Genomic DNA, 56,657 nt, shown 5'->3' with positions numbered 1-56,657 from the left:
GATCGTGCCGTCCTTGAGGGGGACGTTGAGGTCGCAGCGCACGATGACGCGCTTGCCGGCGACCGAACCGAGGGAATCGAGAGTTCGCAGAGACATCGATCCGACTCTACCGCGCGGCATCCGCTCTCACAGGACGCACGACGAAGGCCCGCCGGCAACCGGGGATCCGGTGCCGACGGGCCTCAGGTGACGTCAGATCAGAGCTGCGCGCCCACGTACTCGGCGAGGTCGACGAGACGGTTCGAGTAGCCCCACTCGTTGTCGTACCAGGCCGACACCTTCGCCAGGTTGCCGGCGACGCTCGTCAGGCCCGAGTCGAAGATCGACGAGTGCTGGTTGAGCTGGATGTCGCTCGAGACCAGCGGGTCGGTCGAGAACTGCAGGATGCCGTTGAGGCGGCCCTCCGAGGCGGCCGCCTGGTACGCGGCGTTGATCTCGTCGACGGTGAGACCGTCCTTCGTGACCAGCGTCAGGTCGACGATCGAGCCGGTGGGCACCGGCACGCGGTAGCTGGTGCCGTCGAGCTTGCCGTTCAGCTCGGGCAGCACGAGGCCGATCGCCTTGGCGGCACCGGTCGAGGTCGGCACGATGTTGATCGCCGCGGCGCGCGCACGACGCAGGTCGCTGTGCGGGCCGTCCTGCAGGTTCTGGTCGGCCGTGTAGGCGTGAGCGGTCATCATGAAGCCGCGCTCGATGCCGAAGGCGTCGTTGAACACCTTCGCCAGCGGGGCGAGCGCGTTCGTGGTGCACGAGGCGTTCGAGATGACGTGGTCGTTCGCCGCGTCGTACTTGTCCTCGTTGACGCCCATCACGAAAGTCGGGGCCGGGCCGGAGGCCGGGGCCGAGATGAGGACCTTCTTGGCGCCGCCGGCGAGGTGCTTCGCTGCCTCGTCGGGCTTGGTGAAGCGACCGGTCGACTCGATGACGATGTCGGCGCCGATCTCGCCCCACGGGAGGGCGGAGGGGTCGCGCTCGGCGAACGCCTTGATGACGTGGCCGTCAACCGTGATCGACTGCTCGTCGAAGGTCACGTCCTTGCCCAGCGGGCCACCCACCGAGTCGAACTTCAGCAGCTGCGCGAGCGCCTTGTTGTCGGTGAGGTCGTTGACACCGACGATCTCGATGTCGGCGCCCTGCGCGAGAGCTGCGCGGACGAAGTTGCGGCCGATGCGGCCGAAGCCGTTGATTCCGATCCTGACGGACACTGAGGTCTCCTGTAGGTCATGCGCGCTGCGCGCGCGGTTTGGTGGTGACGGGGCGTCCCGGCGGGCAGGCACCCCGACGGGACCTCCGTCGGTCAGCCGGCGACGAGCAGTCCGGCGGTCTTCTCACGGGCGGCGGTGAAGCGAGCGGAGACATCCTGCCAGTTGGCGATGTTCCAGAACGCCTTGACGTACTCCGCCTTCACGTTGAGGTAGTCGAGGTAGAACGCGTGCTCCCACATGTCGAGCATGAGGAGGGGCGTCACGCCCAGCGGCACGTTCGCCTGCTGGTCGAACAGCTGGAAGATCGAGAGGCGCTGGCCGATGGCGTCCCACGCGAGGACAGACCAGCCGGAGCCCTGGATGCCGTTGGCGACGGCGGCGAAGTGCGCCTGGAACGCGGCGAACGAACCGAACTGGTCGGCGATGGCCGCGGCGAGCTCGCCCTCGGGCTCTCCCCCACCGTTCGGCGAGAGGTTGTTCCAGAAGATCGTGTGGTTGGTGTGTCCGCCGAGGTGGAACGCGAGGTCCTTCTCGAGCTTGTTCACGTTGGCGAAGTCACCGCTCTCGCGGGCGGCGGCGAGCTGCTCGAGCGCCGTGTTCGCACCGGCGACATACACGGCGTGGTGCTTGTCGTGGTGCAGCTCCATGATCTTGCCGCTGATGTGCGGCTCGAGTGCTGCGTAGTCGTAAGGCAGGTCGGGGAGGGTGTAGACAGCCATGCGAAGTTCCCATCCGCGCCGGGGTTGCCGACGCTATCGGTGTGCCTCCTCGTCGCTCTCGCGACGGGACCGGACGAGATTCATCCTAGTGAGCAAGGAAGACCTCGGGATGCCCGATGACAGGATCGCGCGACCGGTTCCTCAGGAACCGGCGGGGACGGCCGCCTCGGTGCCGGGGATGCCCTCCTGCTCGGCGCGCTTGTCCGCCATCGCCAGCAGGCGGCGGATGCGGCCGGCGACGGCGTCCTTCGTCAGCGGCGGGTCGGCGTGGTGGCCGAGCTCGTCGAGGCTTGCGTCGCGGTGCGCGAGGCGCAGGTCGCCGGCCTGGCGCAGGTGCGGCGGCACGTCCTCGCCGAGGATCTCCAGCGCGCGCTCGACGCGGGCGCACGCGGCGACGGCCGCCTGCGCGGAGCGACGCAGGTTCGCGTCGTCGAAGTTCACGAGGCGGTTCACGCCGGCGCGCACCTCACGGCGCTGACGCAGCTGGTCCCACTCGGTCGCGGTCTGCGCCGCGCCCATCGCCACGAGCATGCCGCGGATCGCCTCCGCCTCGCGGACGACCACGCGCGGAACGCCGCGCACCTCGCGGGCCTTCGCGGCGACGCCGATGCGGTGTGCGGCGCCGACGAGCGCCATGCCGGCCTCGCCGGTCGGGCACGCGATCTCCAGCGAGGCGGAGCGGCCGGGCTCGGAGAGGCTGCCCGAGGCGAGGAACGCGCCGCGCCAGACGGCGGCGAGGTCGTCGCGCGATCCGGTGGTGAGCTTGTTCGGCAGGCCGCGCACGGGGCGGCGACGCACGTCGAGGAGCCCCGTCTGGCGCGCGAGGGTCTCGCCGCCGTCGACGACGCGCACGGCGAAGTACTCGCCCTCGCGGCTTCCGGAGCCCTGGATGCGGGCGAGCTCGGGGCGGACGCCGTAGATCTCGGCGATGTCGCGCGCCGTGCGGCGGGCGAGCTCAGGCGTGTCGACCTCGGCCTCGACCGCCACGCGTCCGGCGATCGAGTGCAGCCCCCCGGCGAACCGCAGCAGCGCGGTCAGCTCGGCGACGCGCACCGACGGTCGCGGGTCGCGCACGGCGACCAATTCGGCCTTGACATCGGCGGTCAGAGACACCGTTCTCCCTACTTCACAGACTGCAGCGCCATGCTCGGCGCGAAGAGACAGCCTACCTGCTGGGGGCCCCTCGCCACCGGGGGCGACTTCCCAGCGGAGGGCGCTAGTCGGGAGCTCCGGGCCGCTACTCCCGCCCGAGGTCGCGGTGACGCACCCGCACGGCGACGCCAGGGACATCCTTGAGCCGCTCCGCCAGCGCGATCGCCATCGCGACCGAGCGGTGCTTGCCGCCGGTGCATCCGATCGCAACGGTCGAGTGACGCTTGTTCTCGCGCTGGTAGCCGGCGAGCACCGGGCGCAGGGCTGTCGCGTACGCGTCGAGGAACTCGGATGCGCCCTCCTGGGCCATCACGTACTCGCTGACGTCGCTGTCCTCGCCCGTCAGCCCTCGGAGGTCGTCGTTCCAGAACGGGTTCGGCAGGAAGCGCATGTCGGCGACGAGGTCGGCGTCGGGCGGCAGCCCGTACTTGAAGCCGAAGCTCTGCACCGTCAGCGCGTGGGCCGGCGCCTCGGCGTCGGCGAAGAGGTCGCTCACCCGGTTGGCCAGCTGATGGATGTTGAAGCGCGACGTGTCGATGATCACGTCGGCGCTCTCCCGCAGCGGCGCGAGGACCGCGCGCTCGCGATGGATCCCGTCCACGAGCGTGCCGTTGCCCTGCAGCGGGTGCGGGCGGCGCACTGCCTCGAATCGCCGCACGAGCACGTCGTCGGAGGCGTCCAGGAACACCACGCGCAGGTTGCTGCTGTCGCGGATCGCCTGCGCCTCCGCGGGGAGCTCCGCGAACAGGTCGCGGCCGCGGACGTCGACGACCGCTGCAACCCGCGGGAGCTGCCCGCCGAGTCGGCCCGCGAGATCCAGCAGCGGACGCAGCATCTGCGGCGGCAGGTTGTCGACCACGTACCAGTCGAGGTCTTCCAGGGCGTTCGCCACCGTCGATCGCCCGGCGCCGGACATGCCGGTGACGATGAGCACCTCCCCGGTGACAGTGGTGTCCTCGGGGCGGCGTGCTTCGTCGGCGATCATCGCTTCCAGCCTATGGGGTGGGGGCTTCCTCGCGGAGGTCTCCCTGCAGATGACGGAAGACCGTCTCGGCGAGCTTCGGGCCGATCCCGGGCAGCTCCTCGATCTGCGCGACGGTCGCGCCGCGCAGCGCCGACACCGACCCGAAGTGCCGCAGCAGCGCCCGGATGCGCGCGTCGCCGAGACCCGGGACCTCGCTCAGCACGCTGCGGATGTCGCGCTTGCGCCGACGACGCTGGTGCGAGATCGCGAAGCGGTGCGCCTCGTCGCGCAGGCGCTGCACGAGATACAGCGCCTCGCTCGTGCGCGGCAGGATCACCGGGAAGTCGTCGCCCGGCAGCCAGATCTCCTCGAGCCGCTTGGCGATGCCGCACAGCGCGATCTCCTCGTGCCCGGACTCGCGCAGCGCGCGGGCGGCGGCCTCGACCTGCGGCTTGCCGCCGTCGACGATCAGGAGCTGCGGCGGGTAGGCGAACCGGGGGCGCTTCTTCACGACGGCGCCCTCCTCGCTCGGGGCGGCCTCCGGCTCGTCCGGGCGGTCGAGATGCGCGAGCCGGCGTGTGAGCACCTGGTGGATCGAGTCGGTGTCGTCGGTGGTCTCGGCGATCGAGAACGACCGGTACTGATCCTTCCGCGGCAGCCCGTCCTCGAACACGACCATCGAGCCGACGACGTTCGTCCCCTGCAGGTGCGAGATGTCGAAGCACTCGATCCGCAGCGGCGCCTCGTCCATGCCGAGCGCCTCCTGCAGATCGCCGAGGGCCTGCGTGCGGGCCGAGTAGTCGCTCGTGCGCCGCGTCTTGTGCCGCAGCAGCGCCTGCTGGGCGTTCAGCGTCGCGTTGCGGAGCAGTTCGGCGCGCTGGCCGCGCTGGGCGACGGCGATCTCCACGGACTTCCCGCGCTTGCCGCGCAGCCACTGCTCGAGCTCGTCGGCATCGGGCGGCAGCACCGGGACGAGCACCCGGCGCGGGATGTCGGCAGGTGCGGCGTCGCCGTAGACCCGCTGCAGGATCTGGTCGACGAGGTCGCCGCCCGAGATGTCGAGCTCCTTGTCGATGGTCGTGGAGCTGACGCCGCGGACGCGTCCGCCACGGATCACGAAGTGCTGCACGGCGGCCGACAGCTCGTCCTCGGCGATGCCGAACAGGTCGGCGTCGGTGTCGGCCGGCAGCACGAGCGCGCTCTTGTTGAGCACTGCCTCGATCGAGGCGAGCTTGTCGCGCAGCACGGCGGCGTGCTCGTAGTCCATCGCGGCGGCCGCCGCCTTCATGCGTGCGGTGAGGTCGCGCGTGAAGCGCTCGTCGCCGCCCTGCATGAACGCGATGAAGTCGTCGACGATCGCGCGGTGCTCGGCGATCGTGACGCGGTGGGAGCACGGCCCGCCGCACTTGCCGATCTGACCGGGGAAGCAGGGCCGCCCGGTCTGCATCGCGCGCTTGTACGACGAGTCGCTGCAGGTGCGGATCGGGAACACCTTGATCATCAGATCGATGGTGTCGTGCACCGCCCAGACCTTCGGGAACGGGCCGAAGTACTTCGCCCCGGGGATGCGCCGGTTGCGGGTCACCATAACGCGCGGCGCCTCGTCGGCGAGCGTGATCGCCATGAAGGGGTACGACTTGTCGTCGCGGTAGCGGACGTTGTACGGCGGATCGAACTCCTTGATCCACTGGTACTCGAGCTGCAGCGAGTCGACATCCGTCGGCACGACCGTCCACTCGACGGACGCCGCGGTCGTGACCATCCGGCGCGTGCGCTCGTGGAGCGTGTGGAGCGGCGCGAAGTAGTTCGAGAGCCGCTGACGCAGGTTCTTCGCCTTGCCCACGTAGAGCACCCGCCCGTGCGCGTCGCGGAACCGGTAGACGCCCGGATTGGTCGGGATCTCCCCCGGCTTCGGCTTGTAGGCGAGCTGCTCGCGCATCAGCCCGCCTTGCGGGCCCGCTCCCGCATGCCGAGCACCTCGGCGAGGAACTCGCCGGTGTGGCTTCCCTCGACGGTGGCGACCTGCTCGGGCGTGCCGGTGGCGATGATCTGACCACCGCCCGAGCCGCCTTCCGGCCCGAGGTCGATGATCCAGTCGGCGGACTTGATCACGTCGAGGTTGTGCTCGATCACGATCACCGTGTTGCCCTTCTCGACGAGGCTGTCGAGCACCTCGAGCAGGCGGCGCACGTCCTCGAAGTGAAGACCCGTGGTCGGCTCGTCGAGCACGTACACGCTGCGGCCGTTGCTGCGGCGCTGGAGCTCGGTCGCGAGCTTCACGCGCTGCGCCTCGCCGCCCGAGAGCGTCGTGGCGGACTGGCCGAGGCGCACGTAGCCGAGCCCCACGTCGACGAGGGTCTTCATGTAGCGGTGGATGGCCTGGATCGGCTCGAAGAACTCGGCCGCCTCGGCGATCGACATCTCGAGCACCTCGGCGATGTTCTTCCCCTTGTAGTGGACCTGCAGGGTGTCGCGGTTGTACCGCTTGCCGTGGCAGACCTCGCAGTCGACGTACACGTCGGGGAGGAAGTTCATCTCGATCTTCAGCGTGCCGTCTCCCGAGCACGCCTCGCAGCGGCCGCCCTTGACGTTGAAACTGAAGCGCCCGGCCTGGTAGCCGCGGACCTTCGCCTCGGGCGTCTCGGCGAACAGGTTGCGGATGCGGTCGAACACGCCCGTGTAGGTCGCGGGGTTCGACCGCGGCGTGCGCCCGATAGGTGCCTGGTCGACGTGCACGACCTTGTCGAGGTGCTCGAGGCCCGTCACCCGGGTGTGCTTGCCGGCGACGCGGCGCGCGCCGTTGAGGCGCGTCGCGAGCACCTCGTAGAGGATGTCGTTCACGAGCGTGGACTTGCCCGATCCGCTGACGCCGGTGACGGCCGTCAGCACGCCAAGCGGGAAATCGGCCGTGACGTCGCGCAGGTTGTTCTCGCGCGCGCCGACGACCGAGAGCATGCGCTTGCGGTCGATGCGGCGGCGCTTCTTGGGCGTCGGGATCTCGCGGCGCCCCGCGAGATAGTCGCCCGTGATCGAGCTCTTGTCCGCGAGCAGCTGCTCGTAGGGGCCCGAGTGGACGACCTGTCCGCCGCCCTCGCCCGCGCCGGGACCGATGTCGACGACCCAGTCGGCCGCCTCGATCGTCTCCTCGTCGTGCTCGACGACGACGAGGGTGTTGCCGAGGTCGCGCAGCGTGACGAGGGTCTCGATCAGGCGGCGGTTGTCGCGCTGGTGAAGGCCGATCGACGGCTCGTCGAGCACGTACAGCACGCCGGTCAGGCCCGTGCCGATCTGCGTCGCCAGGCGGATGCGCTGCGCCTCGCCGCCCGAGAGCGAGCCCGCCGCGCGGCTGAGCGTGAGGTAGTTGAGGCCGACCCGGATGAGGAAGTCGAGCCGGACGCGGATCTCGCGCAGCACCTGGGCGGCGATGTGCGCCTCACGGTCGGTGAGCGTGAGCAGCTCCATGAAGCCCCGGGCGTCCTCGAGGCTGAGGTGCGAGACCTCGGCGATCGAGCGGTCGTGCACCTTGACGGCGAGCACCTCGGGCTTGAGCCGGTCGCCGTCGCAGACGGGGCACGGCACCTCGCGCAGGTACTCGGACCAGCGCTGGCGCTGCGTGTCGCTCTCGGCCTGCGACCACTGGCGCTCGATGTACGGCACGACGCCCTCGAAGCCGCTCGCGTAGCGGACCTCACGGCCCCAGCGGTTCTTGTAGCGGACGTTGACGTTGTAGCCCTCTCCGTAGAGCACGGCGTCCTTGACCGCCTGCGGCAGCGCGCGCCACGGGGTGTCGAGCGAGAAGCCAAGGTCATGCGCGAGACCGACGAGCAGCCGTTCGTAGTACTGGAACAGGCCCTTTCCCTGCGTGGTCCAGGGCACGATGACGCCCTCGCGGATCGACAAGTCCTCGTCGCCGAGCATGAGCTCGACGTCGACCGACATCCGCGTGCCGAGACCCGAGCACGCGGGGCACGCGCCGAAGGGCGCGTTGAACGAGAACGTGCGGGGCTCGATCTCGGTCAGCTGCAGGGCGTGACCGTTCGGGCACGACAGCTTCTCGGAGAAGGACTGCCAGGCGTCATCCCCCTCCTCGTCGACGAAGTTGACCTGCAGCACGCCGCCCGCGAGGCCCAGGGCGGTCTCGACGGAGTCGGTGATGCGCCCGAGCATGTTCTCGCGCGAGACGAGCCGGTCGATCACGACGGAGATGTCGTGCTTGTAGCTCTTCTTGAGCGTCGGCGGCTCGGCGAGCTGGATCAGGTCGCCGTCGACGATCGCGCGCGAGTAGCCCTTTGCACCGAGCTCCTTGAAGAGGTCGACGAACTCGCCCTTCTTCTGGCTGACGATGGGCGCGACCACCTGGTAGCGCGTGCCCTCCGGGAGCGCGTTGAGCTGGTCGGCGATCTGCTGCACCGTCTGGCGCTGGATCTTCTCGCCGCACTGCGGGCAGTGCGGGACGCCGATGCGCGCCCACAGCAGGCGCATGTAGTCGTAGATCTCGGTGATCGTGCCGACGGTCGACCGCGGGTTGCGGTTCGTCGACTTCTGATCGATCGAGACCGCGGGACTCAGACCCTCGATGAAGTCGACGTCCGGGCGGTCGACCTGCCCGAGGAACTGGCGGGCGTAGGCGCTGAGCGACTCGACATAGCGGCGCTGGCCCTCCGCGAAGATCGTGTCGAACGCCAGGCTCGACTTGCCCGACCCCGAGAGGCCGGTGAAGACCACCATCGAATCGCGCGGGATCTCGAGGTCGACGTTCTTCAGATTGTGCACGCGGGCACCGCGCACACTGATCTTTCCGGGGCTGGAGACAGGGACGATCGGCACCCGACAAGTCTAGGTGCCCCCACCGACATGCGGACCTTTGTTCGAAGTTCCGGGCCCGATCCCCAGGCGAACCCCAGCCTCAGGCGAGCTTGTCCAGCCTGCACGAGAACGGCTTCAGGGCATCCCGCAGGGACGCGACCTCCGCGGGCGTCATGCCCACGCGCTCCATGACCTGCATCGGCACGGAGAGCGCCTGCTCGCGCAGCGCGCGGCCCGCGTCGGTGAGATCGATGTCGAGGCGACGCTCGTCGTCCGAGCGCCGACTGCGGCGCACGAGGCCCTGCGCCTCGAGGCGCTTCACGAGAGGCGACGCGGTGGCGGGATCGAAGGCGAGCTCCTCGGCGACCTCGCCGAGGCTGCGCGGCGAGCTCTCCCAGAGCGCGAGCATCACGAGGTACTGCGGGTGCGTCAACCCGAGCGGCTCGAGGATCGGCCGGTAGATGGACACGACGTTGCGCGCCGCGGTCACGATCGCGAAGCAGAGCTGGTTCTCCAGCGCAAGCAGATCTTCCTGAAGCTCGGACACCCGTACAGTCTCACACACCAGGTCTTTAGTGGACTAAGCGTTAGTCTTTAGTACACTAAGCATCATGAGTGACAAGGCCCCGCTGCGCGACCGCGTCCGGGAGGCCGGCGGCCTCTACCAGTGGTTCAACGCGACCCTCATCCGCCTCGCCGGCCCGCCGCACGTCAGCCCGAACCTGCCGCGGAACCGCGACGGCGACGTCTGCGCCCACTGCGGGCGCCGCAAGGACGAGCACACGCGCTCGGGCGACGGCACGCTTCACTGCCCGACGCCCCTCTAGGCAAGCGCCGGGCTACGCGTGGCCCGCCTTCTCCATCTGCCGCAGCTCGCGCTTGAGGTCCTGCACCTCGTCGCGCAGGCGCGCGGCGAGCTCGAACTTGAGCTCCTCGGCCGCCGCGAGCATCTGCTTGCTGAGATCGGCGATCGTGTCCTCGAGCTGCTGGGCGCCCTCGGCCGCGAGGCCCTCGCGCTTGCGCACCGGCGTCGGGGTCTTGCTCTTACCGCTCTTCGCCCGCGCCGCATCGCGCTTCGACAGCATCGCGTCGGTGTCGGCGCCCTCGCGCGCAAGCTGATCCGTGATGTCCGCGATGCGCTTGCGCAGCGGCGTCGGGTCGATGCCGTTCTCGAGGTTGTACGCGATCTGGATCTCGCGACGCCGCTCGGTCTCGTCGATCGCGTTCCTCATCGAGTCTGTGATCCGGTCGGCGTACATGTGCACCTGGCCGGACACGTTGCGCGCCGCGCGTCCGATGGTCTGGATGAGAGATGTCCCCGAGCGCAGGAAGCCCTCCTTGTCGGCGTCGAGGATCGCGACGAGCGACACCTCCGGCAGGTCGAGGCCCTCGCGCAGCAGGTTGATACCCACGAGCACGTCGTACACGCCCTGACGCAGCTCGGTGAGCAGCTCGACGCGGCGCAGGGTGTCGACATCCGAGTGGAGGTAGCGCACGCGCACGCCGTGCTCGCCCAGGAAGTCGGTGAGCTCCTCGGCCATCTTCTTGGTGAGGGTCGTCACCAGCACGCGCTCGTCGCGCTCGACGCGGACGCGGATCTCCTCGAGAAGGTCGTCGATCTGCCCCTTCGAGGGCTTCACCACGATCTCGGGGTCGATGAGGCCCGTCGGGCGGATGATCTGTTCGACCACGCCGTCAGCGATGCCCATCTCGTACTTGCCGGGGGTGGCCGAGAGGTACACGGTCTGACCGATGCGGTTCTTGAACTCGTCCCACCGGAGGGGGCGGTTGTCCATGGCGCTGGGAAGCCGGAAGCCGTGCTCGACGAGCGTGCGCTTGCGCGAGGCGTCTCCCTCGTACATCGCGCCGATCTGCGGCACCGTCACGTGCGACTCGTCGATCACGAGCAGGAAGTCATCCGGGAAGAAGTCGAGCAGCGTGTGCGGCGGCTCGCCCGCCATGCGCCCGTCGAGGTGGCGCGAGTAGTTCTCGATGCCCGAGCAGAAGCCGAGCTGCTGGAGCATCTCGAGGTCGAACGTCGTGCGCATCCGCAGGCGCTGCGCCTCGAGCAGCTTGCCCTGCGACTCGAGCTCCTTCAGGCGCTCCTCGAGCTCGTGCTCGATGGTCTTGATCGCGCGCTGGATGGTGTCGGTTCCCGCCGCGTAGTGCGTCGCGGGGAAGATCGCGATGGCGTCGAGCCGCTCGATCACGTCGCCCGTGAGCGGGTGCAGCTTGTACAGCGCCTCGATCTCGTCGCCGAAGAGCTCGATGCGGATCGCGTGCTCCTCGTAGACGGGGATGATCTCGATCGTGTCGCCGCGCACCCGGAAGTTGCCGCGCGAGAAGTCGACGTCGTTGCGGTTGTACTGCATGCCGATGAACTGGCGGATGAGCGCGTCGCGGTCGTAGCGCTCCCCCACCTGCAGCGCGACGAGCGCCCGGAGGTACTCCTCGGGCGAGCCGAGGCCGTAGATGCACGAGACGGTGCTGACCACGACGACGTCGCGGCGGCTGAGCAGCGAGTTCGTCGTCGAGTGGCGCAGTCGCTCGACCTCGGCGTTGATCGACGAGTCCTTCTCGATGAAGGTGTCCGTCTGCGGCACGTACGCCTCTGGCTGGTAGTAGTCGTAGTACGAGACGAAGTACTCGACCGCGTTGTTCGGCATCAGGTCGCGGAACTCGTTGGCCAGCTGCGCGGCGAGCGTCTTGTTGTGCGCCATCACGAGCGTCGGTCGCTGCACCTGCTCGATCAGCCAGGCGGTCGTGGCCGACTTTCCCGTACCGGTCGCGCCGAGCAGCACGACGTCGGTCTCGCCCGCGTTGATGCGAGCCGCGAGCTCGGCGATCGCCTTCGGCTGGTCGCCGGACGGCATGTACTCGCTGACCACCTCGAACGGGCGCACGCTCCGCGTCGTCTGCATGTTCCAAGCCTAGGAGGGGCCACCGACACGGGGCCCGGGCTTCGCTGGAGGCGGAACCTCAGGCCTCGACGGCGCCGAGCGGATCGCCGACGGCGACGGCCCCTCCGACGTCGACGCGGTGGCGCAGGATGCCGGCGCGGTGCGCCGCCACCGTCGTCTCCATCTTCATCGCGTCCATCACCGCGACATCCCGCCCCTCCTCGACGGCGCCGCCGTCCTCGATGAGCCAGCGCACCACTGCACCGGGTACGGGCGCGGCGAGGACCGACGGATCCGCGGCGGCGGCCGGCGTCGGGGCGGGCGCGGCGCTCGCGAATCCGGAGAGCAGGTCCGCCGGCAGACCGACCACGACCCGACGGCCGTCGAGCTCGATCGGGAAGCGACGCAGCCCCGCATCGGGCACCGGCTCCGGGCGCGGCTGCACCTCGATGCGCGGCATCAGCTCGGCCTCGATCCACTGCGTGTGGACGGCGAAGCCCGTCGTCGAGAACGCCGGATCGGCGAGCATCTCGCGGGCGAACGGCGCCACGGTCGCGACGCCGTCGACCGCGAGCTCCCGCAGCGCGCGGCGCGCGCGGACGAGCGCGGCGTCCCGATCCGGGGCCGAGACGATGAGCTTCGCGATGAGCGAGTCGAAGGCGGGCTGCACGGCGTCCCCCGCCTCGATGCCGCCGTCCCACCGGACGCCCGGCCCGGCCGGGATCCGCAGCCCCGTCACCGCACCGGGGCTCGGCAGGAAGCCTCGCCCGGGATCCTCGGCGTTGATCCGCACCTCGATCGCGTGACCGACCGGAACGGGCGTGGCCGAGAGCGAGAGCCCCTCCCCCGCGGCGATGCGCAGCTGCTCGCGCACGAGGTCGACGCCCGTGACGGCCTCGGTCACGGGGTGCTCGACCTGCAGCCGCGTGTTCACCTCGAGGAACGAGATGACGCCGTCCTCGCCCATCAGGAACTCGACGGTGCCGGCGCCGCGATAGGACACCGCGGCGCAGATGTCGCGGGCGGCCGCGTGGATCCGCGAGCGCTGCTCGTCGGTCAGCCCGGGGGCGGGGGCCTCCTCGACGAGCTTCTGGTTGCGCCGCTGCAGCGAGCAGTCGCGGTCGCCCACGACGATGACCGTGCCGGCCCCGTCGCCCAGCACCTGCGCCTCGATGTGCCGCGGGCGGTCGAGGAAGCGCTCGACGAAGCACTCGCCGCGCCCGAAGGCCGCGACGGCCTCACGCGACGCCGATGCGAACGCCTCGGCCACGTCCTCCAGGCGCCGGGCGACCTTGAGCCCGCGGCCGCCGCCGCCGAACGCGGCCTTGATCGCGATGGGGAGACCGTGTTCGCGCGCGAAGGCGACGGCCTCGTCCGCCGAGCCGAGCGGCCCGTCGGTGCCGGGCACCAGCGGCGCGCCGACCCGCTGCGCGATGCCGCGTGCGGTGATCTTGTCGCCGAGCGCCTCGATGCTCTCGGGGCTGGGACCGATCCAGATGAGGCCGGCGTCCTCGACCGCGCGTGCGAACGCCGCGCTCTCGGACAGGAACCCGTATCCGGGGTGCACGGCGTCGGCGCCCGAGGCGGCCGCCGCCGCGAGCAGCCGCTCGATGGACAGGTAGCTGTCGGCCGCGGTCGCGCCGCCCAGCGCGTGTGCCTCGTCGGCGAGACGCACGTGCATCGCGTCGGCGTCCTGATCCGCGTACACGGCGACCGAGGTCTTCCCGGCCTCCGACAGCGCGCGGATCACGCGGACCGCGATCTCTCCGCGATTGGCGATGAGCACCTTCTGCACGTCAGACTCCTGTCTCGCTGCGGCCCGCGCCGGCGTCGGCGAGGCGGAAGCGGATGCGCGCGCCGGGCGGCAGCTGCCCGGCGAGGTCGAGGTCGGCGTCGATCACGGCGCCGATGATGGGGTATCCGCCGGTGAGCGGATGGTCGGGGAGGAACAGCACCGGCTGTCCGTCGGGTGGAACCTGGATCGCGCCGGTCACGGCGCCCTCGCTCGGCAGCTCGCCGGCGACCGCCCGCTCGAGGGGCGCGGCGCCCTCGAGCCGGATGCCGACGCGGTCGGAGCGCGGCGTGACGAGCCATTCCTGCTCGAGCAGGGTGCGCAGGCCTGCGGCGGTGAACCAGTCGTCGCGCGGGCCGAGCACGATCCGCAGCGTCACGCGATCGCCGGCGACCGGGAGCGGATCGCGGGGCGCCGGGAACGGCTCGACCGCGGACGGCGCGGCGGCCGGTCCGCGCAGCGGGATCGCGGCACCCGCGGCGAGGGGCGACCCGCCGTGCGGGCCCGCCCCGAGGCCCGCGAGCGTGTCGCTCGCGAGGCTGCCGAGGGCGGGTTCGAGGTCGAGTCCGCCGCGCACCGCGATCACGGCGCGCAGTCCGTCCCGCGCGGGTCCGAGCCGCAGCTCGTCGCCGTCCTCGATCGCGGCGGGCTCGGCGTCGGTCACGGCGAACTCGACGCCGTCGGCCCTCACGATGACCGGATCCATCCGCGCACCCGCGACGGCGACGACGCCCGCCCCGCGGAACCGCAGGATCGCGCCTCCCCCGGCGAGCTCGAACGCCGCCGAGCCGGGCAGGTTCCCGACCGTGCGGTTCGCGCGCCGCAGCGCCCCGCGGTCGGCCGCTCCGGATGCCGAGACGCCGAGCGCCGCGTTGCCGGGCCGTCCGAGGTCCTCGATCACGAGCTGCAGCCCGGGACGGATCACCTCGACCTGGAACGGGCCCTCGTGCGCGGCGGGAACTGCCTGCACCGCGGCGGCGGCGATCGGCTCCCGCCCCGCCCGCTCGAAGCGGACGACGGTGCCGGGCGCCAGGAGCGCCGGCGGGTCGCGGTGGAGATCCCACATCACGGCGTCCGTGCGGCCGATCAGCTGCCACCCGCCCGGGCTCTCGCGCGGGTAGACGCCCGAGAACGTTCCCGCGAGGGCGACGGAGCCGGCCGGGATCCGCGTGCGTGCGGTCGGCCGGCGCGGCACGTCGAACACGGGATCGTCGCCGACGAGATACCCGAAGCCGGGCGCGAAGCCCGTGAACGCGACGCGCCAGGTCGCGGCGATGTGCCGGGCGACCACCTCGTCCTCCGTCAGCCCCAGCAGCCGCGCGACCTCGGCGAGATCCTCGCCGCCGTAGTGAACGGGGATGGTCACCGATCCGGCGTCGGGCGCGGCATCCGCCACCGCCGTCAGTTCGGCGATCCTGCGCCGAAGCGCGTCGGGAGGCACGGCGCCCGGGTCGAACCGCACCAGCACCGTGCGCGCGGCGGGGATGAGCTCCTCGACTCCCGGGAGCGCGGCGGCCTCGAGGGCGGCATGCAGCCGCATCGCCCCCTCGAGGTCGTTCTCCTCCACGAGCAGCGCGCGATCGGAGGCCGCAAGGACGCGCCTCACGCCAGGTACTCCGCATCCGGGACATCGGTGAGGAACATGTGCCCGGGAGCATGCGTGACGGCAAACGGCGGGCGCGACGCCATGATGGCGGCCTGCGGGGTCACCCCGCAGGCCCAGAACACCGGCACCTCGCCGTCGCGGATCTCGGGGGCGTCGCCGAACTCGGGGGCCTGCAGGTCGGCGATGCCGAGCGCGGCCGGATCGCCGACGTGCACGGGCGCGCCGTGGACCGCCGGGTACCGCCCCGAGATCGTCACCGCGTCCGCCACCCGGCCCGCGGGGATCGGCCGCATCGACACGACGAGCTCGCCGCGCAGCCGCCCGGCCGGCTCGCACTGGCGCGCCGTGCGGTACATCGGCACGTTGCGGTCGAGCTCGCGATGCCGGATCGGGATGCCCGCGTCCGCGAGGCCCGCCTCGAACGTGAAGCTGCAGCCGATCAGGAAGGACACGAGGTCGGGATGCTCGTCCCACGCGGCCGACGCATCCGTCGTCTCCTCCGCCAGCTCGCCGTCCCGCCAGATCCGGTACGCCGGGATGTCCGTGCGCAGGTCCGATCCGGGTGCCATGCGCGACTCGACGGCCCCCGCGTCCAGCACCTCGAGCACGGGGCAGGGCTTGGGGTTACGCTGCGCGAACAGCAGCACGTCGTACGCCCAGTCGGCCGGCACCGAGATCAGGTTGGCCTGCACGAGGCCGTGCGCGACGCCGCTCGTGGGGGCGACGCGTCCTGCCCGGTATGCGGCGCGCGCGGCGCGGGCCTCGGCGACCGCGTCCGCCCTCACGACGTCGCTCCCGCGAACGGCGCGATGCGGATGCCCTCGGCCTCCAGCAGGTCGCGCGTGGCCCGTGCCATCTCGATCGCCCCCGCGCTGTCGCCGTGAACGCAGATCGAGTCGGCGCGCACGGGGACGAGCGTGCCGTCGACGGCCTCGATCACTCCCTCGCGCGCGAGCCGCAGCATGCGCGCGGCGACCGCCCCGGCGTCGTGCAGTACGGCGCCGGGCAGGGTGCGCGAGACGAGCTCGCCGCCGGGCGTGTACGCCCGGTCGGCGAACGCCTCGGCCGCGGTCGCGAGCCCCGCTCGCTCGGCGACGTCGATCGCGACGCCGCCGGCGAGGCCCAGCATCACGAGCGACGGGTCGACCGCGCGGATCGCCGCCACCACGTCGCGCGCCTGCCGCTCATCCCGCGCGATTGTGTTGTAGAGCGCCCCGTGCGGCTTGACGTAGCGGACGACGCCACCGACGCCGGCGGCAAGCCCGAGGAGCGCGCCGAGCTGATACTCGACGTGCGCCTGCAGCATCGCGGAGTCGACGTCCATCGCGTGCCGGCCGAACCCCTCGTAGTCCCGGTACCCCGGGTGGGCGCCGATCGTCACGCCGTTGGCGACCGCCGACGCCAGGGTGTCCCGGATGCCCTCGGGGCTGCCGGCGTGGAAGCCGCACGACACGTTGGCGCTGCTCACGATGCCGAGCATGGCGGCGTCGTCCGCCACGATCCGGTCGGGCGTGTTCTCCCCGAGGTCCGAGTTCAGATCGATCGCCGTCATGCTCAGCCTCCGATGCCGATGAACGCGAAGATGGGTCCGATCGAGACGGCGCCCATGTACCAGCTCAGCAGGGTCGCGAGCGTGCCGACGATCAGGAGCCAGATCGGGTAGCGGTAGCCGCCGAGCAGATCGCGCTGCCGGAACCAGCCGATGTACATGAAGATCGTCATGCCGATCGGCAGGATCAGGCCGTTGAACCCGCCGACGAACACGAGGATCGCGGCCGGGGCGGCGCCGATCAGCAGGTAGAACACGAGCGAGACGGCGATGAACGCCACGGTCGCCAGCTGCAGGCCCCAGCCCGAGACCAGCCGCTTCGAGAACGTCGAGATGAACGTCGCCGACGTGTAGGCGGCGCCGATCACCGAGGTGATGGCCGCGGTCCAGAAGATCGCGCCGAAGATCCGGATGCCCGCATCGCCGAGCACGGCGCCGAACGCCTGGCCGGCGGGGTTGGCCGCCTGGCTCGACAGGTCGAGCGCGACGCCGGACGCCACGACGCCCAGGATCGCGAGGAAAAGGACGTAGCGCATGATGCCCGTCACGAGGATGCCCATGACCGACGCGCGGTGGACGGCGGGCACGTTCTCCGCGCCCACGTGGCCGGAGTCGAGGTAGCGGTGGGCCCCCGCGTACGTGATGTAGCCACCGACGGTGCCGCCCACGATGGTCGTGATCGTGGCGAAGTTCAGTTCGTCGGGCACGAGCGTCTGCCGCAGCGCGTCGCCGATCGGCGGCTGCGACGCGAACGCGACGATCACGGTGAGGACGACCATCCCGACGCCCATCACCAGCACGACGGCGTCGACGATCCTGCCGGCGCGCTTGAACAGGAAGATGCCGATCGCGAGCAGCGCCGAGATGAGGCCGCCGATCTTGGGGTCGATGCCGAGCAGCGCGTTCATGCCCAGGCCGGCGCCCGCGATGTTGCCGATGTTGAAGGCGAGCCCGCCGATCACGATGAGCACCGAGAGAACGTGTCCCGAGTACGGGATCGCCGCGTTCGCCAGCTCGCCGGCCCGCTTGCCGGACACTGTGATCAGGCGCCACACGTTCATCTGCAGTGCGAAGTCGATCAGCACGGACGCGAGGATCGCGAAGGCGAACGCGGCGCCGAGCTGGGCCGTGAACGTCGCGGTCTGGGTGATGAAGCCGGGGCCGATGGCCGACGTGGCCATCAGGAAGATCGCGCCGAGGATCGCTCCGCGGCGAGAGCGGACGAAGCCCGCCGCCCGCTCGGTGGTGGTGGTCGTGTCGGTCATGTCTACGCTCCTGGGGGAAGACGGTCGGCGGGGTGACGCGTCGCGGTGGGGCTCACGACGATGTGTGGAACAACATCCCACGGATTGTTCAACAATGAAAGTCGATCGTGTTTCATCCGCGTGACATCTCGTCCGGCGAGGCGGCCATAGGATTCCTCCATGCCCGCTCCCGACGAGACCCTCGCCGATGCGCTGCGCGAGCGGATCATCCTGGGCGAGTTCGCGCCGGGCACGCGCCTGTCGGAGACCGCGCTGGCCGAGCTGCTCGGCGTCTCCCGCAACACCCTGCGCGAGGCGTTCCGCGTGCTCTCCGAGCAGGGGCTGATCGAGCACGTCCCGCACCGGGGCGTGTCGGTCGCGTCCCCGACCGTGGCCGACGTCGTCGACATCTACCGGGCGCGGCGCTATATCGAGCAGGCGGCGCTCGCGGCCGGCTCACCCCTGCACCCGGCCGTGACCGACATGACCGCGGCGGTCGAGCGCAGCGAGGCGGGCCTCGAGGCCCGGGACTGGCGCGCCGTCGGCACCGCGAACATGGCGTTCCACGGCGCGATCGTGGCGCTTGCCGACAGTCCGCGCCTCGGCCGCCTGTACCGCGACATCGCCGCGGAGCTGCGGCTCGCGTTCCTCGAGATCGACAGCCCGGAGGCGCTGCACGCGCCGTTCGTGAGCCGCAACCGGGAGCTGCTCGAGACGTTCCTGACGCGCGGCGGAGCGGCCGCGGCGCAGGAGCTGCACGACTACCTCGTGTACTCCGAGCAGACGGTGCTCGGCGCGTTCACGCGTCAGCACCGGGGCTGACCTCAGCCGCGCAGCTCCCGCCACAGCGCATCCGCCTGCGCCAGCGTGTCGTCGATCGTGCCGGACGTGTCGATCACAACGTCGGCGAGCGCGAGCCGCTCCTCGTCCGAGACCTGACGCGCGACGCGGGAGCGCGCATCCTGCTCCGTCATGCCACGGTGCTCGATCATGCGGGCGACGCGGACGTCGGCCGGCGCGTGGGCGACGACGACCCTGTCCCACTCCCCCGTGCCCCTCGCCTCGGCAAGCAGCGGCACGTCGTACACGACGACGGCGTCGGGATCGGCATCCAGCGCCGCGCGGAACCGCCGCTGCGACTCGGCCTTCACCGCCGGGTGGACGATGCCGTTGAGCCGCGCCAGCCGCTCGGGATCGCCGAACACCATCGCCCCGAGCGCCGCCCGGTCGAGCTCTCCCGACGGCGTCAGCACGCCGTCGCCGAACTCCGCGGCGATGGCCGCCAGCACCGGCTGTCCCGGCTGCTGCAGCTCGCGCACGAGCGCGTCGGCGTCGATCACGACCGCACCGTGCTCGGCGAGCCGCCGTGCGATCGTCGACTTCCCGGAGGCGATCCCGCCCGTCAGCGCGATGAGTGGCATGGGCCCAGTCTTCCACCGCCGCTCACGAGCGGGAGTCGCGCGTCAGACCGTGCCCGCGGGCGGCCAGACGCCGATGATGATCGCCATGACGACGATCGTGACGAGCTCGTGCGCGATGTTCATGACGGTGAGCCCCGATGGCCGGCCCTCGAACGCGTCGTGCGTGATGAGGCGGGCGGCGGTGAATCCGGCCCACAGCAGGATCGCCGTCACCAGCGCCGAGGCGAAGTAGCTGCCCTCGTAGAAGTGCCACGCGATCGTCGCGGCGCCGGCGAGCACCCAGGCGGTGACGAAGCTGACCAGCACGGTCACGGCGATCGGCACGACGGCGTCCTTGCCGGTGCCCACCATCGACACGTTCGCGAGCTTCGCCCAGCGCGTGCCGAACACCTTCGGCGCGTACCAGACCGAGCCGACCACCATGCTCGACAGGGTCGCGAGGATGACGGTCCAGTAGTTGATCTCGGGAATCATGCGCTGACTGTATCGCCCGCGGAGTACTGTGCGTGGGGAACCGATCAGAAGGGCTCCGGATGAGCGTCGTGTTCCTCCTCACCACGCTCGTCGTGGTGGCCACGCCGGGCACCGGCGCGGTGTACTCCATCGCTGCCGGCCTCACCCGTGGCACCAGGGCGGGCGTCATCGCGGCGTTCGGGTGCACGCTCGGTGTCCTCCCCCACATGGTGGCCGCCATCACGGGGCTGGCGGCCATCCTGAACGCATCGGCGGTCGCGTTCGAGACGGTCAAGTGGCTCGGCGTCGCCTACCTGCTGTACCTCGCCTGGCAGACGCTGCGCGACCGGTCGCTGATCGACGTCGACGGCTCGGACGCTCCGGTGTCGTTCTGGCGCGTCATCCGGACCGCGGTGCTCATCAACCTGCTCAACCCGAAGCTCACGATCTTCTTCTTCGCGTTCCTGCCGCAGTTCGTTCCCGCCGGCGCCGCCGATGCGACGTGGCAGATGACGGGCCTCAGCCTCGTGTTCATGGCGGTGACCTTCGTGGTCTTCGCGCTCTACGGCACATTCGCCGCGACCATGCGCACGCAGGTCATCACGCGCCCGAAGGTCATGGCCTGGCTGCGGCGCACGTTCGCCGCGACCTACCTGCTGCTCGCGGGCCGCCTCGCCGTCGAATCGCGCTGAGCCTGTGGTTCCGGCGCCGGATCAGTGCCCGGATCCGTCGTCCCAGCGGAAGCGTCCGCCCTTCGCCTCGAACTCGCGGGTGACGGCCGCGCGGAGCGCGGGATCGGCGAGGTAGTCGACCGCCGCGACCGCGAGGCCCGTGGCGGCGTCGGCGAGGGCGTCGAACGCGGGCGGGTGGACGGTCCACTCAGCGAACGCCGGGTTGTGCGGCCGGATGTCATCCGGTCCGCCGAGCCCGATCGACGGGTGGATCGAGGGAACGTACTGGCTGACGTTCCCCATGTCGGTGGACGCCCCGCCCTGCGGCGTCACGAGCGGCGGAGGCGGGAGCACATGGCCGCGCGAGCGCAGCGCGACCGCCCACCGCCGGGTGAGCTCGATGTTGACCTCGAGGGGCAGATACGGCGGCACGGGGTCGACGACGAGCTCGGCGCGCGTGCCCGTCGAGAGCGCGGCCGCCTCGAGCACCGCGACCACGCGGTCCGTCAGGGCCTTCAGCGTGTCGATTCCGGCCGAACGCACGTAGAACAGGGCCGAGGCGCGCTCGGGCACGACGTTCGGCGCGGCGCCGCCGTCGGTGATGATGCCGTGGACGCGGTCGATCGGCAGGATGTGCTGCCGCAGCTGCGCGACGCCCTGGTAGGCCGTCACCGCCGCGTCGAGCGCGTTGAGCCCCAGCCACGGCGCGGCCGCGGCGTGGCTCGCACGCCCGTGATACGTGACGGCCACCCGGCGCACGCCCGTCGTGCGGTGGCCGACGATCGACTCGGTCGCCGCCCCCGGATGCACCATTCCGGCCGCGTCGACGTCGTCGAAGCCACCGGCCCGCAGGATGAGCTCCTTGCCGCCGCCGTTCTCCTCGGCCGGCGTGCCGATCAGCGACAGGCGCCCGCCGAGACGCTCGACGACCGGAGCCGCGGCGAGGAACGCCCCGACGGCCGCGCCGGCGATGATGTTGTGCCCGCACGCGTGGCCGACGCCCGGCAGCGCGTCGTACTCGGCGATGAGCGCGAAGTGCGGGCCCGTGGTGCCGACCGTCGCGCGCAGCGCGGTGTCGAGGCCGTACGCCCCCACCTCGGGCTCGATGCCTTGCCGTGCGAGCAGCGCGGCGACGCGCGCGACCGAGCGATGCTCCTCGAAGCCGATCTCCGGATCGTCGTGAAGCGCGACAGCGAGCGCCTCGAGCTCGGGCCGCAGCGCGTCGACCGCACCGGAGAGCTCGGCGCGCACGGCCTCTCCCGCGCCGTCGAACGCCGACGCCTCGACCACCGGCTCGGGCGTCGCCTCGGCGGCGGTGCGGCGCTGGTACTCGAGATACGTCTCGAGCGGATCCGTCACAGCGTCACCGTCTCGCCATCCGCGGTGCGCACCGTGAGCCGGTACCGGGCGGGCTCGCCCTCGACGACGTCCGCGACGGATCCGTCCGGCAGGCCGAGCGCGGCGTGGATCGCCCGCAGCGGCTCGGGGTCCGGCTCGACGCGCTCGAACGACACGATCTCGAGCGTCGGGATGTCGCTCAGGCCGGGCTGCTCGGTCGCGCCCCAGTCGATCAGGAACGGCGCCTGGAAGCCGGCGTCGCCGCGCGTCAGGCGCCACTCGAGCAGCACGCCGTCGGGACGGCGCCGCGACAGGTCCCACACGTCGCCCGGGTCGTAGCCGCGCTCGCGCGACCCGGCCACCACGCCGTCGATGTCGTCGGGATGGATCGCGTACGTGACGATCCGCGGGCCGTCGAGCTCGTGGATCCCGAACGTCGTCGGCGCCGTCTCGTGCGGCACGGCCGGATCCGGTCCGATCAGCTCGACGTAGTGCGGAACGCGGCGGCCATCGACCGTCAGCGCGACGAGCGCGTTCGCGGTGCCCGTGGGGTGCGAGCCGCCCGGCGCCGCCGTGACGCCCGTGCGCTCGGCGAACCACGAGACGACCTCGCCGAGGTCGGGCCCCGCGATGACGACGTGATCGAGCAGGCGCGGTACGCTCACCGGCCGGCCTCCGCCCGGCGCGCGGGGACCTCGGGCTCGCCGAGCGACAGCATCAGCCGGTTCGCCCAGTTGAAGAACGCCGCGCCGTTGACGATGTCGAGGATCTCCGCGTCGTCGAAGCCCGCCGCGCGCAGCCGCGCGATGTCGTCGCCGCCGAAGGACAGCGGCGTCTCGGCGAGCGAGACCGACGCGGACACGACCGCGTTCCAGCGCTCGTCGCCGACGTCGGCGCCGACGCCCTCGTCGAGCAGGCGCTGCACGTCGTCGCCGCGCCCGGATTCGCGCGTCGCCGCGGCCGCGTGGACCGAGGCGCAGAACACGCAGCCGTTGTGGCGCGACGTCGCGGCCGCCGCCAGCTCGCGCTCGGCGCGGCCGACCCCGCCCGAGGTGTTGAAGAAGATGTCGAGGTCGGTCAGGGTGCGGGCCTTGAGCGCCGCGGGGTCGCGTGCGAGCAGCCGGAAGTACGGCATCTTCGCCCGCGCCGGCTGGATGAGCGCGTTGTGCTGCTCGGGGGTCAGCTCCTCCTCCGCCACGGGCGCGAGCCAGGGCACCCAGCCGAGGCCCTCCTGAGTGAAGCGATCCGGGCGCGCGAGGGCGGGGTGGTCGGTGACGAGGTCGGTCATCGCTGGGCTCCTTCGACGGTCGCTGCTTCGGATGATGCCGGATTCTCCGCGAGTACGCGCAGCCCCCAGGCGGCGCGCAGCTGGAAGGTCAGGAACGCCACGAGCTGCGAGAGCTTCACGATGTCGTCGGCCGACCAGCCGGTCGCGACGAGCTCCCGCAGCGCGTCCGGAGCCGACTCGCGCGGGCGGAACACAAGGAGGTGGGTGTGCGCGAGCGCGGAGGTGAGACGCGCGCCGAGCCCCAGCGATTCGGCCGGTTCCCAGACAGGGCCGGGCGTGCTCTCGGACGCAAGTCCGGGCTCGCGGTACACGCCGTACGGACCCGAGCCCGCGCCGTCGGCCGCCGCGGCGGCGACGGCCTCGACGAGCTCGGGCGCCTCGTCGCCGAGCAGGTCGGCGTAGAACGACGCCGCCTGCTCGAACCCGTGCCGCTGTGCGACGAACGCGGCGACCGCGTACCGCTCGGAGAGCGGGAACGTTCCGGGATCGGCGGGCTCGAGCAGGGCCTCGAAGCTCAGCTGCGCGTTCTCCTTCGCCTGCGGGCGCAGGGCGCGCACGTCCTGCAGCGGGCTGCCCGGGGCGATGCCGGCGAGCAGGTCGATGATGTCGGTGCTCATCGGGCTCCTTCTGTTCTCGGTGGACGGTTGCTCAGGTGGAGCTCAGGCGTGGATCCGGTGGACGGCGCGCAGGGATTCCGCCGCCTCGTCTCCGACGTCGTAGCCGAGGCGCGGCGCGACCTCGGTGGCGAGCAGCTCGAGCGAGCGCAGCGTCATCTCGTGCGGCGCGTCGACCGAGTGGATCTGGAACGACACGTCCGTCGACGCGGCGATCGCGCGATCCGCCGCGAGGGAGGCGGCCACCTCGTCGGGAGTGCCGATGTGCGAGTCGGTCAGGCGCGCCAGGTCGTCGATGCCGAGGCCCGACGTGTCGATGCCGAGCATTCCCTCCGCGAGCTCGCGCAGGCCGGGCTCGGCGAGCTCGAGCACGCGCGTGCGGTTCTCCTCGTCCACGACGACCGCCGTGCGGGACGCGAGCACGCGGAACGGCGCCCCCTCGGGCAGCGCGTCGCGGTACGCGTCGATGATCGGCAGCTGCACCTCGTGAAGCGGCAGGTCCTGTGCGCCGGGACGCGGCTGCGTCCGCGACAGCAGCAGGCCGTCGCCGTCGCGCCCGGCGCGGATGCCGCCCTCGACCGAGAACGTCGCCTGCCAGATCCGGCGGTCGAGGTCCCCCGCCGCGGGATAGATGCGCGCGTCGGTGCCCCGGATGCCGCGGCCCGCGAGCGCATCCCGGAACACCGCGAAGTGCTCCGCGAAGATCTCCCGTCGCTGCTGCGGATCGCGACCGAACGGCGCGAAGGACGACGGGGTGCCGCCGGAGGCGACACCGAGCTGCACGCGCCCGCCGCTCAGCGCGTCGAGCACGCTCGCGTCCTCCGCCGCACGCAGGGGGTCGTCGATCGGCAGCGTCACGACGCCGGTCGCGAGGGCGATGCGCGACGTGCGCTCGGCGGCCGCGGCGAGCAGCACGAACGGGGACGGCAGCCCACCCTCCGTCTCGCCGAAGTGATGCTGCGCCACCCAGGCCGAGGCGAAGCCGGATCGCTCGGCCTGCGCGATCTGCTCGAGCGCGAAGCGATACCGGTCGGCGGCCGGGGCGTCCTCCAGCAGTCTCGTGAAGAATCCGATGCGGGGGCCGGTCATGCGCTCTCCTCCTGGTGTGGTGTCGTGAGGGCGGGGCGGAGTGCCGCGCCGGGGATCGCGTCCAGCAGCCGGCGCGTGTACGGGTGCTCGGGCGATGCGAACACGCGCGCCGTGGCGCCGTGCTCGACCTGCCTTCCCCGCTGCAGCACCGACACGGTGTCGGCGATCTGGCGCACGACCGCGAGGTCGTGCGAGATGAACACGTACGTGAGCGACAGCTCGTCCTGCAGCCGCGCGAGCAGCCGCAGGATCTGCGCCTGCACGGTCACGTCGAGCGCCGACACCGCCTCGTCCAGCACCACGAGCTCGGGTTCGAGGATCAGCGCGCGGGCGATCGCGACGCGCTGCCGCTGACCCCCCGACAGCTCGGCGGGACGCCGGTGCGCGATCTCGGGAGCGAGCGCGACGAGGTCGAGGTGGTGCGCCACCTTCTCGGCGCGCTGGGTGCGCGTTCCGAGGCCGAAGTTCTCGAGCGGCTCGGCGAGGATCCGCCCGATCGTCTGGCGCGGATCCAGGGAACCGTACGGGTTCTGGTACACCAGCTGCGCGACCCGCCGGAAGGCGCGCGCGTCGTGTTTGGCGGTCACGTCGACGTCGCCGACGCGGATGGATCCGCCCGTCGGGCGGTTCAGGCCCGCGATGCTGCGCCCCGTCGTGGTCTTGCCGGATCCGGACTCGCCGACGAGCGCGTGCGTCGTGCCGCGTGCGACCGTGAACGAGACGTCGTCGACCGCGACGAAGGGCTGCTGTCCGGTGCCGCGGAACTCCTGACGCAGGCCGCGCACCTCGACCAGGGGGCGCTCCCCCGGCGCGGCCTCGTGCGGAACGCGCTCGACGATGCGGGCGAGCGACGGCGCATCCGCCAGCAGCGTGCGGGTGTACGCGGCGTCCGGCGTCGTGAGCACGCGCGCCGACGGGCCGGTCTCCTCGACGCGACCGCCGCGCATCACGACGATCGAGTCGGAGTGGTCGGCGGCGACCGCGAGGTCGTGAGTGATGAACAGCACGCCGCTTCCCGATTCGGTGCGCAGCTTGTCGAGCAGGTCGAGGACGCGGCGCTGCACGGTCACATCGAGCGCACTCGTCGGCTCGTCGGCGATCACGAGCTCGGGCTCGAGCGCGAGCGCCGCGGCGATCAGCACGCGCTGACGCATGCCGCCGGAGAGCTCGTGCGGGTACTGGCGGGCGCGGCGCTCGGGGTCGTCGATGTCGACGCGCTCGAGCAGCTCGAGCACACGCGCCTCGATCTTCCTGCGGTCCTTCCAGCCGTGGATCCGCAGCGCCTCGCTCACGCTCGATCCGATCGTCGCGACGGGGTTGAGAGACGTGCCCGGATCCTGCGGGATCAGCGCGACGCAGCGCCCGCGCAGCCCGCGCCAGCGGCGCTCCGAGAGGCCGACGAGCTCGGTCGCGCCGCTCTTGCGCTCGTTCAGCAGGATGGATCCGTCCGCGATGCGCCCGTTGCGGGCGAGCAGGCCGATCGCCGACTGCGCGACGGTGGACTTTCCGGATCCGGACTCGCCGACGAGCGCCGTGGTCCGGCCCGGCTCGACGTCGAAGGAGACGCCGTCCACGGCGGTGACCTCGCCGCGCGAGGTGCGGTATGCGACCCGCAGGTCGCGGATCTCCAGCAGCGTCATGCGCGGTCCTCTCGTCCGATCGCCTGGCTCAGGCGGTTCGTCGCCAGCACAACGAGCGCCACGACGGCGCCGGGGAGCACCGTGAGCCACCATGCGGTCGCGACGTAGCTGCGGCCCTCGGCGATCAGCAGACCCCACTCGGGCGTGGGCGGCGGTGCGCCGTACCCGAGGAACCCGAGCGTCGAGATCTGCAGGATCGCGGAGCCCAGCTGCAGCGCCGCCAGCGCGATCACGGGCGTGAGGGAGTTCGGCAGGATGTGCCGCCACAGCACTCCGACGAACGTGCCGCCGGAGCCGTACGCCGCCTCAACGAACTCCGTCGAGCGCACGCTGACGACCTGGGATCGCGCCAGCCGCGCGAACACCGCGATCGAGGTCACGCCGACCGCGATGGCCGCGTTCGTGGTGCCGAAGCCGAGCAGGATCACGACGCTCAGCGACAGCAGCAGGGCCGGGATCGCGAGCAGCACGTCGACGAGGCGCATCAGGATCTCCTCGAGCGCTCCGCCCACCGCGCCGGCGGTCACGCCGATCGCGGTGCCGGCGATGAGGCCGACGGCGACGGCGACGACCGCGGCGGTGATCGACTGCGACGCGCCGTGCACCACGCGGGTGTACAGGTCGCGGCCGGTGGCGTCGGTGCCGAAGATGTGCGCGGCGCTGGGCGCCTGCAGCGCGACCCCGGACGACTCGGTGGGGCTTCCCGGCGCGAACAGTCCCGGCGCGAGAGCCCACGCGAGCGCGGCGAGGATGACGAGGATCGGGATGAGCGTGCCGGGGCGCAGCAGGGCGCGCCAGTCGATGCGGGCGAGGCCGCGCGGGGCGGAGACGGCGAGCGTCATGCGACCACCTCCTTCTTCGCCGCGTCGGCGAATCGGCGGATGCCGGATCCCCGTCGCAGGCGCGGATCCAGCACGGGGTACAGCAGGTCGACCACGAGGTTGATCGCCACGAACACGACGGTCGAGAGGATCACGACCGCCAGCAGCACGGGGGTGTCGCGGTTGGCGACGGCCTGCGCCGTGAGCTGGCCGAGACCCGCGCGCGCGAACACCGCCTCGGTGACCACCGCACCGCCGACGAGCTCGCCGAACAGCAGTCCCGCCATCGTCAGCGTGGGAACGAGCGCGTTGCGGGCGACGGTGCGCCACACAAGCCACGACGTGCTCGCGCCACGCGCCTTGACGACCGTGACGAACGGCTGCTCGCGCACCTCGTCGATGCTGCGCATCAGCACCTGGGCGAGGGGGGCCGCGATCGGGATCGCGAGCGTCACGACCGGCAGGATGAGCGCCTCGACCGGATCCGCGCCGATCACCGGCACCCAGCCGAGCCGGAACGAGAAGACCTGCACGAGCACGATGCCGATCCAGAACACCGGCAGCGAGACGAGGAACGGCGGGATCCCCCGGAACAGCCGCCGCAGCCAGGTGGCGCCGCCGTACGTGGCCGTGAAGGCGATCGTGACCGCGAGGAACACGGCCGCCCCGAGCCCGAGCGACGCGAGGATGAGCGTCGGCGGGAGCGACGTCGCGATCAGCGCACCGACCGCGGCGCCGTTCGCCACGGAGTAGCCGAACTCGCCGCGGAGCACCCCCAGCGTCGAGTCGACGTACCGCTCGATCAGACTGCGATCGGCGCCGTACGTCGCCCGGATCTCGGCCAGCTGCTCCTGCGAGAGGCCGAGCTCCGGGCTGCCGAAGCGCGCCAGCACCGCGTCGCCGGGGAGCGCCGCCAGCAGCAGGTACGCGACGGTGTACGTGAGGGCGAGGACGAGAAGCGCCTGCCCCACCCGCCTGAGGATGTAGCCCATCCGGCGCGGGTCAGCGGTCGAGCCACGCGGCGTAGAACCACGGACGGCCGACCGACTCGGTGGCGAAGCCCTGCACGTCGGCGCGGAGCCCGAACACCTGCGGCTCCTCGAAGATCGGCAGGAAGTACGCGTTCTCGGCGATGTGACGCTGCGCCGCCTCGGACGCGGCCTGCCGCTCCTCGGTCGTGGGGGCCGACGCGATCGCCTCGAGCAGCGCGTCGAGCTCGGGATCGCCGACGCTGTCGTCCTCGTTCGAACGGTTCAGCAGCGCGTTGCGGTTGTCGCTGTGGAACTGCGACTTGATCACGTCGAAGTCCGCACGGCCGACCATCGAGTGGTACACCTGGATCGTGTCGGCCGAGAGCGACGCCTCGGTCTGCGCGGCCTGGTCGCCGGGGAAGAGCTCGACCTCGATGCCGATCTGCGCGAGCTGCTCCTGCACGAGCGTGACGACGTCCTTCGAGCGCGGCTGCGGCAGCGCCTCGTTGAACGTCAGGCTGAGGCGCTGACCGTCCTTCTCGCGGATTCCGTCCGATCCGACGGTCCATCCGGCCTCGTCCAGCAGCGCGGCGGCTTTCTCGGGGTCGTACGCGTAGTACTCCGAGGTGTCGAGGTAGCCGAGGGCAGTGTGGGCGAGCGCGCCGGTCGCGAGCGGGTAGCTGTCGGAGAACAGCGTCGAGACGATCGCCTCGCGGTCGACGCCGGCGATGATCGCCTGGCGCACCTTCAGGTCGGACAGCACCTCGTTGCGGAACCGCAGGCTGAAGCCGTTGTTCACGCCGTTGGTGCTCGCCGAGTGAAGCGCGAGGCCGTCGGCCGCGAACTGCGCCTCGTCGGGCGCGTACACGTCGCGCGCGATGTCCGCCTGACCGGCGACGACGGTGCCGACGCGCACGCTGCTCTCCCCCGCGACCGTGTAGGTCACGCCCTCGAGCAGCGGGGCGCCCTGGTGCTCGAGCGAGGGCGGCGCCCAGTCGTAGTCCTCACGGGCCGTGATCGACAGCTCGGTGCCGATCTTCTCGTCCGAGATCACGAACGGACCGGATCCGATGACCGTCGTCGCGTTGCCCGGGCCGAACTCCTCGTTCGTCTTCTCGAGCGTGGCATTCGAGACCAGGCCGGAGTTGATGGTCGACACCGCCTGCGCGAAGCCCGGCGCGGGAGCGGAGAAGTGGAACTTCACCGTGTCCTCGTCGACGACCTCGCCGTGGTCGTAGTTGTTGATCGCCTCGGACACGGGCAGCGCACGATCGGTGTCGCCCTTGCCGTACAGGTCGAAGTTCTTCACGACGTTCTCGGCATCCAGCGGCGTGCCGTCGGAGTAGGTGACGCCCTGCCGGATGTCGAACGTGTACTCGGTCGCGTCCTCGTTCACCTCGGGCAGGTCGGTGGCGATCCACGGCTCGAGCTCGAGCGTCTCGGGGTTCTGGTACAGCAGGCGGTCGGTGATGTTGTTCACGATGCCGCCGTTGGGGTAGAAACCGGCGGACGGCGGGTAGAGCGTCGTCCACGTCTGCGGCTCGAGGTACGTGAGCGTGCCGCCGGCCTTGGGCTCCCCCGGCGCGGCTCCGGTCTCGCTCTGCGTGCCCGCCGCACAGCCCGCGACCATGGCCGTCACGGCCGCCAGGGCGATCGTGGCGCGAAGCAGACGCGGGGCGCGGATGCGGGGGGTTCGGGACATGGTGGAGTCTCCTCGTGTACAGGGGCTGTGGCGCCAGTTCACCATGTCCATAGGGAGTCGTGCGCGGCGCGCTTCATGCGACGTCACACAGCGAGGGGCGACGGCCGGATGCGCCCGTCGGCGCCCGGGAGTTCAGGCGTCGATCGTCAGCAGGATGCCGTCGTCGGTGCGCGTCGCCGACACCTGCCGCAGGTCGGCGACGGCGTGCGTCGGGTCGTGCGCGACGGCGGCCGCTCCCACCCCGATGACGCGCATTCCGGCGGCGCGCGCGGCCTGGATCCCCGCGTGCGAGTCCTCGAACACAACGCAGTCGGCGGGAGTGATCCCCAGGATCTCGGCGGCCCGCAGGAAGCCCTCCGGATGTGGCTTGCTCGCGCGCACGTCGTCCGCGGTCACGGCGATCTCGGGGACGTCGAGACCGGCGGCCGTCATGCGCGCACGGGCGAGCCCGAGGTCGGCCGACGTCACGAGCGCGTGCGGCGCATCCTTCAGGGCCCGCAGCAGGGCCGCGGCCCCGGGGATCTCGACGACACCGTCGGTCTCGGCCGTCTCGCGTGCGAGCATCTCGCGCGACTCCGCGAGGTTGATCTCCACCGGCCGGTCCGGCAGCAGCACCGCCATGCTGTTCGTCGCCTGACGCCCGTGCACAAGTGCGAGGACGGCGTCCGGATCCAGGCCCTGCTTCTCGGTCCACTCGAGCCACAGCCGCTCGACGACGGCGGTCGAGTCGACGAGGGTCCCATCCATGTCCAGCAGCACGGCTCGCGCTTCGAGGGTGATCGTCACACCAGCACGCTACCCGGGTTCGCGACGGCCCCGCCCTTGCCGGTGTCGGCGGTGGGGAATACGGTGAGCGCGTCCACCCCGGATACGCGAGAGAGGTCAGTCATGGCACACGGCGACGTCACCCACCTGGAGATCCCGGTCAACGACCTGGAGAGCGCGAAGGACTTCTACGCCGATCTGTTCGGCTGGGAGATCAGTGCGCCGCCCGGGTTCGAGGAGTATCCGATGTGGCAGAACCCCAACAAGATCTCGGGCGGTGCGCTGACGCCGCGCGAGGACGGCTTCACGCAGCCGCGCTCGATCGTCGAGGTCGACTCGATCGACGACACGCTGGCGAAGGTCACCGCCAACGGCGGCAAGGTTCTCAAGGAGCGCGAGGCGATCACCGAGACGAGCTGGTGGGCCCTGTTCGAAGACCCCGACGGCAACGTCCTCGGTCTCTTCGAAGGCAGCATGGAGGGCTGACCGCCGTCCGACGTCAGCGCGAGAGCAGCTGGCGCTTCGAGCTGATCACGCCGGTGTCGAAGCCGGCGAGGTGAAGGCCGCCGTGGAAGCGGGCGTGCTCGATCTTGACGCAACGATCCATCACGACCGCGAGCCCGGCGGCCTCGGCGATCGCCGCGGCCTCCTCGTTCCACGACCCGAGCTGCAGCCACAGCGTCTTGGCGCCGACGTCGACCGCCTCCTGTGCGACGCCCGGGAGGTCCTCGTCACGACGGAACACATCCACGAGGTCCGGCACCACCGGCAGGTCGGCCAGCGACGCGTACGCCGGGCGACCCAGGATCGTCGTCGCCCGCGGGTTGACGAAGTACACGTCGTACGGCGAGCTCGACAGCAGGTAGGTCGCGACGAAGAAGCTCGCGCGCGCGGGGTTGTCGGACGCCCCGACGATCGCGATCGACTTCGTGCGGCGCAGGATGTCGTAGCGCTCCTGCGCGCCCGGTCCGACCCACGTGCGGCCGGCGACCGGCTCCTTCGCCCAGGGCAGCTCGCAGGCCACCAGTCCGGCGTTGCTCATCGCGTGACTCCCGTCGCCTGCGTGAGGGCCTGATCCAGGTCCCAGATGATGTCCTCGGCGTCCTCGAGTCCGACCGAGATGCGGATCAGGTCGGCCGGGACCCCGGCGGCGACGAGCTGCTCGGGCGTGAGCTGCTGGTGCGTCGTGGATGCCGGATGGATCACCAGGGTACGCGCGTCGCCGATGTTCGCGAGGTGCGACGCGAGCCGCACGGAGTCGATGAAGGTCTCCCCCGCGGCGCGCGCGGCAGCCGCGCGCGCGTCGTCGTCGGCGTGCTCGCCCGCGGGGTTCACCCCGAAGGCGAACACCGAGCCGGGCCCGAGCGGGAAGTACTTCTCGGCGCGCTCGCGGTGCGGGTGACCCTCGAGCCCCGCCCACGTCACGAAGGACACCCGCGGATCGGTCGACAGCCACTCCGCGACCACCCGCGCGTTCGCGACGTGCGCGTCGATCCGCTGCGGCAGCGTCTCCACTCCCTGCAGCAGGTTGAACGCGGCCTGCGGGCTCAGCGCGGGACCGATGTCGCGCAGCTGCTCGCTGCGGAGCTTCGTGAGGAACCCGTACTCGCCGAAGTTGTCCCACCACCTGATGCCGCCGTACGACGGCACGGGCTCGGTCATCGTGGGGAACTTCCCGTTGCCCCAGTCGAACCTGCCGGCCTCGATCACGATGCCGCCCAGGGTCGTCCCGTGGCCGCCGAGGAACTTCGTCACCGAGTGGATGACGATGTCGGCGCCGTGCTCGAGGGGCCGCGTGAGGTACGGGGTCGCGAGCGTGGAGTCGACGACGAGAGGCACGCCCGCGGCATGCGCGACCTCCGCGAGGCCCGCGATGTCGGCGACCTCGCCGCCCGGGTTGCCGATCACCTCGGTGTAGACGACCTTCGTGTTCGGCCGGATGGCGGCGGCGAAGTCGGCCGGGTCGCTCGAGGCCACGAACGTGGTGTCGACGCCGAACCGGCGCAGGGTGACGTCCAGCTGCGTGACGGTGCCGCCGTACAGCTGCGCCGAGGCGACAACGTGGTCGCCGGCGCCGACGAGCGCGGCGAACGTGATGAACTCGGCGCTCATGCCGCTCGCGGTGGCGACGGCGCCGATCCCGCCCTCGAGCGAGGCGAGGCGCTCCTCGAGGGCCGCGACCGTGGGGTTGCCGATGCGCGAGTAGATGTTCCCGTACTTCTGCAGCGCGAACAGGTTCGCGGCGTCCTTCGCGTCGTCGAACACGAACGACGTCGTCTGGTAGATCGGCACGGCGCGGGCGCCGGTGGCGGCGTCGGGCGAGCCGCCGGCATGCAGCGCGCGGGTGCGGAACCCGAAACGGTGCTCCTCGGATCTCGACTCGGTCATGCGGTCTCCTTCTGGTTCTGAGCGGCAGCCACCGCGGCGCGGACGCCGTCGACGGCCCACGGGTTCTGCAGCGACGTGGTGTCTCCGAGCGGGTCGCCCTGCCACAGCTGCGCGAGCAGGCGGCGCAGGATCTTGCCCGAGCGCGTCTTCGGCAGCTCGGGGACGAAGACGACGTGCTTCGGCTTCGCGACGGGTCCGATGTCGCGGGCGACCTGGGCGCGCAGCGCGTCCACGTCGACCGGCTCGCGGACGGCGACGAACGCCGCGACCGCCTGTCCGGTGAGCGGATCAGCGACGCCCGCGACGCCCGCCTCGCCGACGGCGGGGTGCGCGACGAGCGCCGACTCGATCTCGATGGTGGAGAGCCGGTGGCCCGACACGTTCACGACGTCGTCGAGGCGGCCGAGGATCCAGATGTAGCCGTCCTCGTCCACCGTCGCGCCGTCACCCGCGACGTAGTAGCCGCCGTGCGGGCCCTTGCCCGCGTAGGGGGCCCAGTACGAGTCGCGGTAGCGCTCCGGGTTCCCCCACACGGTGCGGGCCATTCCCGGCCACGGGCGCCGCACGACGAGCGTGCCGGATCGTCCCGGTGCGACGGGCTCGCCGCTCTCGTCGACGACGGCCGCATCGATGCCGGGGAGCGACACCGTGGCCGATCCCGGTTTCAGCGTCGTGACGCCGGGCAGCGGCGCGATCATCGCGGCGCCCGTCTCCGACTGCCACCAGGTGTCGACCACGGGAAGCTCGTCGCGGCCGTGGTTGCGGCGGAACCACACCCACGCCTCGGGGTTGATCGCCTCGCCCACCGTGCCCAGCAGCCGCAGCGTCGACAGGTCGTACCCCTCGGGGATCCGCTCGCCCCACCAGGTCATGAACGTCCGGATCAGCGTGGGCGCCGTGTAGTACACCGTCACGCCGTAGCGCTGGATGATCTCGAGGTGCCGCTCCTGCGTGGGGGTGTCGGGCGTTCCCTCGTAGATCACCTGGGTCAGGCCGTTCGACAGCGGGCCGTACAGCTCGTAGGTGTGCGCGGTGACCCACGCGAGATCCGCTGTGCACCAGTGGACGTCATCCGGCTTCGCGTCGAAGTGCGCCCAGTGCGCCCAGCTCGCGTGCGTCAGGTAGCCGCCGGACGTGTGCACGAGGCCCTTCGGCTTCCCGGTCGTGCCGGAGGTGTAGATGATGAACAGCGGATGCTCGGCGTCGAACGCGACGGGCTCGTGCGTCTCGGGGGCGGTGTCGACCACGTCGTGCCACCACACGTCCCGCCCGTCCGTCCACGGGACGTCCTGGCCCGTGCGGCGCACGACGAGCACGTGCTCGAGGTGCGGCACGTCGGCGGCGGCCCTGTCGGCGGCCGACTTGACCTCCACGGCGCTGCCGCGGCGCCATTGTCCGTCGCTCGTGACGAGCAGCTTCGCGCCGGTGTCCTCGATCCGGAATCGCACCGCCTCGGCCGAGAAGCCGCCGAACACCAGGGAGTGCACGGCGCCGATCCGCGCGCACGCGAGCGCGGTGACGACCGTCTCGATCAGGACGGGAAGGTAGACGACCACGCGGTCGCCGGGCTCGATGCCGAGCGACAGCAGGCCGTTCGCCGCCTGCGAGACGCGGCGCTGCAGGTCGGCGTAGGTCACGGCGACGCGGTCGCCGGGCTCGCCCTCGAAGTGAAGCGCGACCTTGTCGCCGCGGCCCGCCTCGACGTGGCGGTCGACGCAGTTGTACGCGACGTTGAGGCGCCCGCCGACGAACCACCGCGCGGCGGGGACGCTCAGCGCGCCGTCCGCGCCGGGTTGCGGCGGCTGCCACTCGTGCGCGGTGTGCCAGGTCTCGGCCCAGTCGAGACGCCGGGCGGCTTCCTCCCAGAAGGCGACCGGATCGGCGGCCGCCCGGTCATACGCCTCCGCGCCGACGTTGGCCTGCGCGGCGAAGTCGGCCGGCGCCGGGTAGGCGCGGGTCTCGGTGAGGCGGGCCTCGTCGATCACGGTCTCGCTCACAGCCACCTCCGCAGCACGGCGCGCTCGAACAGCACGAGCAGCGCATTTGTCAGGGTGCCTAGCAGCGCGAGCAGCACGATCGCGAGCAGGATCCGGTCGACGCGTCCCGTCGTTCCCGAGTCGGACAGCAGCCAGCCGAGGCCCATCGAGGCGCCGAGCAGCTCGGCCGCGACGAGGAAGAGCCATGCCTGCGCCATCGCCAGTCGCAGGCCCGAGACGAGCGAGGGGACGACGGCGGGAAGCTGGATCGTGCGCAGCAGCGACCAGCCGCGCAGGCCGAACGAGCGGCCGGCCTCGACGAGGTGCGGGTCGACGCGGCGCAGCGCCGCGGCGACGGTCGTGTAGACAGGGAAGAACGCGCCGATCGCGATGAGCGTGATCTTCGACTCCTCGCCGATGCGCAGCCACAGGATCAGCAGGGGCACCCACGCGAGCGACGGCACGGCGCGCAGCGCGACGAGCGTCGGGCTGAGCAGGATGTCGCCCAGCCGCGACAGGCCGACGATCGACGCGGCCGCCAGGCCGATCACCGCGCCGGCAAGGAAGCCGATCACGACGCGCTGCGTCGAGATCGCGATGTGCAGGCCCAGGTCGCCGTTCTCGAGCAGCTGGCCGGCCGCCTGCACCACGGCGAAGGGCCCGGGAAGGCGGTAGGCGGGCACCAGGCCGCCGGCCGTGACGAGGTGCCAGACCAGGATGACCAGCACGGGCAGCAGCAGGCCGCCGAGGATGCGGGTCGATCGCCGCGTCCAGAACGGGCGGGCTGCCGCGTCCGCGCGCGCCGCGGCGGCGGGGGCGTCGCCGCCCACCGCCGCAGCGTTCGGCTGGGACGTCACTTGCCCGTTGCCTGCTTCGCGAAGCTGTCCTCGACGATCGAGTCGAGGGCGTCCGCGACGGCCTGCTCGCCGCCGGCGACGTCGCCGGAGTCGACGATCACCGGCGCGATCTTCTCGAGGACCGCGAGCTGGTCCTCACCGGGCACACCCGAGACATCCAGGTTCGAGCGCTCCTGGATGACGGTGGCGGCGACCTCGGGGGCGATGCCGGCGGCCTCCGCGAGCAGCGCCGCGGTCTCCTCCGGGTGCTCAAGGGCCCAGGCGCGGGCCTCCTCGTACGCGTCGACGACGACCTGCGCCACGTCGCCGTGGTTGTCGATGAACTCCTCGGTCGCGTTCAGGAACCCGTACGTGTTGAAGTCGACGTTCCGGTAGATGAGCTTCGCGCCCGACTCGACTTCGGCGGCCGCCATGATCGGGTCGAGGCCCGCCCACGCGTCGACCGAGCCGCCCTCGAGGGCCGCGCGGCCGTCGGCGTGCTGCAGGTTCTGCACCTCGACGTCGTCGACCGACAGGCCGGCCTCCTCGAGCGCCTGCAGCAGGAAGAAGTACGGGTCGGTGCCCTTCGTCGCGGCGATCGAGGCGCCCTCGAGCTGCTCGGCCGAGGTGATGTCGCTGTCCGCGCCGACGACGATCGCCGACCACTCGGGCTGCGAGTAGATGTCGATGACCTTGATGGGCGAGCCGTTGGCGCGCGCGAACAGCGCGGCCGAGCCGGCGGTCGAGGCGATGTCCGCCGATCCGGAGCGCAGCAGCTCGTTCGCCTTGTTCGATCCGGCGGACTGCACCCACTCGACGGTGACGTCGTCGCCGAGCGCCTCCTCGATGAGACCCTGGTCCTTCACGACAAGGCTGAGCGGGTTGTAGGTCGCCCAGTCGACGGTGACCGTGTCGGTCGACCACTCGCCGGGGGCTTCGGCACCGGAGGCGTCGGCGGGAGCCGCGGCGTTCTCACCGGCAACGCATCCCGTGGCGAGCATCGCCATGGCGCCCGTGAGGAGGATCGCGGGGGCTGTGCGGCGGATGACGGTGCTCATCGGTTCTCCTTGGATGCGAGCTGGTGGTGATGGGTGGGCACGCCGAGTCCCTCGAGGAGGGTGGCGCGCAGGTCCGCGAGCGTGCGGTCCGCACGGTCGCGAGGTCGTGTTCCAGGGACGGTGACGACCCGGGCGATGGATCCGGCGGACGCGGCCGGCGCCGGAGGCGCCAGGTGCCGCTCGACGGCGGCGGGCAGCGCCGCACCGGATGCGCCGATGCCGGCGCCCGAGCCGAGGGCGAGCACGCGCGCACGGACCTCGGCCGCCGGGGCATCGACCGCGGGGGCGTGCAGCGAGCGGAGCAGCAGCACCCGGTCGCCGAGGTACAGCGCCTCCTCGACGTCGTGGGTGACGAGCACGATGGTCGTCGGCTGCGCCGCGTGGATGTCGAGCAGCAGGTCCTGCATGCGCAGGCGGGTGAGCGCGTCGAGCGCGCCGAACGGCTCGTCAAGCAGCAGCACGTCGGGGTTGCGGGCGAGCGCGCGGGCGAGCGACGCCCGCTGCGCCATGCCGCCGGAGACCTCGCGGGGGCGCTGGTCGGCCGCGTGGTCGAGGCCCACGAGGTGCAGAAGCTCGCGCACGCGCTCGCGTCCGGCGCGCCGGCCCGCGCCGCTGCGCTGGGTCTCGCGCGGCAGGCCGAGCTCGACGTTCTGGGCGAGCGTGCGCCAGGGAAGCAGGCGCGGCTCCTGGAAGGCGACGGCGGTCCGCTCGTCGGTGTCGCTGATCGACGTGCCGTCGACCGCGATGGAGCCGGTGCTCGGGGCGTCGAGGCCCGCGATGAGGCGCAGCAGCGTCGACTTGCCGCAGCCCGAGGGGCCGATGACCGACAGGATCTCGCCGGGCGCGATCCGGATGTCGACGCCCTGCAGCACCTCGCGGGTGCCCGTCGGCGACGCGAACGCGCGGCCGACCTCCGTGAGACTCACGGCGCCGGCCCCGGCACGCGTCGACGCAGCGGTCTCTGGCACGGCGACGGCGGAGGGCATGAGCACAATGCTTGCGTTTTGTGTCTCGGCTCACGAATCCGGGTGCAACATTGCGACACAGTCCGCCCATTCGGGCAGATCGGCGGTAGATGGGGTTCCGGCGGGTGTCACCCGCAGGCGGTCGATCGGCAGCTCGTCACCGAGCAGCGCCTCACGCGGCCCGCGGTGGTGGATCCCACATCCAGCGCAGCGGCGAGCGGGATCGCAGCTCCACCGGCGGCCCGCCGGGCGGGTGGAGCACGAACGGTCCGAGCGCATCGCGGGTGATCCGATGCCCGCGGTGATGGAGGTTCATGTGGTGGAACCGGCACAGCAGCACCCCGCGGCCGACGTCGGTGCGACCCTTGTGCGCGGACCATTCGTCGATGTGATGCGCCTCGCAGTAGGAGGCCTGCATCCCGCACCCCGGCCAGGTGCATCCGCCGTCGCGCACCGCCAGGGCGATGCGCTGCTTCGGCGTGAACAGCCGCTGCTCCCTGCCCACATCCAGAGGGTTCCCGCACGAGTCGACCGTGACCTCCCTCACCCCGGTGTCGCAGATCTGCTGCTCGACCGCCGGCGCGGGCAGCGGATGCCCGCCGTCCTCGGTGTGCCCGACCGGGGCGCCCTTCACGATGACGACTCGCACGCCGGGCTGCCGGGTGCCGAACACCTTCTCGGCGTCGGCGACCGCCCCGGCGCGCAGCACACCCAGGATCACGTCATAGGCGAGCTGCTCGTTGGAGCGCGGATCCTCCACCAGCGCCTTTGCCCGCTCCCGTTCTGCAGAGTCAACGAACCGTGGACCTCCTCGCCGCGGACGCATCGCCGCGGCGATCACCGACCGCAGCAGGGCGGCGCCGTCATCGTCGAACGCGAAGGACGCCCGCTGGACGCCGTCGGCATCGGTCCACATCCGGAACGACCGGCGCTCGAACCGCGCCAGGAACCGCTCCTCCGCGCCCTCCGGGTCGAGCCCATCCCGCACGCTCTGCGCCGCGAGGCGCAGGTCCTCGACAGTGCGGTGCGGCACCTCGAGCAGCAGCTGCTCGCACGCGAGGCGCCAGACGTCCACCGCTCCCTCGGGCGGAACCCCGAGCCCGCGGAGGATCGCGTCCATCTGCGCCGCGGTGCACGCTCCCTCCCGCAGCGCGCGATCCAGGCACTCGTGCCACGTCTCCACCGGCCCGGCGGCGTCGTCCGGCGAAGCATCGGCAACGCCCTCCAGCAGGGCCTGCCCAATCCGCACCTGCCGGGCCGCGTCCGCCTTCGACCCGCCCGACAGCCCCTGCACCATCTCGACCGCGTTGCGGTGCCCGCGCGATTGCGCCAGCCCGCCGTGCCCGTCCGCCGGCCGCGACCGCGACGCGGCCACGCCCGCCGCGACGGCCTGGATCCCCTGACCGAAGCGCACGAGGTCTGCCCCGGCCCGCATCAGCGCGATCACCGCGTCGTCCGGAAGCGCCCTCACCGCGGCGGCATCCGGCACCGTCATCGACGTCACAGCGTCGACGCGGCCCTGCAGCTCGGTGAGGAAGTCCATGCTGCAATTCAACCGCGGACCACCGACATTCTCCCAGGTCAGCGGAGAGAACCGCTCATCCGTGGATAACCCCGCCCGACCCGATCCTGTGGACGAGAGGCCCGGCCCGCAGCCGCCCGCAGAACGAGAAACGGGGCCGGATCCCGAAGGATCCGACCCCGTGTCAGTCAGTCAGCTGAGGATCAGCGACCGGCCAGCTTCTCGCGCAGCGCGGCGAGGGCCTCGTCGTCGGCAAGGGTGCCGGCGCCGGCCGACTCCGAGCTGAACGACTGGCCGGCGGCGAACTCGTCGCCCGCCTCTGCCTCTGCCTCGATGGCCTTGGCGACCTGCGTCTTGTGCTGCTCCCAGCGAGCCTGAGCAGCGGCGTACTCCTGCTCCCACTTCTCGCGGGCCTCGTCGAAGCCCTCGAGCCACTGGTTGGTCTCGGGGTCGAAGCCCTCGGGGTACTTGTACTCGCCGTTCTCGTCGTACTCGGTGACCATGCCGTACAGCGCCGGGTCGAACTCGGTGCCGTTGGGGTCGACCATCTCGTTCGCCTGCTTGAGCGAGAGCGAGATGCGGCGACGGTCGAGGTCGATGTCGATGACGCGGACGAAGACCTCTTCGCCGACCGACACGACCTGCTCGGCGAGCTCGACGTGCTTGGCCGACAGCTCCGAGATGTGCACGAGGCCCTCGATGCCGTCCGCGACGCGGACGAACGCACCGAACGGAACGAGCTTGGTGACCTTGCCCGGCGTGATCTGACCGATCGCGTGGGTGCGGGCGAAGACCTGCCACGGGTCCTCCTGCGTCGCCTTGAGCGACAGCGAGACGCGCTCGCGGTCGAGGTCGACCTCGAGGATCTCGACGGTGACCTCCTGGCCCACCTCGACGACCTCGGAGGCGTGCTCGATGTGCTTCCACGAGAGCTCGGAGACGTGCACGAGGCCGTCCACGCCGCCCAGGTCGACGAACGCACCGAAGTTGACGATCGACGAGACGACGCCCTTGCGGACCTGACCCTTGTGCAGGTTGTTCAGGAACTGCGTGCGCGTGGCCGACTGCGTCTCCTCGAGGAGGGCGCGGCGCGACAGCACGACGTTGTTGCGGTTCTTGTCGAGCTCGAGGATCTTGGCCTCGATCTCCTGGCCGAGGTACGGCGTGAGGTCGCGGACGCGGCGCAGCTCGATGAGCGAGGCCGGCAGGAAGCCGCGGAGGCCGATGTCGACGATGAGGCCACCCTTGACGACCTCGATGACGGTGCCGGTGACGACGCCGTCGTTCTCCTTGATCTTCTCCACGTCGCCCCAGGCGCGCTCGTACTGCGCGCGCTTCTTCGACAGGATCAGACGGCCTTCCTTGTCCTCCTTCTGGAGAACGAGGGCCTCGACGACGTCACCGACGCTGACGACCTCGTTGGGGTCGACGTCGTGCTTGATGGAGAGCTCGCGCGAGGGGATGACACCCTCGGTCTTGAAGCTCACGTCCAGCAGCACTTCGTCGCGGTCGATCTTGACGATCGTGCCCTCGATGATGTCGCCGTCGTTGAAGGACTTGAGGGTCTTCTCGACCGCGGCCAGGAAGTCCTCAGCAGAGCCGATGTCGTTGATCGCGACCTGCTTGGTGGCCGGGGCGGTCGTTGCGTTAGTCATGTAGTGGGTTGTCCTTGTTGGAGGTTTTCTCGGGCCTTGGCTCGGTCTCACACCCCCGGATGTCCGGACGCGCGGGACCACGGTCGAGCCGCGGCAGTTGGATTGTGTTCGTACGTCTCGCGTGGGTCCGTTCCGGGACAGCCCGGACGACGCGCACACGCGTGACAGTCCAGGGTACCAGAATCGGGGGTCCGGATGCCGAACGCATCGGCCTCTCGTCCACAGTCCCGCCGCCTGCGACTCTATCCCCGACAGCCGCCGGATCGCCCCACGCGCGAGCCTGCCCGTGCCTACCGTGGCGACATGTTCTCCTCACAGAGCTCACGCTTCTCCACCGTCGACGTCATCCCGGTCCACAGTCCGGATGACGCCTGGACATTCCGGATGCTGAGCCACGCCCCGATCCACACCGTTGCGCGGGCGATGCAGATGGTCACCGGTGGCGAAGACGAGTGGCTCGCGCTCAGTGAGTCCTGGACACCGCTCGCCGATCTGCGACGCGTCGGGTGGGGCTGGGAAGACGCGGGGCTTCACGTCGCCGAGCCCGCCGAAGGGCGATACCGGATCGTCGTGAGCGGCTCGGAGCCAGCCCACGTCGGCGACTCCGCCGTGCGCCTGCTGCGGTGCGGCCAGCCGTCCCGCCGTCCGGACGTCGCGTGGTGGGACGAGCCCACGCCCGTCGACCCGGCGCTGCTGCAGCACGACTTCGACATCGAGTTCGGGTTCGTGCCCCGCCTCGCCGATCCGTGGCACTCGGGCGCGGCACCCCTGGACTCGTCGCTCGCCGGCCTTTTCGCCCTCCTGCTCCCACCCGACCGCGTGGCGATGGAGTCGCATCTCCAGGAGCGCGGACTGCTGCACCCCGAGCCCCTGCGACCAGCGGAGCTCAGCGCTCTCACCGCGGCTTTCGCGACCGCCCTGGACGCAGTCGGCGAGGGCCTGGCACAGGGCCCGGATGGGCGCCTGCCGGCCCGCTTCACCGAGGAACTCGCACACACGCTGGCCTGGGACCGAGCACCCGCTGCCGGCTTGACGGACGCCGCGTGGCGCCTTCGACTGCTCCGCAGGCTGCAAGGACAGGTGCTCAGGACGAGAAGGGGTCGGTTCGCGGACAAGCGCAGCCGGCTGGACATCAGCACGGCCGTGCTCGAGTTCAGCCAGCGCGACCGCTGGTACGCATCGCCGATCCCGCCGGCGGCGACGCTCGCCCTGGTCGCCGTCGCGGACGGCGTGGGGACACACCTCTCGGAGGTCACCTCGCTGCTCTCGGCGCCGATCGCTGCGCTCGACCGAGACTGCGACGCGGCGACGGAGGTGCTCGATCGGCTCGCGCTCCTGAGCGCTCCCGGCGCGTATGGCGTGATCACCCCCGAGATGCGCCGCCTCGCGAATCACGTCGTCCTCCGCTCCCCGCGCACGTACTTGTACTGAGCGGCAGACGCCGATGTTCTACAATGAAGCACATGGAGCACATCGGCATCCGAGAGCTCAAGCAGAACGCGTCGGCCGTCGTCGCGCGCGTGGCAGCGGGTGAGACCGTGGTCGTCACCGACCGCCGACGGCCGGTCGCGCAGCTCTCGTCGCTGCCGCAGTCCCCGCTGGATCAGATGAGAGCCGCCGGCTCGGTCCGCCCCGCGCGTCGTCGCTTCGCCGCCCTCTCCCTGCCCGGTGGCGACGTCGACCCCGACAGCACCGCGACGGCAGCGCTGATGGCGATGCGCGACGAAGAGCGGTACTGACGGGATGGTGCACTATCTCGACACGTCCGCCTTGGTGAAGCTCGCGTGCCGCGAGGCGGAGAGCGATGCCCTGCTCGAATGGGGCAGATCGCAGGATGATCGCACCCTCATTAGCTCGGACCTCGCCCGCACCGAGCTGATGCGCTCGCTGCGCCGCGCGGATCCCGACGCGACCCCGCAGGCACGCCTCGTGCTGGACAGCCTCGCGCTGATCGCGCTCACTCCGCAGATCCTGGACGCCGCGGGCCGCCTCGATCCGGTGTCACTGCACAGCCTCGACGCGATCCACCTCGCGGCCGCACTCGCGGTCGGGGATGAACTCGATGGGATCGTGACCTACGACGCCCGGCTCGCGGATGCCGCCCGCTCGGTCGGCGTCACCGTCATCGCGCCGGCGTGACCTCGTCGGGTCCGGATGCCGGTCATCCCCCGCTCAGGACGCTCAGCGCCACCACCGCCGCGGCGGCCGACCAGGCCTGCGGGCGGCAGGCCGCGGGGTACGGTGCAGGAGCGAGGGTCTCCGACAGCGGATCCCCGCTGTGGAGTTCGGGGATGCGGTAGTCGAACGCGGCCGCCGCGGCCAGCATTCCCTCCGTGACGGTGCGCGCCTCGTCGTGCAGCCCGGCGCGCAGCATGCCGTGGGCGGCGATCGCGGTGTCGTGGGTCCAGACGCTCCCGCCGTGGTACGACAGCGGCCAGTATCCGGATGCCCCGGTCGACATCGTGCGGATCCCGAAACCCGAGGCCATCGTGTCGCCCAGCAGCAGGGATGCGACGTGGCGCTCGTCCTCCGGGTCCAGGATGCCGGTGCCCAGCAGATGCCCGATGTTGCTGGTGAGCGTGTCGACGGGGCGCTTGTCGCGATCCAGGGCGACGGCCGGGTACCTCCCTTCCGGGGTCTCGATCCAGTACGCCCGCGCGAAGCCCTCGCGCAGCGCCGCCGCCCAGTCGCGCAGGTGCGCGGTCGGCTCGGCCCTGTCGGAGAAGTGATCGAGGATGTCTGCGCCCGCGAGCGCCGCCTCGTACGCGTACCCCTGCACCTCGCACAGCGCGATCGGGCCCCGAGCGAGGGCGCCCTCCCGCTGCTGGATCGAGTCGCCGGAGTCCTTCCACCCCTGGTTCGCCAGGCCCCGGCCCGAGCGGTCGAGGTAGTCGATGAACCCGTCGCCGTCGCTGTCGCCGTGCTCGACGAGCCACGTGAGCGCGCGACGCAGCGCCGGCAGGAGCGCCCGCACCTCGTCCTCGGGCATCCCGGCGCGCCAGGCATCCGCGAGCAGGCAGATCCACAGCGGCGTCGCGTCCACGCTGCCGTAGTAGCGCGGCGGCAGCACGACCTGCTCCCCCGGGATCTCCAGGCTCGTCGCCCGCAGCTCGTGCAGGATCTTGCCTGGCTCCTGCGCCGACGCCGGATGATCCTCGGTGCCCTGCAGTCGGGCGAGCACCCGCAGCGTCGACGCCGCGACGCCGACGTCGATCGGCAGCAGCAGCCGCGCGGTCCAGATCGAGTCCCGGCCGAACAGCGTGAAGAACCACGGAGCGCCGGCGGCGTAGAAGTCGTCCTCGGGATGGTCCGGGAGCGCGAGGCGGAGCGCATCGAGGTCGTCGAGCGCGGTCCGCAGCCACCGCGCGAGGCGCGGCGCGGTGCCGAGCCAGGATGCGGCGAGCGCGCTCGCATCCCACGGGGCGGAGCGCTCGGGCGCCCGCACCACGAGGGCGTCGTCCGCGAGGGCAACGCTCCAGGACGCCTCGGCCTCCCCGCCGGCGGATGCGCGGACGCGCCATTCGACGTCGACCACGCCCTCCCCCAGCCGGACCGCGCCGTCGCCCGCGGTCAGGGCGAACCGCTGCGGCCCGGCCCTGACCACGGCCGAGCCCTCTGCGACGCTCATCTCGAACGCCGCGGGGGCGACGTCACCGGCTTTGACCGCGTGCAGCGATGCGAACTCGGGACGCACCCTCACGCGCAGCGTCGCCTCGACGGGCACGTCGCGTCCGTTCCGCAGCACAAGGCGCTCGCGCATCGCGCCCGCCTCCACGACGCGCTCGCGGGTCAGGCGCACACGCGGGTCCGGCATCGCGTCGTCGATCCCGCGCAGCAGGCCGGAGAACACCATCCGCGAGGCGCCCTGGCGGGTCGACCCGATCCACTCGATCGGAGACTCGTCGCAGGTGAGCTCGGCCGAGCGGATGTGCCGGACGTCGCCGTGGAAGACACCGTCGATCGGCGCCCCTCCCATGGACCCGTCCGACCCCGACCAGACCTGGGTCGGGGCGCGCAGCACGATCTCGCTGTCGTGAAGCAGTGGCTGCCACAGCGCCGCATCCGACGTCATTCCCTCACTGCTCCTTCATCACGGTCAGGCCGCCGGCGTCGCGGTGAGCGTCCGGATCGACTCGCTGCCCTCTGCCAGCATGCGGTACACCCGCTCATAGCCCGCCGCCATCACCGGCAGGTCGAAGCGCTGCTCGGCATCACGACGGCAGGCAGCGGGGTCGATTTCCGCGGCGCGCCCGACCGCCTGCGCCAGCGCGTCCACGCCGTCGACGACGAAGCCGGTCTCGCCATGGCGCACGATCTCGGGGACGCTTCCTCGCGGCGTCGCCACGACGGGCGTGCCGCACGCGAGCGCCTCGGCCATGACCATCCCGAACGGCTCCTCCCACTGGATCGGGAAGAGCAGGCACGCGGCCATGGCGAACAGCTCGCGCTTGAGGGACGCATCCGCCTCGCCCAGGTACTCGGCATCCCGGCCGAGCAGCGGCCGCACCTCACGCTCGAAGTAGTCCCGCTCCGCCGCCTCGGACAGCTTTCCCGCAAGCAGGATGCGGCGCCCCGCCCGCCGCGCGGCCTCGATCGCGAGGTGCGCGCCCTTGTCGGGGCTGAAGCGTCCGATCCAGAGCACAACGTCGCTCTTGTTCTCACGGAAGGGGAAGCTCGCCACGTCGATGCCGTTGTGCACGGTGCCGACCCAGTTGAGCCCCGACGCCTGGTGGCGCTGCGCGTGGGAGATCGCGACCAGATCGATCGAGGAACCCAGCCGGCGGAAGTAGTCGCCGTTCTCGCCCGCGACGGGCCCGTGCATCGTCGCGACGGTCGGGATGTCCCGGCCGCGAGCGAGCAGCGGCCCGGCCGCCGAGTTGTCGTGCACCACGTCGAGGTCGAGGTCATCGAGCGCCGCGGCGGCCTCCGCGGCGAGCACGAGCTCGGGCATCACGCTCGAGCCGAGCAGATGGGACGGCGGCTGGTCGTACACGCGCACGTGCCGCCGGGCGCGGGTGCGCGGCTCCCCCGACGCGACGAGCGTGACCTCATGCCCTCGGTCGACGAGCTGATCCACAAGGCTCGCCACGACGGCCTCCGTCCCGCCGTACCCTCGCGGCGGCAGCTCGAACCAGGGTGGTGCGACCATCCCGATCCGCAGCGGGCGTCCCGAGTTCCCCTCGTGGATGGATCCCTCTCGTTCGACGATCAGCGACATGCGCGGTCCTCCTCCTCATCAGCGCGTCGCGGGCGGGTGAAGGCTCTCGGATCGAGCCGAATCATTGCCAGATTACGAAGAGCAAACCTCCTTGCGCAAATGGAGGTTTGTTCGCGCTTGGAGTCGCAGAACCCTCGAACAGTCCCGACGCCCGTCGTAGCATGGACGGACGGATGGGATCACGGCGATGACGGAACCGACGAACAGGAAGCAGGCCGAAGGCGGGCCGCTGCAGGACGACGACGCGCCGTTCTACACGATCGGCCAGGTGTCGGCGCTGCTGGGGATTCCGCCGGCCGCGCTGCGCCGCCTCGACGACCAGGACATCGTGTCCCCCGAACGCTCGGACGGCGGTCAGCGCCGCTACTCGCGGCTCGAGGTGGAGCAGCTTCGAGAGGTGCTCGACCTCACGGACGAGGGCGTCACCCTCGCCGGGGTGCGCAAGGTGCTCGCCCTGCGCCGACGCGTCGAATCGCTCGAGGACGAGCTCGCCGGGCTCCGCGGCCGCGACGAGCAGCAGACGTCCTCGGCCTGACGCGGTCGGGCACCCCTTCCCCCGCGCGGGAGGCCGCTGCCGCGCTAGGGTTCTCGCAGGATCACCTTGGGGGAGGCGATCGCTCGGACTCTCCCGGGACATCCGCCACGTCCAGCATCGCTCCGAGGAGTCCTCATGTCCCTCCCTCCCAACGACGGCAACGTCCCGCCGGTTCCCCCTGTGCCGCCGACCCCGCCGACTCCCGCGGCCCCCGACTACACCTCGGCGGATTACACCCCGCCCGCCTACACGCCGCCGACGTACACGCCGCCCCAGTACAACGCTCCCGGATCGTCCGAGCCCACGCCCGAGCAGCCCGAGGCCACTGCCGCGCAGGAGCCGGCCGCGCAGGAGCCGGCGACGCCGGAGCAGCCCGCCGCCCCGCAGGAGCCCGACGCGACCGTTCCCCCGGCACCCGCCGAGCCGACCTACGCCGCTCCCGCCGAGCCGACGTACTCCGCTCCCGGGGCACCGGCGTTCCCGGGCGCCCAGGCCCCGTACTCGCCTCCGGCCCCGGGCCAGGGCTACCCGCAGAGCTCCGTGCCGCCGTACGCGCAGCCGACGCCGCCGGCGCAGGGCTACCCGGGCGCCCCCGGCGGCTCCGGTGGCGCGGGCACTCCCTACGGCGGTGTGCCGTACAACGGGGCCCCGATGGCGCCGCCGGCCCCCGGCAAGGGCCTGGCGATCACCGGCCTCGTGCTGGGCATCCTCGGCTTCCTCGGCGCGCTGATCCCGTTCGGCATCTTCGGTGCGGGCCTGCTCCTGCTTGCCGCGCTCGTCATCGGCATCATCGTCCTGGTCAAGAAGAAGCCCGGCAAGGGAATGGGCCTGACCGCCGTGATCCTCGGCGGCCTCGGCCTCATCGCCGGTATCGCCATCACCGTCGCCGTCTCGAGCTTCATCGCCGACCAGGTGCGCAACGCGCCCAACGGGATCCTGGAGCAGGCGTGCGACGACGCCGGGCTGACGCAGGAGGAGTGCGACGAGATCTACGGGCAGGGAGACGGACCCGCGACCGACCCCGGCATCGATGAGGGTGGAACGACCGACGGGGAGGACGGCGCCGGCGTCGTCGCCGGATCCGTGGAGTTCGGCGAGACCGCGTTCGGCACGCGCGGCCCCGACGATGACTACTACTGGTTCACCGTCGAGGTGACCAACGCCGACGAGGCGAACGCGCTCGAGAACTTCTATGCGAGCGTCGAGGCGGTGGACGCCGACGGCACGATCCTCGACAGCTCGTCGATCGGCGGCATGCTGCTGCCGGGCACGACGATCTACACGGGCATCTTCTCGCAGATCGGCGACAACGAGATCGCGAAGCTCGATGTCCTTCCGGAGGAGGGCTTCGGGTCGGAACAGGTCGAGATGAGCGGCGCGTTCGCCGTCGAGGGCCTCGAGGCCGTGACCGACGAGTACTCGACCACCGTCACGGGCACGATCACCAGCACATTCGCGGAGGACCACGACAGCCTCGACCTGACGCTCATCGCGCGCGACGCCTCGGGAAAGATCGTGCTCGCCGATCAGGGCTACACCGACCGGGTTCCCGCCGGCGGATCGGCGAACTTCGAGATCTACCTGATCGACCCGATGCCCGAGGGGATCACCTACGAGGTGTACCCGCACATCTGGTGACGGGTCACACCGCGCAGCGGATGCAGCGGGTCGCGGTGGGGCGCGCCAGCAGGCGCCCCGCCGCGATCGGCTCGCCGCACACCTCGCACACGCCGTAGGTTCCGGCGTCGATGCGGGCGAGCGCCGCGTCGATCTCCTGCAGCTCGCGTCGGGCGGCATCGCTCAGGCCGCTCAACCGCGACCACTCCCCCGACAGCGTCGCCCCCTCGGGGTCGTGCTCGTCGTCTGCGGTCGCGTCGCCTCGCGCCGCCGCCACTCCCGACAGGTCGCTCGCGCGTGCGGCGAGGCGCCGCAGCGCGTCGGATCGCCGCTCGAGCAGCCGCTCGCGCGCGGCTTCGGACCCCTCGGACATGCGGATCAGCCTACGCCGGGCCTCCCCCGCGCCCGGCGCCCACCGGGGCATAGTCGTCCGGCGTCAGCGGCCGCACGCCGTCGTCGTGCAGCAGGAACTGCGCGCGCAGCGGCACCTCCTGCAGCCGGAGGGCCTCCGCCATGGCGGCCGCCCAGGCGAGCTCCTCGCGCTCGAAGTCGGCCGTGCCCTCGCGCTCCCACACCAGCACGAGCGCCGCGGCACCCACGGCCTCGAGCACGAGGGGCATCCGCGCCGCGATCAGGTGCGCCGCGGTGACGGGCCCCAGGTCGTCGACGATGTTCGGCTCGTGCGGATCGTGGGGGAAGTCATCCGTCGGCATGATCGCCTCGCTGAGGCGGTCGTCCTCGTCCAGGAACAGCAGCCACAGCTGGCGCCGGATCGCGCCGGCGAGCAGGAGGCCGATCAGCTCCTCGAGGTGGGCATCATCCAGCGGCTCCTCGCGGAGCTCGTTCATGCGGCGCTCGTCCGCTTTCGTGTACGTCATGGAGCGATCCTGACGCGCACACGCGACCCGGATCCGGGATCCGCGCACCCGGGGACGCCTTCACCGGTGGATGTCCCCTGTGGACGAATGAGACGACCCCCGCACCTTGTGGGTGCGGGGGTCTTGTTCCTGCTCAGATAGAGCGGTCTCGTCAGCGAGCGGCAGAGCCCTCGACGTAGTCCTCGTCGGTCTGCTTCCAGGCGAACAGGGCGCGGAGCTCCTTGCCCGTGGCCTCGATGGGGTGCCCCTGCTCCTTCTCGCGCAGCGCGAGGAACTCCTGCGCGCCGTTGTCCTGGTCCTCGATGAAGCGCTTGGCGAACGCACCCGACTGGATGTCCGCGAGGACCTCCTGCATGCGCGCCTTCGTGCCGGCGTCGATGACACGGGGGCCCGAGACGTAGTCGCCGAACTCGGCCGTGTCGGAGATCGACCAGCGCTGCTTGGCGATGCCGCCCTCCCACATCAGGTCGACGATGAGCTTGAGCTCGTGCAGCACCTCGAAGTACGCGATCTGCGGCTGGTAGCCGGCTTCGGTGAGCACCTCGAAGCCCGCCTGCACGAGGTGGCTCATGCCACCGCAGAGCACCGCCTGCTCGCCGAACAGGTCGGTCTCGGTCTCCTCCGTGAAGGTCGTCTTGATGACGCCCGCGCGGGTGCCGCCGATGGCCTTCGCGTACGACAGCGCCACATCCCAGGCCTGGCCGGAGGCGTCGCGCTCGACCGCGATGATGTCCGGGATGCCGCGGCCCGCGACGAACTCGCGGCGCACGGTGTGGCCCGGCGCCTTCGGCGCGACGAGGATCACGTCGACACCGTCGGGAGCCTCGATGTAGCCGAAGCGGATGTTGAAGCCGTGCGCGAAGGCGAGCGTCTTGCCCTCGGTCAGGTTCGGGGCGATCGACTCGGAGTAGATGCCGCGCTGGTGCTGGTCGGGGGCGAGGATCATGATCAGGTCGGCCCACGCGGTGGCGTCGGCGACGTTCTTGACCTCGAAGCCCTCCTCCTGCGCCTTGGCGGTCGACTTCGACCCGTCCTTCAGCGCGATGGCGACCTCGACACCCGAGTCGCGAAGGTTCTGCGCGTGGGCGTGGCCCTGCGAGCCGTAACCGACGATCGCGACCTTCTTGCCCTGGATGAGCGACAGGTCGGCGTCCGCGTCGTAGAAGATCTCGGTGCTCACGGTGGTGGTTCTCCTTGGGTTGGGGTGTGGGAAGTTCGTGACGGTCGCTTCGGCTCGCTTCGCTCGCTCAGCAACCGGAAGCGGGTCAGCCGCGCATCACGCGTTCGGTGATGGACTTCGAGCCGCGGCCGAGAGCCACGAGGCCCGACTGGGCGAGTTCGCGGATGCCGAACGGCTCGATCGCCTTGAGGAAGGCGTCGACCTTGCCCTTGTCGCCCGTGATCTCGATCACGAGGGCATCCGGCGCGTAGTCGACGACGCTGCCGCGGAACAGGTTCACGACCTCGAGCACGTTCGAGCGCGAGGCGTTGTCGGCGCGCACCTTCACGAGCATGTGCTCGCGCTGGACGCTCGACGACGGATCGAGCTCGACGATCTTGATCACGTTGATCAGCTTGTTCAGCTGCTTGGTGACCTGCTCGAGGGGAAGCTCGTCGACGTCGACGACCACGGTGATCCGGGACAGGCCCGGCACCTCGGTCACGCCCACGGCGAGGGACTCGATGTTGAAGCCGCGGCGCGCGAACAGGCCGGCGACGCGGGTCAGCAGACCGGGCTTGTCCTCGACGAGGAGGCTCAGCACGTGCGTCGTCATGTCAGTCGTCCTCCGAGAACGCCGGGGCGTGGTCGCGTGCGTACTGCACGTAGCTGTTGCTGACGCCCTGCGGCACCATCGGCCACACCATCGCGTCGGCGCTCACGACGAAGTCGATCACGACGGGGCGGTCGTTGGTCTCGAGGGCCTTCTGGATGGCGGCATCCACGTCCTCCGCCTTCTCGACGCGGATGGCCAGGCAGCCGTACGCCTCGGCGAGCTTCACGAAGTCGGGAACCCGGATCGACTCGTGCCCCGTGTTCAGGTCGGTGTTCGAGTAGCGGCCGTCGTAGAACAGCGTCTGCCACTGGCGCACCATGCCGAGCGACGAGTTGTTGATGATGGCGACCTTGATCGGGATGTTGTTGATCGCGCAGGTGGCGAGCTCCTGATTGGTCATCTGGAAGCAGCCGTCGCCGTCGATCGCCCACACCACGCGCTCGGGCTGGGCGACCTTCGCGCCCATGGCGGCGGGCACCGAGTAGCCCATCGTGCCGGCGCCGCCGGAGTTGAGCCACGAGTTCGGGCGCTCGTACTTGATGAACTGCGCCGACCACATCTGGTGCTGTCCGACGCCCGCGGCGTAGATGCCCTCGGGGCCGGTGAGCTCGCCGATGCGGCTGATCACGTACTGCGGCGCGAGCAGGCCGTCGGTGGTCGGCGCGTAGCCGAGCGGGTACTGGTTCTGCAACCCTCGGAGGTACGCCCACCACTCGGAGGTGTCGGCCTTGTCGCCGATCGCGTGGAGCGCGGCGTCGAGGTCGACGAGCACGTCCTTCAGGTCGCCGACGATCGGCACGTCGGCCGTGCGGATCTTCGAGATCTCCGCGGGGTCGATGTCGACGTGCACGACCTGCGCGTTCGGGGCGAACAGCGCGGCCTTGCCGGTCACGCGGTCGTCGAACCGCGCGCCGAGGGCGACGATGAGGTCGGCCTCCTGCAGCGCGAGCACCGCGGGCACCGTGCCGTGCATGCCGGGCATGCCGAGGTGCTGCGGGTGCGAGTCGGGGAACGCCCCGCGGGCCATCAGCGTGGTCACCACCGGAGCGCCGCTCGCCTCGGCGAGGGTCTTCAGCTCCTCCGCGGCCCGGGCGCGGATCACGCCGCCGCCGACGTAGAGCACCGGCTTCTGCGCCTGCGCGAGCAGCGCGGCCGCGGCCTGGATCTGCTTGCCGTGCGCCTTGAGCACCGGCCGGTAGCCCGGCAGGTCGATCTTCGGCGGCCACACGAACGGCGCCTCGTTCTGCTGGGCGTCCTTCGTGATGTCGACGAGCACGGGCCCGGGGCGGCCGGTCGAGGCGATCTCGTACGCCGCGGCGATCGCGGCGGGGATCTCCGCGGCGTTCTTCACGAGGAACGAGTGCTTGGTGATCGGCATGGTGATGCCGACGATGTCCGCCTCCTGGAACGCGTCGGTGCCCATGAGCGTCGAGAACACCTGCCCGGTGATCGCGAGCAGCGGAACGGAGTCCATGTAGGCGTCGGCGATGGCGGTGACGAGGTTCGTCGCGCCGGGACCGGAGGTCGCGATGCACACGCCGACCTTCCCGGCGGCGGCCGCGTAGCCCTCGGCCGCGTGACCGGCGCCCTGCTCGTGCCGGACCAGGATGTGGCGCAGCTTCTCGGCCGACATCAGCGGGTCGTACACGGGCAGGATGGCGCCGCCGGGCAGGCCGAAGACGTCGGTGACGCCGAGCAGCTCGAGCGAGCGGACGACGGCCTCGGCACCCGTGATGACGGGGGCCGACGGAGCGGCGGGACGGGACGCGGGAGGCCGCGGGAGGACCTTCGCCGCGTCGCCGGACGTCACGGAATGGAACGTGGAATCGGACGGCATGGTGATGCTTCCTTGAAGTCGGGTCGATGGATCCGCGTGAAGGGACGCGGATCAGCCGGTCGTCGCGCCCTCCGCTGCGGAGCGCACGAGTCGCGAGTACTTCGCCAGAACGCCTCGGGTGTAGCGCGGGGGCAGGGGCTCCCAGCCGGAACGGCGGGATTCGAGCTCTGCGTCGTCGACGAGTAGGTCGAGAGAGCGAGCCGCGATATCGACCCTGATCAGATCACCATCGCGCACCAGGGCGATGGGACCACCGTCCACCGCCTCGGGTGCAACATGGCCGATGCACAGTCCGGTTGTGCCGCCTGAGAATCGACCGTCCGTCAAGAGTAGTACATCCTTGCCGAGCCCTGCGCCCTTGATGGCCGCCGTGATGGCGAGCATCTCGCGCATGCCGGGGCCGCCCTTGGGGCCCTCGTAGCGGATGACGACCACGTCGCCGGCCTTCACGGTTCCCTCGGCGAGGGCGTCCATTGCGGCCCGCTCGCGCTCGAACACGCGAGCGGGGCCCTCGAACACCGAGGCGTCGAATCCGGCCGTCTTCACGACCGCGCCCTCGGGGGCGAGCGATCCGTGCAGGATCGTGATGCCGCCGGTCGCGTGGATCGGGTTGTCGAAGCCGTGGATGACCTCGCCGTCGATCGGGTCGGGGTTCAGGTCCTTCAGGTTCTCGGCGAGCGTCTTGCCGGTGACGGTGAGCGCGTCGCCGTGAAGCAGGCCCTCGTCGAGCATCGCCTTCATGATCACGGGGATGCCGCCGTGACGGTCGACGTCGTTCATGACGTACTTGCCGAAGGGCTTCATGTCGGCGACGTGCGGCGTCTTGTCGCCGATGCGGTTGAAGTCGTGGAGCGTGAGGTCGACCTCGGCCTCGCGGGCGATCGCCAGGAGGTGCAGGACGACGTTCGTCGAGCCGCCGAGCGCCATGGCGAGGGCGATCGCGTTCTCGAACGACTCCTTCGTCAGGATGTCCTTCGTCGTGATCCCCTGGCGCAGCAGGTTGACGACGGCCTCGCCGGAGCGGTGCGCGAAGTAGTCGCGGCGGCGGTCGGCGGCGGGCGGCGCGGCGGAGCCGGGGAGGCTGAGGCCCAGGGCCTCGGCGACCGACGCCATCGTGTTCGCCGTGTACATGCCGCCGCAGGCACCCTCGCCGGGCGCGAACGCGCACTCGATGCGCTTGAGGTCCTCCTCGCTCATGAGGCCCGCGCGGCACGCGCCGACGCCCTCGAACGAGTCGATGATCGTGATGTCCTTCTCGGTGCCGTCCGACAGCTTCACCCAGCCGGGCGCGATCGATCCGGCGTACAGGAAGACGCTGGACAGGCCGAGGCGGGCGCTCGCCATGAGCATGCCGGGGATCGACTTGTCGCAGCCGGCGAGCAGCACGGTTCCGTCGAGGCGCTCGGCCTGGATGACGGTCTCGACACTGTCGGCGATGACCTCACGCGAGACGAGCGAGAAGTGCATCCCCTCGTGGCCCATCGAGATGCCGTCCGAGACGGAGATGGTGCCGAACTGCAGCGGGTAGCCGCCGCCCGAGTGCACGCCCTCCTTGGCGCCCTGCGCCAGGCGGTCGAGGCTCAGGTTGCAGGGGGTGATCTCGTTCCAGCTGGAGGCGATGCCGATCTGCGGCTTCGCCCAGTCGGCGTCGCCCATCCCGACCGCGCGGAGCATTCCTCGCGAGGTGGTCGCCTCGATCCCGTCGGTGACGACGCGGCTGCGGGGCTTGATGTCGGGCGTAGAGGACGGTGTTGCGAGGTCGACCATGTCGGCAGTCTATGCCCGGTGCGGAGGGGCTCCCGTCCGCCCGGACAAAGCGCCCTACGACGCACCGACGGCGCCTTCAGGATGCTCGCGCGACGGCCAGAGCGGTGAGCAACTCGGCGAGTTCGAGGGGGTCGGCGACCCGCACCTTGGCAGCCGTCTCGCCCTCCCCGACGCGGATGCCGAGGTCGCCCTCGCCCAGGCTGCGCAGGGCGTCCTCATCCGTCACGTCGTCCCCGGCGAAGACCACGGCCGTCGCCCCGGTCTCGGTCCGCAGGCGCGCGATCGCCGTGTCCTTGCCTTCATGCCGCCAGGCGTATTCGACGACGTTCTTGCCCGTGCGGCGACGCCACTCCGGGGCGCGTTCGGCCACCAGCGCGTCGACGAGCGACTGCGCGCGGGCGGCGTCCTGCTCCTGGGCCAGGCGCGTGTGCAGCGCGAAGCCATAGGCCTTCGGCTCGACCCAGGCGCCGTCGATTCCCTCGACGGCGCGCTCGACGTCGGCGACCAGGGCATCGGCGACGCCCGCGCGCTCCACGACGTCCGCCATGGGGACGTCGTCCGCGACGATCTCGATCCCGGCCGGCCGCCAGTGCTCGGCCCCGTGCGAGCCGGCGAGCCACACGACCGAGTCGTCCGCGTGCTCGCCGATCACCCGCAGATCCGTGAGCTGGCGACCGGACACGAACGCGACGGTCGTGGCGGGCGCCGCCGCAAGCCGGCGCACCGCCTCCGCCGCCTCAGGCAGCGCCCGGACCGCCATCGGATCGTCGCCGAGGGGAGCCAGCGTGCCATCGAAGTCGAGGGCGACCAGCAGTCTCTCCGTACGCGCGATCTCCTCGACGGCGGACGTCCACGCGGGGGCCATGGGGTTCCTCCTTCGGCTCAGCGACGAGCGTTACGCGCCGTGCGGATCTTGTCGATGTCGTTGAGGATGTCGTGCGACCAGTCCTCGACGTCGTGTTCGAGGACACGGCGGCGCAGCGCGCGCATCCTGCGGGACTGCTCCCCCGGCGACATCTCGACGGCGCGCATGATCAGGTCCTTGAGGCCGCCGATGTCGTGCGGATTCACGAGCAGGGCGCTCGTGAGCTCGTCCGCCGCTCCGGCGAACTCGCTCAGCAGCAGCACGCCGGTGTTGTCGGTGCGGGCGGCGACGTACTCTTTGGCGACGAGGTTCATGCCGTCGCGCAGCGCGGTGACGAGCATCACGTCGGCCGCGAGGTAGAGCGCCACCATCTCCTCGCGCGGGAAGCCCTGGTGCAGGTAGCGGATCGCCGTGTGGTGCATTGTGTCGTAATCGCCGTTGATGCGGCCGACGGTCAGCTCGATCTCGTCGCGCAGCTCGGCGTAGGCGTCGACCCGCTGCCGCGACGGGCTCGCGACCTGCACGAGCGTGGCGTCGCCGACCGTGAGCCGCCCGTCCTGAAGCAGCTCGCCGAACGCCTTGAGGCGGTGGCGGATGCCCTTTGTGTAGTCGAGGCGGTCGACGCCGAGCAGGATCGTCTTGGGGTTTCCCAGCTGCTCGCGGATCTCCACCGCGCGAGCCCTGACCTTCGGATCCTGGGCGAGCTCGATGTAGGACTGGGCGTCGATCGAGATCGGGTAGGCCTTCGCGATCGCGACCCGCGAGTCCTCTTTGCCGTCCTGCGGCGAGGTCACAACGATCTCGTTCGAGCGCGTCGTGTGGTGGAGCACCCGCCGCACGCTGCGCTGGAAGTTCCCGGCGTCGGCCTGTCGCTGGAATCCGATGACGTCGGCGCCGAGGAGGCCCTCGAGCACCTGACGCCGCCACGGGAGCTGTGAGTACAGGCCGTATGCGGGGAACGGAATGTGGTGGAAGTAGCCGATGGTGACGTCCGGACGGAGTTCGCGGAGCAGCTTCGGAACGAGCTGCAGCTGATAGTCCTGCACCCAGACGAC

The 56,657-nt window shown here is 71.3% G+C and carries 53 protein-coding genes (1 of these 53 cut by a window edge); 9 read left to right on the top strand and 44 right to left on the bottom strand.

Annotated elements, in window-relative coordinates:
* The 8 genes from ABD161_RS04135 to ABD161_RS04100 form a co-directional block, all read right to left on the bottom strand.
* Positions 1-96: the beginning of a phosphoglycerate kinase gene (locus tag ABD161_RS04135; RefSeq protein ID WP_343999953.1), read on the bottom strand. The gene continues 1,119 nt to the left of window position 1, outside the view; the window shows 96 of its 1,215 coding nt (coding positions 1-96); its start codon is at positions 94-96; the stop codon falls past the left edge of the window.
* 101 nt (positions 97-197) lie between these two features.
* Positions 198-1,205, bottom strand: a complete 1,008-nt coding sequence (gene gap / locus ABD161_RS04130; protein ID WP_343999951.1) for a type I glyceraldehyde-3-phosphate dehydrogenase — start codon at positions 1,203-1,205, stop codon at positions 198-200.
* 92 nt (positions 1,206-1,297) lie between these two features.
* The gene (locus tag ABD161_RS04125) at positions 1,298-1,924 is read right to left on the bottom strand and encodes a superoxide dismutase (RefSeq protein WP_343999948.1); all 627 of its coding nucleotides are present in this window, start codon (positions 1,922-1,924) and stop codon (positions 1,298-1,300) included.
* 141 nt (positions 1,925-2,065) lie between these two features.
* Positions 2,066-3,037 carry a DNA-binding protein WhiA gene (whiA, locus tag ABD161_RS04120; RefSeq protein WP_135113586.1) on the bottom strand — a complete coding sequence of 324 codons (972 nt, stop codon included), beginning with the start codon at positions 3,035-3,037 and terminating at the stop codon, positions 2,066-2,068.
* A 124-nt stretch (positions 3,038-3,161) separates the two neighbouring features.
* Positions 3,162-4,061 (bottom strand): RNase adapter RapZ, encoded by a 900-nt coding sequence (gene rapZ, locus ABD161_RS04115; protein WP_343999945.1) that lies wholly within the window; start codon positions 4,059-4,061, stop codon positions 3,162-3,164.
* Between the two features lie 10 nt (positions 4,062-4,071).
* Entirely contained in the window at positions 4,072-5,979 is a 1,908-nt protein-coding gene (gene uvrC, locus ABD161_RS04110) for an excinuclease ABC subunit UvrC (RefSeq protein WP_343999944.1), read from the bottom strand.
* Positions 5,979-8,867, bottom strand: a complete 2,889-nt coding sequence (uvrA, locus tag ABD161_RS04105; RefSeq protein WP_343999942.1) for an excinuclease ABC subunit UvrA — start codon at positions 8,865-8,867, stop codon at positions 5,979-5,981. The genes uvrC and uvrA overlap by 1 nt, the downstream gene beginning before the upstream one ends.
* A 79-nt stretch (positions 8,868-8,946) precedes the next feature.
* A complete protein-coding gene (locus ABD161_RS04100) occupies positions 8,947-9,393 on the bottom strand; it encodes a MarR family winged helix-turn-helix transcriptional regulator (RefSeq protein WP_343999940.1) in 447 nt (148 codons plus the stop codon).
* A gap of 64 nt (positions 9,394-9,457) precedes the next feature.
* Here ABD161_RS04100 and ABD161_RS04095 point away from each other — a divergent pair, with 64 nt between their 5' ends.
* A complete protein-coding gene (locus ABD161_RS04095) occupies positions 9,458-9,673 on the top strand; it encodes a hypothetical protein (RefSeq protein ID WP_343999939.1) in 216 nt (71 codons plus the stop codon).
* A 12-nt stretch (positions 9,674-9,685) separates the two neighbouring features.
* Here ABD161_RS04095 and uvrB read toward each other — a convergent pair whose 3' ends face one another.
* Genes uvrB through ABD161_RS04065 form a run of 6 tightly spaced genes read right to left on the bottom strand, consistent with a single transcriptional unit; the run spans position 9,686 to position 17,958 of the window.
* A complete protein-coding gene (gene uvrB, locus ABD161_RS04090; protein ID WP_135113598.1) occupies positions 9,686-11,767 on the bottom strand; it encodes an excinuclease ABC subunit UvrB in 2,082 nt (693 codons plus the stop codon).
* Positions 11,768-11,825: 58 nt separating this feature from the next.
* On the bottom strand, positions 11,826-13,541 hold the full coding sequence (locus ABD161_RS04085; protein ID WP_343999937.1) for an acetyl/propionyl/methylcrotonyl-CoA carboxylase subunit alpha: 1,716 nt from the start codon (positions 13,539-13,541) through the stop codon (positions 11,826-11,828).
* Between the two features lies 1 nt (position 13,542).
* A complete protein-coding gene (locus tag ABD161_RS04080; RefSeq protein WP_343999935.1) occupies positions 13,543-15,144 on the bottom strand; it encodes a 5-oxoprolinase subunit B/C family protein in 1,602 nt (533 codons plus the stop codon).
* Positions 15,141-15,929 (bottom strand): putative hydro-lyase, encoded by a 789-nt coding sequence (locus tag ABD161_RS04075; protein WP_343999932.1) that lies wholly within the window; start codon positions 15,927-15,929, stop codon positions 15,141-15,143. Before ABD161_RS04075 ends, ABD161_RS04080 begins: the two co-directional genes overlap by 4 nt.
* The gene (locus ABD161_RS04070; protein ID WP_343999930.1) at positions 15,926-16,696 is read right to left on the bottom strand and encodes a LamB/YcsF family protein; all 771 of its coding nucleotides are present in this window, start codon (positions 16,694-16,696) and stop codon (positions 15,926-15,928) included. The genes ABD161_RS04075 and ABD161_RS04070 overlap by 4 nt, the downstream gene beginning before the upstream one ends.
* A gap of 2 nt (positions 16,697-16,698) precedes the next feature.
* Complete coding sequence (locus tag ABD161_RS04065) at positions 16,699-17,958, bottom strand: NRAMP family divalent metal transporter (RefSeq protein WP_343999928.1); 1,260 nt, start codon at positions 17,956-17,958, stop codon at positions 16,699-16,701.
* A 159-nt stretch (positions 17,959-18,117) separates the two neighbouring features.
* Between ABD161_RS04065 and ABD161_RS04060 the strand changes: the two genes are divergently transcribed.
* Positions 18,118-18,759: a GntR family transcriptional regulator gene (locus ABD161_RS04060; RefSeq protein WP_343999926.1), complete on the top strand. Its 642-nt coding sequence runs from the start codon at positions 18,118-18,120 to the stop codon at positions 18,757-18,759.
* Between the two features lie 2 nt (positions 18,760-18,761).
* Here ABD161_RS04060 and coaE read toward each other — a convergent pair whose 3' ends face one another.
* Complete coding sequence (gene coaE / locus ABD161_RS04055; RefSeq protein WP_343999924.1) at positions 18,762-19,358, bottom strand: dephospho-CoA kinase; 597 nt, start codon at positions 19,356-19,358, stop codon at positions 18,762-18,764.
* Between the two features lie 42 nt (positions 19,359-19,400).
* Positions 19,401-19,832: a DUF1761 domain-containing protein gene (locus tag ABD161_RS04050; protein WP_343999921.1), complete on the bottom strand. Its 432-nt coding sequence runs from the start codon at positions 19,830-19,832 to the stop codon at positions 19,401-19,403.
* 59 nt (positions 19,833-19,891) lie between these two features.
* Here ABD161_RS04050 and ABD161_RS04045 point away from each other — a divergent pair, with 59 nt between their 5' ends.
* Entirely contained in the window at positions 19,892-20,503 is a 612-nt protein-coding gene (locus ABD161_RS04045) for a LysE family translocator (protein ID WP_343999918.1), read from the top strand.
* Between the two features lie 21 nt (positions 20,504-20,524).
* Here the strand turns inward: ABD161_RS04045 and ABD161_RS04040 are convergent, their stop codons facing one another.
* The 10 genes from ABD161_RS04040 to ABD161_RS03995 form a co-directional block, all read right to left on the bottom strand.
* Complete coding sequence (locus tag ABD161_RS04040) at positions 20,525-21,841, bottom strand: amidohydrolase (protein WP_343999916.1); 1,317 nt, start codon at positions 21,839-21,841, stop codon at positions 20,525-20,527.
* The gene (locus ABD161_RS04035; protein WP_343999914.1) at positions 21,838-22,485 is read right to left on the bottom strand and encodes a VOC family protein; all 648 of its coding nucleotides are present in this window, start codon (positions 22,483-22,485) and stop codon (positions 21,838-21,840) included. The genes ABD161_RS04040 and ABD161_RS04035 overlap by 4 nt, the downstream gene beginning before the upstream one ends.
* Entirely contained in the window at positions 22,482-23,108 is a 627-nt protein-coding gene (locus tag ABD161_RS04030; protein WP_343999911.1) for an alkylhydroperoxidase domain protein, read from the bottom strand. The genes ABD161_RS04035 and ABD161_RS04030 overlap by 4 nt, the downstream gene beginning before the upstream one ends.
* Positions 23,105-23,725, bottom strand: coding sequence for a CMD domain protein (locus ABD161_RS04025; RefSeq protein ID WP_343999909.1), 621 nt, complete (start codon positions 23,723-23,725; stop codon positions 23,105-23,107). The genes ABD161_RS04030 and ABD161_RS04025 overlap by 4 nt, the downstream gene beginning before the upstream one ends.
* 42 nt (positions 23,726-23,767) lie before the next feature.
* Complete coding sequence (locus ABD161_RS04020) at positions 23,768-24,811, bottom strand: putative FMN-dependent luciferase-like monooxygenase (RefSeq protein ID WP_343999907.1); 1,044 nt, start codon at positions 24,809-24,811, stop codon at positions 23,768-23,770.
* Positions 24,808-26,451, bottom strand: coding sequence for a dipeptide ABC transporter ATP-binding protein (locus ABD161_RS04015; protein ID WP_343999905.1), 1,644 nt, complete (start codon positions 26,449-26,451; stop codon positions 24,808-24,810). The genes ABD161_RS04020 and ABD161_RS04015 overlap by 4 nt, the downstream gene beginning before the upstream one ends.
* Positions 26,448-27,293, bottom strand: a complete 846-nt coding sequence (locus ABD161_RS04010) for an ABC transporter permease (protein WP_343999903.1) — start codon at positions 27,291-27,293, stop codon at positions 26,448-26,450. The genes ABD161_RS04015 and ABD161_RS04010 overlap by 4 nt, the downstream gene beginning before the upstream one ends.
* Positions 27,290-28,264 (bottom strand): ABC transporter permease, encoded by a 975-nt coding sequence (locus tag ABD161_RS04005; RefSeq protein ID WP_343999901.1) that lies wholly within the window; start codon positions 28,262-28,264, stop codon positions 27,290-27,292. The genes ABD161_RS04010 and ABD161_RS04005 overlap by 4 nt, the downstream gene beginning before the upstream one ends.
* Before the next feature lie 10 nt (positions 28,265-28,274).
* Positions 28,275-29,945: a TIGR04028 family ABC transporter substrate-binding protein gene (locus ABD161_RS04000; protein ID WP_343999899.1), complete on the bottom strand. Its 1,671-nt coding sequence runs from the start codon at positions 29,943-29,945 to the stop codon at positions 28,275-28,277.
* A 132-nt stretch (positions 29,946-30,077) separates the two neighbouring features.
* Positions 30,078-30,731, bottom strand: coding sequence for an HAD-IA family hydrolase (locus ABD161_RS03995; RefSeq protein ID WP_209306733.1), 654 nt, complete (start codon positions 30,729-30,731; stop codon positions 30,078-30,080).
* 102 nt (positions 30,732-30,833) lie between these two features.
* Here ABD161_RS03995 and ABD161_RS03990 point away from each other — a divergent pair, with 102 nt between their 5' ends.
* A complete protein-coding gene (locus tag ABD161_RS03990; RefSeq protein WP_135113632.1) occupies positions 30,834-31,196 on the top strand; it encodes a VOC family protein in 363 nt (120 codons plus the stop codon).
* Between the two features lie 13 nt (positions 31,197-31,209).
* On the opposite strand, the gene ABD161_RS03985 is transcribed toward ABD161_RS03990, so the two are convergent.
* The 8 genes from ABD161_RS03985 to rpsA all read right to left on the bottom strand — a co-directional run bounded on the left by ABD161_RS03985 (position 31,210) and on the right by rpsA (position 41,110).
* Positions 31,210-31,752 carry a CoA-binding protein gene (locus ABD161_RS03985; RefSeq protein WP_343999894.1) on the bottom strand — a complete coding sequence of 181 codons (543 nt, stop codon included), beginning with the start codon at positions 31,750-31,752 and terminating at the stop codon, positions 31,210-31,212.
* Complete coding sequence (locus ABD161_RS03980) at positions 31,749-33,098, bottom strand: O-acetylhomoserine aminocarboxypropyltransferase/cysteine synthase family protein (RefSeq protein ID WP_343999893.1); 1,350 nt, start codon at positions 33,096-33,098, stop codon at positions 31,749-31,751. The genes ABD161_RS03985 and ABD161_RS03980 overlap by 4 nt, the downstream gene beginning before the upstream one ends.
* The gene (gene acs, locus ABD161_RS03975) at positions 33,095-35,095 is read right to left on the bottom strand and encodes an acetate--CoA ligase (RefSeq protein ID WP_425560771.1); all 2,001 of its coding nucleotides are present in this window, start codon (positions 35,093-35,095) and stop codon (positions 33,095-33,097) included. The genes ABD161_RS03980 and acs overlap by 4 nt, the downstream gene beginning before the upstream one ends.
* A complete protein-coding gene (locus tag ABD161_RS03970) occupies positions 35,092-35,904 on the bottom strand; it encodes an ABC transporter permease (RefSeq protein ID WP_343999888.1) in 813 nt (270 codons plus the stop codon). Before ABD161_RS03970 ends, acs begins: the two co-directional genes overlap by 4 nt.
* Positions 35,905-35,927: 23 nt before the next feature.
* On the bottom strand, positions 35,928-36,968 hold the full coding sequence (locus tag ABD161_RS03965) for an aliphatic sulfonate ABC transporter substrate-binding protein (RefSeq protein WP_343999885.1): 1,041 nt from the start codon (positions 36,966-36,968) through the stop codon (positions 35,928-35,930).
* Positions 36,965-37,954, bottom strand: a complete 990-nt coding sequence (locus ABD161_RS03960; RefSeq protein WP_343999883.1) for an ABC transporter ATP-binding protein — start codon at positions 37,952-37,954, stop codon at positions 36,965-36,967. Before ABD161_RS03960 ends, ABD161_RS03965 begins: the two co-directional genes overlap by 4 nt.
* Before the next feature lie 151 nt (positions 37,955-38,105).
* A complete protein-coding gene (locus ABD161_RS03955) occupies positions 38,106-39,476 on the bottom strand; it encodes an HNH endonuclease signature motif containing protein (RefSeq protein ID WP_343999881.1) in 1,371 nt (456 codons plus the stop codon).
* A 182-nt stretch (positions 39,477-39,658) separates the two neighbouring features.
* Positions 39,659-41,110 (bottom strand): 30S ribosomal protein S1, encoded by a 1,452-nt coding sequence (gene rpsA, locus ABD161_RS03950; RefSeq protein WP_343999879.1) that lies wholly within the window; start codon positions 41,108-41,110, stop codon positions 39,659-39,661.
* A 303-nt stretch (positions 41,111-41,413) separates the two neighbouring features.
* Here rpsA and ABD161_RS03945 point away from each other — a divergent pair, with 303 nt between their 5' ends.
* Genes ABD161_RS03945 through ABD161_RS03935 form a run of 3 tightly spaced genes read left to right on the top strand, consistent with a single transcriptional unit; the run spans position 41,414 to position 43,249 of the window.
* Positions 41,414-42,541 (top strand): hypothetical protein, encoded by a 1,128-nt coding sequence (locus tag ABD161_RS03945; protein WP_343999877.1) that lies wholly within the window; start codon positions 41,414-41,416, stop codon positions 42,539-42,541.
* A 32-nt stretch (positions 42,542-42,573) separates the two neighbouring features.
* Positions 42,574-42,849: a type II toxin-antitoxin system Phd/YefM family antitoxin gene (locus ABD161_RS03940; RefSeq protein ID WP_343999875.1), complete on the top strand. Its 276-nt coding sequence runs from the start codon at positions 42,574-42,576 to the stop codon at positions 42,847-42,849.
* Positions 42,850-42,853: 4 nt separating this feature from the next.
* Positions 42,854-43,249: a type II toxin-antitoxin system VapC family toxin gene (locus ABD161_RS03935; RefSeq protein ID WP_343999873.1), complete on the top strand. Its 396-nt coding sequence runs from the start codon at positions 42,854-42,856 to the stop codon at positions 43,247-43,249.
* 22 nt (positions 43,250-43,271) lie between these two features.
* Here the strand turns inward: ABD161_RS03935 and ABD161_RS03930 are convergent, their stop codons facing one another.
* Both ABD161_RS03930 and ABD161_RS03925 read right to left on the bottom strand, forming a co-directional pair.
* Complete coding sequence (locus tag ABD161_RS03930) at positions 43,272-45,182, bottom strand: glycogen debranching N-terminal domain-containing protein (RefSeq protein WP_343999871.1); 1,911 nt, start codon at positions 45,180-45,182, stop codon at positions 43,272-43,274.
* A 24-nt stretch (positions 45,183-45,206) separates the two neighbouring features.
* Positions 45,207-46,328, bottom strand: coding sequence for a glycosyltransferase family 4 protein (locus ABD161_RS03925; RefSeq protein WP_343999869.1), 1,122 nt, complete (start codon positions 46,326-46,328; stop codon positions 45,207-45,209).
* 187 nt (positions 46,329-46,515) lie between these two features.
* On the opposite strand from ABD161_RS03925, the gene ABD161_RS03920 reads away from it, so the two are divergent.
* Together ABD161_RS03920 and ABD161_RS03915 are read left to right on the top strand one after the other, a co-directional pair.
* Entirely contained in the window at positions 46,516-46,863 is a 348-nt protein-coding gene (locus tag ABD161_RS03920) for a MerR family transcriptional regulator (RefSeq protein WP_135113644.1), read from the top strand.
* A 135-nt stretch (positions 46,864-46,998) separates the two neighbouring features.
* Entirely contained in the window at positions 46,999-48,501 is a 1,503-nt protein-coding gene (locus ABD161_RS03915; protein WP_343999866.1) for a DUF4190 domain-containing protein, read from the top strand.
* A 4-nt stretch (positions 48,502-48,505) separates the two neighbouring features.
* Here ABD161_RS03915 and ABD161_RS03910 read toward each other — a convergent pair whose 3' ends face one another.
* The 8 genes from ABD161_RS03910 to ABD161_RS03875 all read right to left on the bottom strand — a co-directional run.
* Positions 48,506-48,853: a TraR/DksA family transcriptional regulator gene (locus tag ABD161_RS03910; RefSeq protein ID WP_343999864.1), complete on the bottom strand. Its 348-nt coding sequence runs from the start codon at positions 48,851-48,853 to the stop codon at positions 48,506-48,508.
* A gap of 10 nt (positions 48,854-48,863) precedes the next feature.
* The gene (locus ABD161_RS03905) at positions 48,864-49,358 is read right to left on the bottom strand and encodes a hypothetical protein (protein ID WP_343999863.1); all 495 of its coding nucleotides are present in this window, start codon (positions 49,356-49,358) and stop codon (positions 48,864-48,866) included.
* A gap of 151 nt (positions 49,359-49,509) precedes the next feature.
* Positions 49,510-50,538 (bottom strand): ketol-acid reductoisomerase, encoded by a 1,029-nt coding sequence (gene ilvC / locus ABD161_RS03900; protein WP_135113458.1) that lies wholly within the window; start codon positions 50,536-50,538, stop codon positions 49,510-49,512.
* An 85-nt stretch (positions 50,539-50,623) separates the two neighbouring features.
* Positions 50,624-51,133, bottom strand: a complete 510-nt coding sequence (gene ilvN, locus ABD161_RS03895) for an acetolactate synthase small subunit (RefSeq protein ID WP_135113456.1) — start codon at positions 51,131-51,133, stop codon at positions 50,624-50,626.
* A gap of 1 nt (position 51,134) precedes the next feature.
* Positions 51,135-52,970 (bottom strand): acetolactate synthase large subunit, encoded by a 1,836-nt coding sequence (locus ABD161_RS03890; RefSeq protein ID WP_343999859.1) that lies wholly within the window; start codon positions 52,968-52,970, stop codon positions 51,135-51,137.
* Between the two features lie 51 nt (positions 52,971-53,021).
* A complete protein-coding gene (gene ilvD / locus ABD161_RS03885) occupies positions 53,022-54,737 on the bottom strand; it encodes a dihydroxy-acid dehydratase (protein WP_343999857.1) in 1,716 nt (571 codons plus the stop codon).
* A 76-nt stretch (positions 54,738-54,813) separates the two neighbouring features.
* Positions 54,814-55,602 carry a trehalose-phosphatase gene (gene otsB, locus ABD161_RS03880; protein ID WP_343999855.1) on the bottom strand — a complete coding sequence of 263 codons (789 nt, stop codon included), beginning with the start codon at positions 55,600-55,602 and terminating at the stop codon, positions 54,814-54,816.
* Between the two features lie 17 nt (positions 55,603-55,619).
* The coding region (locus ABD161_RS03875; protein WP_343999853.1) for an alpha,alpha-trehalose-phosphate synthase (UDP-forming) at positions 55,620-56,657 on the bottom strand (1,038 nt) is incomplete at its 5' end.

The sequence above is a fragment of the Microbacterium paludicola genome (assembly GCF_039529675.1).
GTDB lineage: Bacteria > Actinomycetota > Actinomycetes > Actinomycetales > Microbacteriaceae > Microbacterium > Microbacterium paludicola.
This window is presented reverse-complemented; position numbering and strand designations above follow the sequence as displayed.

Excerpts from the sequence above, each read along its gene's own strand:
- ABD161_RS04125 (WP_343999948.1), bottom strand. The coding sequence starts at position 1,924 with ATGGCTGTCTACACCCTCCCCGACCTGCCTTACGACTACGCAGCACTC.
- rapZ (WP_343999945.1), bottom strand. The coding sequence starts at position 4,061 with ATGATCGCCGACGAAGCACGCCGCCCCGAGGACACCACTGTCACCGGG.
- uvrC (WP_343999944.1), bottom strand. The coding sequence starts at position 5,979 with ATGCGCGAGCAGCTCGCCTACAAGCCGAAGCCGGGGGAGATCCCGACC.
- ABD161_RS04095 (WP_343999939.1), top strand. The coding sequence starts at position 9,458 with ATGAGTGACAAGGCCCCGCTGCGCGACCGCGTCCGGGAGGCCGGCGGC.
- uvrB (WP_135113598.1), bottom strand. The coding sequence starts at position 11,767 with ATGCAGACGACGCGGAGCGTGCGCCCGTTCGAGGTGGTCAGCGAGTAC.
- ABD161_RS04070 (WP_343999930.1), bottom strand. The coding sequence starts at position 16,696 with ATGACGGCGATCGATCTGAACTCGGACCTCGGGGAGAACACGCCCGAC.
- ABD161_RS04065 (WP_343999928.1), bottom strand. The coding sequence starts at position 17,958 with ATGACCGACACGACCACCACCACCGAGCGGGCGGCGGGCTTCGTCCGC.
- ABD161_RS04060 (WP_343999926.1), top strand. The coding sequence starts at position 18,118 with ATGCCCGCTCCCGACGAGACCCTCGCCGATGCGCTGCGCGAGCGGATC.
- coaE (WP_343999924.1), bottom strand. The coding sequence starts at position 19,358 with ATGCCACTCATCGCGCTGACGGGCGGGATCGCCTCCGGGAAGTCGACG.
- ABD161_RS04050 (WP_343999921.1), bottom strand. The coding sequence starts at position 19,832 with ATGATTCCCGAGATCAACTACTGGACCGTCATCCTCGCGACCCTGTCG.
- ABD161_RS04045 (WP_343999918.1), top strand. The coding sequence starts at position 19,892 with ATGAGCGTCGTGTTCCTCCTCACCACGCTCGTCGTGGTGGCCACGCCG.
- ABD161_RS04030 (WP_343999911.1), bottom strand. The coding sequence starts at position 23,108 with ATGACCGACCTCGTCACCGACCACCCCGCCCTCGCGCGCCCGGATCGC.
- ABD161_RS04025 (WP_343999909.1), bottom strand. The coding sequence starts at position 23,725 with ATGAGCACCGACATCATCGACCTGCTCGCCGGCATCGCCCCGGGCAGC.
- ABD161_RS04020 (WP_343999907.1), bottom strand. The coding sequence starts at position 24,811 with ATGACCGGCCCCCGCATCGGATTCTTCACGAGACTGCTGGAGGACGCC.
- ABD161_RS04015 (WP_343999905.1), bottom strand. The coding sequence starts at position 26,451 with ATGACGCTGCTGGAGATCCGCGACCTGCGGGTCGCATACCGCACCTCG.
- ABD161_RS04010 (WP_343999903.1), bottom strand. The coding sequence starts at position 27,293 with ATGACGCTCGCCGTCTCCGCCCCGCGCGGCCTCGCCCGCATCGACTGG.
- ABD161_RS04005 (WP_343999901.1), bottom strand. The coding sequence starts at position 28,264 with ATGGGCTACATCCTCAGGCGGGTGGGGCAGGCGCTTCTCGTCCTCGCC.
- ABD161_RS04000 (WP_343999899.1), bottom strand. The coding sequence starts at position 29,945 with ATGTCCCGAACCCCCCGCATCCGCGCCCCGCGTCTGCTTCGCGCCACG.
- ABD161_RS03990 (WP_135113632.1), top strand. The coding sequence starts at position 30,834 with ATGGCACACGGCGACGTCACCCACCTGGAGATCCCGGTCAACGACCTG.
- ABD161_RS03985 (WP_343999894.1), bottom strand. The coding sequence starts at position 31,752 with ATGAGCAACGCCGGACTGGTGGCCTGCGAGCTGCCCTGGGCGAAGGAG.
- ABD161_RS03980 (WP_343999893.1), bottom strand. The coding sequence starts at position 33,098 with ATGACCGAGTCGAGATCCGAGGAGCACCGTTTCGGGTTCCGCACCCGC.
- ABD161_RS03965 (WP_343999885.1), bottom strand. The coding sequence starts at position 36,968 with ATGAGCACCGTCATCCGCCGCACAGCCCCCGCGATCCTCCTCACGGGC.
- ABD161_RS03960 (WP_343999883.1), bottom strand. The coding sequence starts at position 37,954 with ATGCCCTCCGCCGTCGCCGTGCCAGAGACCGCTGCGTCGACGCGTGCC.
- ABD161_RS03955 (WP_343999881.1), bottom strand. The coding sequence starts at position 39,476 with ATGGACTTCCTCACCGAGCTGCAGGGCCGCGTCGACGCTGTGACGTCG.
- rpsA (WP_343999879.1), bottom strand. The coding sequence starts at position 41,110 with ATGACTAACGCAACGACCGCCCCGGCCACCAAGCAGGTCGCGATCAAC.
- ABD161_RS03945 (WP_343999877.1), top strand. The coding sequence starts at position 41,414 with ATGTTCTCCTCACAGAGCTCACGCTTCTCCACCGTCGACGTCATCCCG.
- ABD161_RS03940 (WP_343999875.1), top strand. The coding sequence starts at position 42,574 with ATGGAGCACATCGGCATCCGAGAGCTCAAGCAGAACGCGTCGGCCGTC.
- ABD161_RS03935 (WP_343999873.1), top strand. The coding sequence starts at position 42,854 with ATGGTGCACTATCTCGACACGTCCGCCTTGGTGAAGCTCGCGTGCCGC.
- ABD161_RS03930 (WP_343999871.1), bottom strand. The coding sequence starts at position 45,182 with ATGACGTCGGATGCGGCGCTGTGGCAGCCACTGCTTCACGACAGCGAG.
- ABD161_RS03925 (WP_343999869.1), bottom strand. The coding sequence starts at position 46,328 with ATGTCGCTGATCGTCGAACGAGAGGGATCCATCCACGAGGGGAACTCG.
- ABD161_RS03920 (WP_135113644.1), top strand. The coding sequence starts at position 46,516 with ATGACGGAACCGACGAACAGGAAGCAGGCCGAAGGCGGGCCGCTGCAG.
- ABD161_RS03915 (WP_343999866.1), top strand. The coding sequence starts at position 46,999 with ATGTCCCTCCCTCCCAACGACGGCAACGTCCCGCCGGTTCCCCCTGTG.
- ABD161_RS03910 (WP_343999864.1), bottom strand. The coding sequence starts at position 48,853 with ATGTCCGAGGGGTCCGAAGCCGCGCGCGAGCGGCTGCTCGAGCGGCGA.
- ABD161_RS03905 (WP_343999863.1), bottom strand. The coding sequence starts at position 49,358 with ATGACGTACACGAAAGCGGACGAGCGCCGCATGAACGAGCTCCGCGAG.
- ilvN (WP_135113456.1), bottom strand. The coding sequence starts at position 51,133 with ATGACGACGCACGTGCTGAGCCTCCTCGTCGAGGACAAGCCCGGTCTG.
- ABD161_RS03890 (WP_343999859.1), bottom strand. The coding sequence starts at position 52,970 with ATGCCGTCCGATTCCACGTTCCATTCCGTGACGTCCGGCGACGCGGCG.
- ilvD (WP_343999857.1), bottom strand. The coding sequence starts at position 54,737 with ATGGTCGACCTCGCAACACCGTCCTCTACGCCCGACATCAAGCCCCGC.
- otsB (WP_343999855.1), bottom strand. The coding sequence starts at position 55,602 with ATGGCCCCCGCGTGGACGTCCGCCGTCGAGGAGATCGCGCGTACGGAG.